Origin of the sequence: Amycolatopsis sp. NPDC051903 (assembly GCF_044452505.1) — a bacterium.
Classification (GTDB): Bacteria; Actinomycetota; Actinomycetes; order Mycobacteriales; family Pseudonocardiaceae; genus Amycolatopsis.
Genome location: NZ_JBITBT010000055.1, coordinates 1 through 51759 on the forward strand (window position 1 = coordinate 1; position 51759 = coordinate 51759).

Genomic DNA, 51759 nt, shown 5'->3' on the forward strand with positions numbered 1-51759 from the left:
CCCGGCGCGCTCCACCCCCCCCCCCCCGCCGCCCGCCCCCCCCGCCCCCCCCCCGCCCCCCCCCGCGCCCCCCCCCCCCCCCCGCCGCGCCGGCCCCCCCCCCCCCCCCCCCCCCCCGCGACCCGTCACGCGAACGGCCAGCGGGCGTCCCGCCCGGCCTCCAGGAGCGGGATCATCCGGAACGCCTGGTCACCCAGGCCACCGAACGTGTGCCGGTTGCCACCGCCGCTCGGCGCGTGGCCGAGGCGGTAGCCGGCGAGGTTCCACGTGTAGAGCGGGGTGCCCGCCGGCACGCTGTGGCCGACGTCGCCGTAGGACGCCTGCTCGTCGGTGAGGATCACCACGCGGTCGTGCCCGCGCAGGTGCCGGCGTACCGCGCCTGCGGTGTCCGTGCCGCCGCCGAGGAAGTACCCGCCGGCCCGCCACCGGTCCAGCGCCTTGAGCAGCGACTCCCCGCGGTACAGCGGAAACCGCGCCGTCTGGTGCGAGAACGAGACGACTTCGGCGTCGGCGCAGCGCAGGGCGAGCGCGATGCCGAACACGGTGGCGGCGTCCCAGCGCAGGAGCGTGCCGTCGCGCGAGAACCCCGAGTGCATCGACGACGAGGTGTCCACGAGCACCAGCGTGCGGCCCGGCAGCGCCGGGACGTTGCCGAGCGCGTGCGTGATCGCCTGCTCCAGCGACCAGCCCCACCGCAGCGACGGCGCCGCGCGGTAGGCCGACAGGAACCGCATCGGCAGCTGCCGCGAGCGCGCGACCTGCGCCGGGTCGGCCAGCCGCGCGGCCACGGTCTGCGCGACCTCGTCCGAGACACCCGCCTGGTCGAAGTTCCGCAGGTTCCGCAGCAGCGCCATGTAGCCCATCGACGGGATCATCGCCTCCCACCCGGCCGCGGTCAGCGGCCCCTGGAGCCAGCCCGCGAGCGACTCCCACGTCAGGCCCGCCCGGCGCAGCGTCTCCGGCGCGCCGGCGGAGGCGAACAGCTCCCGCCGCCGCTCGACCGGCCACGCCATCAGCTCGCGGTGCGCGCCGAGGGTGGTCAGTGCGGCCGGGATCGGGCGGTCGGCGTGGAAGCGCACGTCGAGCACGTGCTCGAACAGCGCGTCCTGCCATTCGCGGTCCGGGTCCGGGTGCGTGAGCCCGAGGACGTCGGCGAAGCGGAACGAACGCGCGTCGGAGTCCCACTTGAGGTACGAAGTCTCGGTGTAGAGCCGCTTCACGCCGTCGGCGATGCCGCGCTTCACCGGCTTCGGCACGTTCTTGCCGTGCACGGCCGTCCAGTACGCGAGCAGCTCGCCCGGCTCGTCGGCGCGCTGCAGGACGCTCGAGACGACCTGGCGCGCCAGGCCGTCGAGGCCGGCTTCGCGCCGCGCGGCCGTGAACTCGGCCGCGCCGACGAGCGCCGCGGTGCGCAGGTTCGCCTCACCGCGCAGCCACGCGAGGAACCGCGCCGTCCACTCGGGATCGGCCAGCGTCGCGGCGCGGACGAGCTCGGCGTAGCGGGTGTCGCGCTGCTCCGCGCTCTCGTAGAAGGTGTGCTCGCCCACGAAGTTGGTGACGGCGAGCAGGAACAGCTCGCTCCGGGCGTCGCGCGCGTAGCCGGCGCCGCCTTCGTGGGTGCGGCCGCTCGCGACGGCCTCGGTGCGGACCGGGGACCGTGCGGCGGCGCGGCGCGCGCCGAAGATGGTGAACTTGGCCATGGAAACCCCTCTTCGTGGAGGGGAGCGCCACCCCAGGCGAGCCCGAGAAAAGGTCGGCGACGGTACTGTTGCTGCTCTGCCGGATTGAGCTACACCGCGGTTTCCCGCGGTGACGGGATTCGAACCCGCAACCCGCCCATTAACAGTGGAAGTAACCGTTGCCTGCGCACCGGGCTCGCCTGGAAGTGGTTGCTCCCGAGTAAAAGTCGCCCTGCGGTCGAGTTCGGTCGAGGAAGTAACCGCGGGCTTCGCACCGGGAGTGCGTTTTCTTGTTGTCGAAGTCGATGTGCTGCATCGCGCGAATTTCCCTGTGGTGCGGGGATTTCCGTGAAAGCCGGATTCAGGTGTGCCCGAGAAAAGGTCGGCGACGGTACCGTCTGCCCTGTCGCCAGGGCGCCACCCCGGTTGCCCGGGGTGCAGGAATCGAACCTGCGATCACCAGTGGAAGTAACCGTTGCCTGCGCACCGGGCCCACCTGAATCCGGCTTCGGCGTTGAACCGCGGGGGGTTCGCGCCGGAAGCACCTGATGAAGGTAGCAATGGGAACCGGTGTGCGTCGCGCTATTTTTCGCCCTTCACCGCGGGCGGACGTGCACGCGCGCCCCCGCTTCGGCGTACAGCGCCAGCAATCGGTCCGTCGCGGTGTCCCAGCCGGACTCGGCGACGTGGCGTCTGGCTTCGGTGCGGTGGTCGCCGCCCAGCAGAGTGCGGGCGTGGGCAGGCAGGTCCGCGGGGCGGTCGACGGGGAAGAAGCGGGCGGCGGTGGTGCCCGAGAGCGTGGTGCGGGCGGCCGGGCTTTCGGCGGCGAGGACGGGGAGTCCGCTGGCGAGCGCTTCGAGCAGGACCAGACCGAGGGTGTCGGTGGTGGAGGGGAAGACGAACAGGTCGGCGGTGCGGTAGGCCTCGGCGAGGGCGTCGCCGTGGAGCATGCCGGTGAAGGTGGTGCACGGCGGCAGGGTGCGCTGGAGGTGGGTGCGGGCGGGTCCGTCGCCGACGAGGACGAGGCGGAAGCCGCCGGCGGGCGTGGCGAGGGGAGCGAGGCGGTGGAGGCCTTTTTCGGCGGCGAGGCGGCCTACGTAGAGGGCGACGGGGCGGCCGGTGGCGTGGTGACGGGGTGCGGGGTGGAAGCGGTGGAGGTCGACGCCGCGAGGCCAGAGGCGGACGCCGGTGATGCCGTGGCGGGCCAGTTCCTCGATCGAGGCGGTGGAAGTGGCGAGGTTGAGGTCGGCCCGTCCGTGCAGGGCGCGCAGCAGGCTCCGGATCAACGGTACGGCGGGGCCGAGGCGGTAGTGGCGGGCGTAGCGGGCGATGTCGGTGTGGTATGAGGCCACGACACGACGGCCCTGGCTGCGCGCCGCGGCGAGTCCGGCGGTACCGAGCAGGACCGGGTTGACGAGGTGGACGACGTCCGGGTCGAACTCGCGCAGGTAGCGGCCGGCGCGGGGGAGTGGCAGGCCCCAGCGTTTGCCGCCGTAGAGGAACTTCGCGCCGAACGTGGGGACGGTGCGGACCTCCGCGCCGGTGAGGGCGGTCGAGGCGCCGTCGGGGGCGATCACCAGCACGTCGTGACCGGCCGCGTGCAGTTCGCGCACGGTGGCGACGAGCCGCGTCACGATGCCGTCGGCCGACGGCAGCCACGTCTCGGTCACGAAGGCGATGCGCACGCCCGCCTACCGCGGCCGCATCGGTGGAGTCATACCGAAATCGTCCCGGCGCCGAGCGCTTTCCTGCCACCACCGCAAAAGCAGTTCACGGGAAGTTCGTTCCGGTGTCACGGCCGCGAGGGCGCCGCCGGTGCTCGCGTCCGGCGGCGCCCCTCCTGCGTGGTTACTCCCAAAGATCCGTCGAGAGGTACTTGAGACCGGAGTCGGGAATCACGACGGCGACGGTGGCACCGGCGAAGTCGCGGCGGAGCAGGTCGAGGGCGGCGGCGACGTTGGCGCCCGCGGAGAACCCGGCGAACACGCCTTCGCGGGTGGCGAGCAGCCGCGCCGTGCGGCGCGCCTCGTCGCCGGAAACCTGGAGGTACCCGTCGAGGGGGACGTCGCGCAGGTGCGTGAGCCCGGCCCGGCCGAACCCGCCGCCCTGGATGGGATGGCCAGGCCGGGAGACGTCCTGGCCCGCGAGCGCTGCCGCGCCCGCCGGCTCGACGGCGAAACAGCGGATGGCCGGGTCGCGGTCCTTGAGCGCGCGGGTCACGCCGGCCAGGCAGCCGCCCGTGCCGACGAAATCGGCGAACGCGTCGAGCCGCCCGCCCGTCTGCTCCCACAGCTCCGGGCCGGTGCCGGTGAAGTGGGCGTCGACGTTGCTGTGGTTCTCGAACTGGTCCGAGCGGAACGCTCCGCGCTCCGCGGTGATGCGCCGGGCCCGCTGCTCCACGAGCGCCAGGTCGGCGCCCGAGACCCGGCCGGGGACCGACCCGGGTGCCTGGTCGACGAGCACGACCTCGGCGCCGAGCGCGGCGATCATGCGGGCGCGTTCGGCCGAGCTGCCGCGCGACAGCACCGCGACGAACGGGTGGCCGGTCACCGCGCACGCGATGGCGAGGCCCGCACCGGTGTTGCCGCTGGTGAGCTCCACCACCGGCTGTCCCGGCGCCAGCAGGCCGGCCGCCTCCGCGTCGAGGACGATCCGCCGCGCGACGCGGTCCTTTTTGGACCCGCCGGGGTTGAGGTGCTCGAGCTTCGCGAGCAATGTGCCCTCGAGGCCTTCGGTGAGCCGGTCGAGCCGGATCACCGGGGTGGTGCCGATCGCATCGAGCACGGACGGGAGCACGGACGGGGTCTCGCTGCCGATTGCTACTCGGCGCTCGGCAGTAGCGCTATCATGGTCCTTCATGTCCGACGATAGCAGCTCCCGCACTCTGGCCAGCCAGCTGCGAGACGAGCTTCACCGCTACTCGCCCGGGGAGAAGCTGCCGTCGAGCCGGGCGCTCGTCGAGCGCTTCGGGGTCAGCCCGGTGACGGTGTCGCGCGCGCTGGCCGTCCTGGTGGCCGACGGGCTCGTCGTCACGCGTCCGGGCGCCGGCGCCTACCGCGCGCACCCCGGCGCGGGGGAGACCCGGACCGTCGACACGTCGTGGCAGCAGGTCGCGCTGACCGCGCAGGACGGGCACGTCGCCCTCGACGCGTCCGGGGTGAGCGCCAACCTCGCCGTGCCGCCGCCCGACGTGATCGCGTTCAACGGCGGTTACCTGCACCCGACGCTGCAGCCGGAACGCGCACTCGCCGCGGCGCTGGCGGCGGCGGCTCGCCGGCCGGGCGCGTGGGAGCGGCCGCCGCTCGCGGGCCTGCCCGCGCTGCGCTCCTGGTTCGCCCGCGAGCTCGGCGTCACCGCGGCCGAGGTGCTCGTGACCGGCGGCGGGCAGGCCGCGGTGGCCACGGCGTTGCGCGCGCTGGCGCGGCCGGGTTCGGCCGTGCTGGTGGAATCCCCGACGTACCCCGGCGCGCTGGCCGCCGCCCGTGCCGCCGGCCTGCGCCCCGTGCCGGTCCCGGCGGACGCCGGCGGGATCCGGCTGGATCTCCTCCGCGACGCGCTGACCGCGACCGGCGCCAAGGTCGTCTACTGCCAGCCGCTGTTCCAGAACCCGGCCGGCGCCGTGCTGGCCCCGGACCGCCGTGGCGAGCTGCTCGAGCTCGTCCACGCGGCCGGCGCCTTCCTCCTCGAAGACGACTGGGCCCGCCACCTCGGCCACGGTGGCCCGCTGCCGGCTCCGCTGGTGGCCGACGACCCGTTCGGCGCCGTCGTCCACATCGGATCCCTGACGAAGGCGACCTCGCCCAACTTCCGGATCGCGGCGCTGGCCGCGCGCGGCCCCGTGCTGGAACGCTTGCGCGCCGTGCAGGTCGTCGACTCGTTCTTCGTGCCGAGGCCGCTGCAGGAGGCCACTTTGGACCTCGTCGGCGCGCCCGCGTGGCCCCGGCACCTGCGTGCCCTCAGCACCGGCCTGCGCGACCGACGCGACGCCTTGGCCGCCGCGCTGCGGCGCGACCTGCCCGCGCTCGCCTCGGCCACGCTGCCGGCCGGCGGCCACTGCCTCTGGACGCGCTTGCCGGCCGGCACCGACGAGACGGCCCTGACCACCGCGGCGTTGCGCGCGGGTGTCGCGGTTTCGCCTGGCCGGGTGTACTTCGCGGCCGAAGCACCGGCCCCGCACCTGCGCCTCGGCTTCGCCGACACCGCCGGTGCCGACGAGATCACCGAGGGCGTCCGCCGGCTGGCGGTGGCGTGTGCCGAGGTGGGCGTCACGGTTCGATGACCAGCCGGCTGATCCGTCCGTTGTGGAGGGTGAAGCGGTGGTGCAGGTCGACGACGCCACCGGGGAAGTCCCCTTCGAGGTGGTAGGTCGCGACGTACCGCGAGTCGTCGACGTGTTCTGTCGCGGTGAGCGTGCTGGTGTAGGTGTACTCGCTGCCCGCCCGCCGCAGCCACGCGCCGATCTCGTCCGGACTGCGGTAGGTGCGGCCGTCGTCGACGACGGTGGCGTCCGGGGTGAACAGCGGCAGGGCCGCGTCGGCGTCGCGCTTCTCGTGCGCGGCGAGGTAGTCGGTGATCGGCTTCGGCAGTGTCATCACGTGCTCCTGTCTCGGGTTCGCCTCCACCGTCGGGGCTCTCCCGGGGAGAGGGTCAAGGCGCCTCCCCGGGCCGGGTTGACCCTCGCCCCGGGAGAGGGTGCACAGTGACGGCATGCGCCGTGGCCTGACGATCGGGGAGTTCGCCCAGCTCACCCGCCTGAGCGTGCGCACGCTGCGCCGCTACCACGAAGCGCGGCTGCTGGAGCCCGCGACGGTCGACGAGGCCACCGGCTACCGCTACTACTCGCGCGAGCAGATCCCGCAGGCACAGGTGATCCACCGCCTGCGGGAGCTGGACCTGCCGCTCGCCGAGGTCGAACGCGTCCTCGCGACGGACGACCCCGGTACCCGGGCGGACCTGATCGCGGGCCACCTGCAGCGCCTCGAAGACCAGCTCGACCGCACCCGCGCCGCGGTCACCTCGCTGCGGCAGCTGCTGCGCCCGGACGTCGCCGGGCTCGCGGTCGAACTGCGCTCGCTGCCCGCACGCACTGTGGCGGCGATCGAGGCCGTCGTGGACCTCGACGCGGTGCTCGGCTGGTACGACGGTGCGATGGCCGAGCTGGACGCCGCTGTTGCCGGTCGCGCGGGCTTCGCACCGCCGGGCGGCGTGTACGCCAACGAGCTGTTCACCGCCGGCCGCGGCTCGATGCTCGTGTACCGGCCCGTCACCGACGCCCCGGCGACGGGCCGGGTCGCCCCGCGGACGCTGCCCGCCGTCGAACTCGCCGTGACCGTCCACTCCGGACCGCACGACGACCTCGACGTGACCTACGGCCGGCTCGGCGGCTGGGTCGTCGAGCACGCCCTCGCCGTCGACGGGCCGGTGCACGAGACGTACCTCTGCGGCCCCCGCGACACCCCCGACCCCCGGCGCTGGCGCACCGAGCTCGGCTGGCCCGTGTTCCGCCTGTCGCCGCCGTGAGCGCCGCGATTGGCCGCACCCGAGGGCCCGCCACCGATCGCGCCGGGTTCCCCCGAGCACGGTCTTGACCAGCGAAGAAGCCAGTGAACCGGATGGCGCTTCGCCCGGTTCGACCGTGTAACGTCCGGCCGGGGAGGTGGCTGTGCCGGGACAGGGGTGGGCGCTGGGCCTGCGCGGGCGCGACCGCGAGCGGGCCGCGCTGGAGGACGTGCTGCGCGACGTACGGGCCGGGCGGAGCCGGGTGCTCGTGGTGCGCGGTGAGGCCGGCGTGGGCAAGACGGCGCTGCTCGACCACCTCGCCGGCCAGGCACCGGGACGCGTCGTGCGAACGGTCGGCGTGCAGTCGGAGTCCGAGCTCTCGTTCGCGGGTCTGCAGCGGCTCTGCCGGCCGTTGCTGGGGCTGCTCGACCGGCTGCCCGAACCGCAGCGCGACGCGCTCGCGACGGCGTTCGGGCTGGCCGCGGGAAACCCGCCGGAAGGACTGCTGCTCGGGCTCGCCGTGCTGGGGCTGTTCGCGGAAGCGGCGGCGGAGAAGCCGCTCGTGTGCGTCGTCGACGACGTGCAGTGGCTCGACCGCATGTCCGAGGTGATCCTGACGTTCGTCGCGCGGCGGCTCGACGCGGAGGCCGTCGCGCTGGTGTTCGCGGTGCGGCCCGTGGACGAGGACGTGCTGGGCGGCCTGCCGGAGCTCGTCGTCGAAGGGCTGGCCGACGCGGACGCGCGGGCGCTGCTCGACGCGACGCTCGCCGGGCCGGTCGACGAGCGCGTGCGCGACCGGATCGTCGCCGAAACGCGCGGGAACCCGCTGGCGCTGCTGGAACTCTGCCGCGGCCTGACGCCGGCCGAGCTGGCGTTCGGGTTCGGCACGCGGGCCGCGGTGCCCGTGGGGAACCGGATCGAGGAGGAGTTCGGCCGGCGCGTGGCCGCGCTGCCGGAGAGCACGCGGCGGTTGCTGCTCGCCGCGGCCGTCGAGCCGACCGGCGACGTGCCGCTGCTGTGGCGCGCGCTCGACCACCTCGGCGTCGACCCCGGCGCCGCCGCGCCCGCCGAAGCCGCCGGGCTGCTGGAGCTCGGCACCCGCGTGCGGTTCCGGCACCCGCTGGTGCGCTCGGCCGCGTGGCGCGAAGCCGACGCTGCGCAGCTGCGCGACGTCCACCGCGCGCTCGCCGAGGCGACCGACCCGGAACAGCACCCCGACCGCCGTGCGTGGCACCGCGCCCACGCGACGACCGGGCCCGACGAAACCGTCGCCGCCGAGCTGGAGCAGTCGGCCGGCCGCGCGCTCGCGCGCGGGGGACCGGCCGCCGCGGGCGCGTTTTTCGAACGGGCCGCGGAACTCACCCCGGACCCCAAGACCCGCGCCGCCCGCGCGTTCGAAGCCGCGCGGGCCCGGTTCGCGTCCGGGTCGCCGCTCAAGGTGCCGGATCTGCTGTCCGCCGCTGAGCTCGGCTCGCTCGACCCGCTGCACCGCGCCGGCGTGGAGCGGCTGCGCGCGCAGGTCGCCTTCGCCCTCAACCGGGGCCGCGCGGCCGGTCCGCCGTTGCTGGCCGCCGCGCGCCGGCTCGAAGAGCTCGACCTCGCCGCGGCGCGCGAGACCTACTTGCTCGCCGCCAGCGCGGCCGTGCACGCCGGGCGCCTCGGCGGCGACGCCCTCGCCACCGTGGCGGCGGCTGCGCAAGCCGTGCCCGGCGGCACCGAAACCGCCGGCCGGTTCCTGACCGGGATGACGGCGTGGAGCCGGGAGGGCTACGCGAAGGCGGTGCCCGCACTGCGCCACGCGCTGGACGGAGTCACCGACGCCGACGTGGGCCTGGTGTGGCTGACGGTCCCGGTCGCCGTCGAGGTGTGGGACGACGCGGCGTGGCACCGGCTCACGGAGCACGCGATCGGCTTCGCCCGGGCCACCGGAGCGCTGGCGCTGCTGCCGGCGGCGCTCGTGTTCCGCGCCGGCGCGCTCCTGTTCGCGGGCGAGTTCGCCGACGCCGGGGATCTCGTCGCGGAAGCGGAGGCGTTCGGCTCGGCGACCGGCCTGGCCGTGCCGCCGTCCGCGGGGCTCGCGCTCGCCGCCCACCGCGGCCGCGAGCAGCCCGCGCTGGACCGCGTCGAAACGACGATCCGGACGGCCGAGACGACCGGTGAAGGGCGGCTGTTCGCCGAAGCCGGGTACGCGAAAGCCGTGCTGTACAACGGACTCGGCCGCTACCCAGCGGCGTTGGACGCGGCCCGGGACGTGGTCGCCCACCCGGATTTCGCCGTGCACAACAGCGCGCTCGGCGAACTCGTCGAGGCCGCCGCGCACGCGGGCGAGGTGGCCCTCGCCGCGGAAGCCCGCGAACAGCTCACCGAGCGGACCGCGGCCGCCGGCACCGGCTGGGCGCTCGGCGTGCAGGCCCTCGCCGACGCGGTGGCCGGTCCGCGCACCCGCGCCGAAGACCGCTACCGCGAGGCGATCGACCGGCTGTCCGCGAGCCGGATGGCCGTGCACCTCGCCCGCGCCCGCCTGCTCCACGGCGAATGGCTGCGTCGCGAGAACCGCCGCGCCGACGCCCGGGCCCCGCTGCGCGCCGCGCACGAAGCGTTCACCGCGATGGGCGCGGAAGCGTTCGCGCAACGCGCCGGGCGCGAGCTCGCCGCGACCGGCGAGACCGTGCGCAAGCGCTCGTCGGGCAGCTGGGACGAGCTCACGCCGCAGGAGACGCAGATCGCGCGCCTCGCCGTGGCCGGGCGCACCAACCCCGAGATCGCCGAGGCGCTGTTCCTCAGCCCGCGCACCGTGGAGTGGCACCTGCGCAAGGTGTTCACGAAGCTCGGCATCGCGTCCCGTCGGGAACTCGGCCCGGTGCTGAAGTAGGCAGGTCCCGGCTCCGTGACGGGAGCCGGGACCGCCGGGGGAGGGTCAGCGGCAGCGGTAGCTCGACGCCGCGTTCGGGTCACCGTGTCCGCTGTAGTGCGAGACCTTCGGGTACCGGCACGCGTCGCGGGTCGCGACGGTGGTGCCGTCCGGGCCCTTGACCGCCGTGGCGAGCGTGGCGGGTGCCTGGCCGTGCTCGACCCACTTCACGAGCGCGCCCATGGCGTCGGTGGGCTGCCCGCCCGGCCCGTCGCCGCAGTGGTTCACGCCCGGCAGCAGGAACAGCCGGTAGAAGTCGTCCACCCGGGAGTTGCCGCCCAGCAGCCGGTTGACGCGCTCGCGGTAGTCGACCGTGCCCTGGGTGGGCACGAGCTCGTCGGACTGGCCCTGCCAGCTCAGCAGTTTGCCGCCGGCGCGGGCGAACGCCGAGAGGTCCGGGTCGTCGCTGCCGATGACGGAGTGGAACTTCAGCTGCGACTCGGCGAACAGCCGCGCGAACGACGCGTAGGTCAGCTTCGTGGTGTCGAACGAGGGGTCCTGCGTCACGAAGTACTTGACCCAGCTGTCCGCCACGAAGAACGGCAAGGTGTCCGCGTGCCCGCTGAAGGGCGCGCCGATGTTGTTGTCGGACCACAGCTTCTGCCCGGCCGGTGTCGTCGGCCCGGCCCAGATCTTGCGCACGACGTCGGCCGTCTTGGCGGAGATGGTGATCTCCTTGCCCTCGCAGACGACCTTCTTCCCGATCAGCGTGCGCGGGTCGAACCGGCACGCCGTCGGGTCGCCGATCACGCCGTCCTTGACTCCGTCGAGGGTGTCGCAGGCGGCGACCGCGGCGGTGTTGAACGCCTCGAGTTCGCACACCGACGGGTGCGCCTGCTCCTCGTTGAACACCACCTGCGGCCAGAGCGTGCCCACGGCGAAGCGGTCCCAGCTGATCGCCGGCGCGTCGGCCAGGATGCCCTGGAAGTCCTTCGGGTAGTCCTGCGCTTCGACGTAACCCTGGCGGCCGCCGGTCGAGCAGCCGTTCCAGTACGCGTAGCTCACGGGCTTGCCGTAGAAGCGGTCGGCCACGTCCTTGCCGACCACGGCCAGGTCGTGCAGCGAGCGGGACGAGAAGTCCTTCAGCAGCGCGGAATCGACCTGGCCGTCGGGCTTCAGCGCCCAGCCGGCGACGCTGAGCGGGTTGTCACCGACCCCGGCGTCGGTGGCGGCGGCGACGTAGCCGTCCTTCACCGCGGCCGCCAGCGGGCTGCCGAAGTCACCGGCGAGGTAGGCGCTGCCGCCGGTGGCGAGGAACCGTCCGGACCACCGGGCGGGATCGCTCGGCAGCGAGACCTTCACGGCGACGTGGTCGCCCGCGCCGGGGTGGGTCAGGGTGACGGTGACGTCGCACCACGCGGGCAGGTCGGTGATCGTCACGGGTTCGGGGTGCAGCGGGGGTGCTGCCGGGAACGTCACGGTGCCGCCGTCGTGCGCGACCGTGGTCACCGACTCGACCTTCGCCCCGGCGGGGGCGGACACGGGCAGGGCGGAACACGTCGTTTCGCCGGCGGCTTGGGTGGCTGTTGCGGCGCTCGCGACCGGCACCAGCACGGCCGCCAGCGGCAGCGCGGCCGCCAGCAGGATGAGTCGTCTCATGCCGATCACCCTCGTCCGGCGGGCGGTCCGTGGAGCCAGGGTGACCCACGGGGGTGCACCCTGGCCCCACCGGTGCCCGCGCGCCCGGGGTCCGCACCCGTGCCGCACCCTGGGGTGACGGGGTCGCGCGCGCGGTGACGATGGCGCCACCAACTCCGAAGGGACGCACCATGGCCGTCATCCGCTTCCACGTCGACTCCGCACTCAGCCCCGCCGACGCGTTCGCCGTGCTCACCGACTTCGGCCCGGCCCGCGCCGAGCACTGGTCCTCGATCGACGCCGAGCACTTCACCGTCCACGACCGCGGCGACACGTGGGCCGAGGTGACGGAGGGGACCGGCGCCGCCTGGGAACGCGAGCGCTACGAATGGGACGCCACCCGCCGCCGCGTCACCGCCACCACCCTGGATTCGAAGCTCTTCGGCGCCGGCGGCGGCTGGGTCTTCCGGCTGAGCCCGGACCGCGACGGCACGCGCGTCGAGGTCGAACTCACCCGCACCCCGGCGACGGTCAAGGGGAAGCTGCTCGCCTCCGTGCTCCGGATCGTGGGGCCCGCGAGCCTGCGCAAGTCGCTGGGCGGTCCGCTGAAGGCGCGGTGAGCGTGATCTCTCCTCGGTCCGGGTTGACCCGTCCCGGGCGGACTGGCCATACTCGTTCGTCAGACGTTCAAGTGTACGTCTGACGAACACAAGGAGAGAAGACTCATGGCCAGGCTGGACTACGCGGACGAGGACAGCGAGGTCGCTGACCGCATCCGCGCGCGCCGAGGGGGGCGCCTGACCCCGCTGGACCGGATGCTGCTGCACAGCCCGCCGTTCGCCGACGGCTGGAACAGCCTGCTCGGCGCGATCCGCAAGCAGGGTGTGCTGCCGGGCGCGCTGCGCGAGCTGGCGATCCTGCGCGTCGCCGAACTCAACGGCGCGGAGTACGAGTGGGCCGCTCACGCGCGCGTCGCGGAGGCGGAGGGGCTCGCGCCCGAGCGGATCGCGGCACTGCGCCGCAGCGGTGACCCGGGCGTGCTCGACGAAGCGCAACAGGCCGTGCTCGCGTACACCGACGCGATGACGACGCGGATCGCCGTGCCGGACGAGGTGTTCCTGGCTCTGCAGAAGCACTTCGCGGAGCAGGAGATCGTCGAGCTGACGGTGACCGTCGGCGCGTACAACCTCGTGTCGCGGTTCCTGGTCGCGCTCGAGGTCGGCTCGTGACCGACCCGCGCAACCCGGGTCCCGACCCCCATCCGCACCCGCCGGCGATCCCGCTGCCCGCCGGCAGCTGCGACGCGCACTGCCACGTCTTCGGCCCCACGGTGCGGTTTCCGTACGCCGAGGGCCGGTCGTACACGCCGCCGGAGTCGCCGAAGGAAGACCTCCGGGCGCTGCACCGGGTGCTCGGGTTCGAGCGCGCGGTGCTGGTGCAGCCCGCGTGCCACGGCGCGGACCACTCGGCGCTGCTCGACGCGCTGGAGACCTCCGGCGGCCGCTACCGCGGGGTCGCGCTGGTCCGGCCGGACACCTCGCCCGAGGAAGTGCGGCGGCTGCACGCCGCCGGGGTCCGCGGCGCACGGCTGAACTTCACGCCGCACCTCGGCCCGGCCCCGGCGCGCGAAGAGATCGACCGGATCGTCGCCCTGATCCGGCCCCACGGCTGGCACGTGGCGCTGCACGTCGCGGGTGACGGCATCACCGAGCACGCGGATCTGGTGCGGTCGCTGGACATCCGGGTCGTGATCGACCACCTGGCCCGCGTCGATCTGCGGCGGGGACTCGACAGCACGGCCGTGCGCGCGTTGCTCGGGCTGCTCGCGACGGGTTCGGTGTGGGTCAAGCTGAGCGGCGCCGACCGGCTCGCGACGCGGCCGCCGGACCTGGCGGATTCCGCGGCGCTGGCCCGGATCCTGGCCACGGAGGCGCCGGAGCGCGTGGTGTGGGGCACGGATTTCCCGCACCCCAACACGAACGGCTTCGTGCCCAGCGACGGTGATCTCGCCGATCTGATCGCGGAGATCGCGCCGGACGAGGCCGCGCGCGAGCGGCTGCTCGTCACGAACCCGGCGGCGTGTTTCGACTTCCCGGACCGCGCTCTCCGGGACCGCTAGTGCAAGCCGGCGATGTCCTGGGTGATCGCGTCGGCCGTTTCGAGCAGCCGGGGCACGAACCGCTCGCGCAGCTCGTCCAGCGACACGCGCGCGGCGTTCACGGACACGTTCAGCGCCGCCAGGGTCCGGCCACCCGCCCCGCGCACGGGTGCGGCCGCGGACCGCACGCCCTCTTCGCGTTCCCCGTCCACCACGGCGTACCCCAGTTCGGCCACCCGTCGCAGCTCGGCCCGCAGCGCCGCGGCGTCGGTGATGGTGTGCGGTGTGAGGGGTTCGAGCTCGACACCGTCCAGATAGGACCGCAGTTCCGCCTCCGGCAGCGCGGCGAGCAGGACCCGGCCCATGGAGGTCGGGTAGGCCGGCAGGCGCGAGCCGACGTTGAGCGTGATGGACATCGACCGCGACGCCGGAACGCGGGCCACGTAGACGATTTCGGGACCGTCCAACGTGGCCATCGAGCACGATTCGCGCAGTTCGTCGGCGAGCTCGCGCATGTGCGGCTGGGCGTGCTCCCAGAACGGCAGGGCCGCGAGGTAGCCGTAACCGAGCCGCAGCACGCGCGCGGTGAGGCGGAAGTGGCGGTCGTCGGCCTCGGCGAACCCCAGGCGCTGCAGGGTGAGCAGGATGCGGCGCGCGGTGGCGCGGGTGAACCCGGTGGCCGCCGCCGCGTCGCTGACCGTCATCGCGGAGCGCTCGGCGGAGAAGACCTGCAGCAACCGGAAGGCCTTTTCGACCGAATCGATGACGTCGGGGTCTTCTCTCGACACTGCGGTCCCTTTCCCTGGTCGCTGCCTGACGAGCACGGTACCCGAGCGAAGGCGAGGAACGACGGATGACGGACGGGCTGCTCTACGTGCTGTCCGAACCCGGTGCGGTCGGTGAGGACGAGTTCCACGACTGGTACGACACCGAGCACGCGCCCGCGCGCGTGGCCGTGCCCGGCGTGCGCAGCGGGCACCGCTACCGCGCGCTCGACGGCGCGACGCCGACGTGGCTGGCCTCCTACGAGCTCGACCTCGCCGCGCTGGCGAGCCCCGAGTACGCCGCCGCGCGCCGGCGCAGCCCCCGCGAGCAGTCGGTGGTCGACCGGCTCGCGACGCTCGACCGGCGCGTCTACGAACTCACCGCCACCTGCGGCGAGTTCACCGGGCCGGCGCCGGTGATCGTGTCGGTCGCGCTGACCGGTGACGAGCCGGCGCTCGACGAGTGGTACCGCGAGGAGCACGTGCCGCTGCTGCTGCGCGTGCCGGGCTGGCACCGCGTCCGGCGCTACCGCCTGGTGGCGGGCGCCGGGCCGGAACTGCTGGCGTTCCACGAGATCTCCGGCGTCGAGCTGTTCGACGAGCCCGGCTACCGGCACGCGACGTCGACGCCGTGGCGGGACCGGGTGCTGGCGACCGTGACCGCGCGCGAACGGCGCGTGTTCGGCCACCACACCACGGTCCGCTGACGCCTCACACGGGGTTCAGCCCGGACTCGCCGGTGATGTCGTGCGCGAGCTTCCGGTGTTCGAACAGCCAGCCGCCCGAGGTCTCGACCACGAGGTCGGTGTAGGTGCCGGCCACCGCGATCGCCGGGCCCGCGGGCGTGTCGCGCACGACGAGGAAGTTCGAGCGCACCGTCGCGCGATCGCCGTCGAGCCGGATGACGACGTTCGTCGTGAGGTGCTTGCGCCGTGTGCCGGGGCCGGGCGGCGGCACGAGAGCCCGGAGGAAGCCCTCGATGGCCGCTGGCCCGGTCGCGCTGCCGTCGCGCGATTCCCACGTGCCGGTTTCGGTGAACAGGTGGGAGAACTCGGCGAGTTCGTAGCCGTCGAGCAGGAAGCAGTACTCGGCGAGCAGTTCGCGGATGTCGTCCTTCTTGGACGCGGCGCTCACGACGGCACCAGCTCGGTGGTGACCGCGCCGCGCGCGGCGATCGGGGAGCGGGTCATGGTCATGGTCAGGACAGCGCCCACGACCAGCAGCGCGCCGGCGACGACGAACGCCATGCCGTACCCGCCCGACCACGAGATCACGAACCCGGTGATGATCGGGGCCAGCACGCCGAACCCGTTGCCGCCCACCATGAGGATCCCGTTGGCGCGCCCGGTGTCGGCCGGGTCGGCCAGCAAGTCGTTGAGCAGTGCGATGTTCAGCCCGACCGCGCTGCCGATGCTGGTGAGCGAGAGGGAGAACAGCACGAGGATCAGCGGTGCGCTCGAAACGAACGGGGTCAGGAGGATGCAGGAGGACACCAGCATCGTCACGGTCACGATCACCCGGCGGCGTCCGGAGCCGGCGGGCTGCCCGCGCAGCAGGCGGTCGCTGAGGTAGCCGATGAGCATCGTCCCCGGGACCGCGACGGCGTAGGGCACGGCGGTGTAGAGGCCGGACTTGAGGACGGTGAGACCGTGGGTCGCCTGCAGGTAGCTCGGCAGCCACGTGAGGAACATGTAGACGGTGTAGACGGCGCAGCCCTGCGCCACGAACATGCCCCACATCGTGCGCGAGCGCAGGAGCGTGCCGAGCGAATTCCCGCCCGCCGAAACGCCCGCACCGCCGATGTCGCCGCGTTCGGTGAGGATCTTCGCGCGCTCGGCCTCGCCGATGAACCGCGCCTGCTCCGGTCGCTTGTAGACGAAGATCCACGCCAGCAGCACGAGGGCGCCGATGATCGCGCCGAAGTAGAACCCGCTGCGCCACCCGAACTGCCCGACGAGGAACCCGACGACGACGGAGCCGATCGCGGGCCCGGCGTAGCCACCGGCGTTGAAGACCGTGGTGGCCAGCCCCCGCTCGCGCGTCGGGATCCACTCGCGGATCGCCGCGGCGCCCGCGGGGTAGGTCGATGCTTCGCCGACGCCCATGATGAGTCTGAACGCGAAGATCGAGCCGAACCCGCCGGACAGTCCCGTCAGCAGCGTCGCCACGGTCCACAGCGCGAGGCCGGAGACCGTCGACGGTTTGGTGCCGATCCGGTCGGTGAGGATGCCCCACGGCAGCACGAAGACCAGGTAGCTCCACAGGAACGCGGACAGGAGCAGGCCCAGCTCGGGTGCGGAGAGCCCGAGTTCCTGCGAGACGGGCTTCGCGGCCACGGACAGGATGACGCGGTCGACGTAGTTGACCGTCACCGCGCCCAGCAGCAACAAGTAGACCAGCGTGCGCCCGGTTCTCATGGTTCTCATGCTCGGTTCCCTTCCGCGCTGACGGGAGCATGGTGTGTGCGACTGACGTACACATGGACGTCTGACGAACAGAGATAGTGGGTCACGGTCCCCGTCATGTCAATCCCGGCGGCGCCGGAGCCCGTGGGGCACTGTTGCCGGCCGCTCGGCCGTCGAGTGCCGTTCGTGGCGGTCGGGCGGGGCCGGCCGGAGTTAGCGTGGCGCGATGATCACATCCCCCGACTACGCGCTGACCAACGCGTGGGAACGCGCCCGGCGCAGGCTGACCGGCCTCGAACAGACCTACGACCCGACGACGCGCCGGCGCCTGGGCGCGCTGGGGCTCGCGCCCGGCTGGAAGTGCCTGGAGGTGGGCGCGGGCGCCGGGTCGATCGCGCGGTGGCTCGGGGAGCAGGTCGGTCCGGCGGGCTCCGTGAGCGCCGTCGACCTCGACGTCAGCGGGCTGCGCGAGCTGCCGGCCAACGTCGAGGTGCGCCAGGCCGACGTGCGGTCCGACCCGCTGCCCGAGGCCGAGTTCGACGTTGTCCACGCTCGGCTGCTGCTCAACCACCTGGCCGAGCGCGAGGCCGTGCTCGACCGGCTCGTCGCTGCGCTGCGCCCGGGTGGCTGGCTCCTGCTGGAGGAGGGCGACACGTTCTCCATCGGCGCGATCGACGAGGACGCCGACCACGCCCGCGCGATGCGCGCCTGGTGCGACGTCCTCGCGACCGTCGCCGACGTCGACTTCGGCCGCACACTGCCACGCCTGGTGGTTTCGCGCGGTTTGACCGACGTGGGCGTGGAGTGCGAACTCCCGTACGCCGAGGGCGGTTCACTCGGGACGGAGTGGCTCGCGCTCACGTTCGACCAGCTGAACGAGCGCGCGGGCGGGCAGATCCTGGACGCGGAGACGATCGAGCGCTGGAAGGACAAGCTGGCGCAGCCGGGGCGGTGGTTCGCCTCGCTCGGCCTGGTGGCCGTGCGCGGCCGCCGCGCCTAGTTCGTCAGGCGGGCCTTGAGTTCCGTCAGGAAGCCCTGGTCGTGGTTGCTCAGGTGATCCAGGTCGATCTCCCGCGGCAGCTCGTCACCCGACTCGCGGTCGAGCAGGTACTTCACCGTCTCGCGGGCCACGGCGTCGTGTCGAGGTCGGGGATCAGCAGATCGTCGAGCACCGCGTGCGACATCGTGATCCGGTGTTGCGTGGTGTCCAGCCCGTCCTGCACGACGGCCCGGTACTCCATGCCGCCCGTGCGCGTGACCTCGACGCGTTCGCTCATCGGCGGAGTCTTGCTCCGGCGACCGCCGGAAACGGCCGCGGTGAAAGGCTTCCCCGTGGATCGGAGTCCCGGGGCGGTTTTCCCGGCGACGTAGCATACTTCGGCTTGCCCGCCGGCCGTCCGAGCCGCGGGCCCGGCCCGAGGAGCAGCCGTTGACGACAGCAGTGCAGGCCCCGTCGTCCACGTGGGCGCCGTTGCGGCGACAGGCGTTCCGCGCGTTGTGGATCGCGCAGCTGGGCTCGAACATCGGCAGCTGGATGCAGTCCGTGGGTGCGCAGTGGACGGTCGTGCACCAGCCCGACGCCGCCACGCTCACCTCGATCGTGCAAGCCGCGAGCCTGCTCCCGGTGCTGTTCGTGTCGCTGCCGGCGGGGGTGCTCGCCGACGTGCTGGACCGGCGGCGGCTCATCGCGGTGGTCACCGCGGTCATGGTGGCCATCACGGCGATCCTGGCCGTGCTGAGCGCGCGGCAGCTCCTGCCACCGGCGACGCTGATCACGATCACGCTGCTGCTCGGCGCGTGCCAGGCGTTGATGAGCCCCGCGTGGCAGGCGATCCAGCCCGAGCTGGTGCCGCGCGCCGAACTGCCCTCGGCGGCCGCGCTCGGCAGTCTCAACGTCAACATCGCCCGCGCGATCGGTCCCGCGCTGGCCGGGTTCGTGCTGGCGCTGACCGGGCCCGCGGTCGTCTTCGGTGTCAACGCGGTGTCCGACGTCCTGATCCTCGCCGCTGTGCTGAGGTGGCGCCGCAAGCCGGCGGATGCGGCCGGCCCCGGGGAACCGCTGCTCCCCGCCCTGCGGGCCGGCCTCCGGTACGTGCGCTACGCGCCCGGCGTCCGGCGGATCCTGTTGCGCGCCTTGGTCTTCGTGCTCCCCGCGTCGGCGCTGTGGGGCCTGCTGCCGGTCGTCGCGGCCGCGCAGCTGGGCCTCGGCTCAGGCGGGTACGGCGTGCTGCTGGGCGCGCTCGGCCTCGGCGCCGTGGGTGGCGCCGTGGTGATGCGGCCGCTGCGGGCGCGGCTGGGCCGCAACGCGATGCTCGCCGCCGCGACTGTCGCGTACGCCGTGGGCGTGTTCGCCGCGGCGCTGGTGCCCAACGCGGTCGCCGTCGCGCTGCTGCTGGTGCTCGGCGGGGTCGGCTGGCTCATCGGGCTGTCCACGCTGAACACCACGCTCCAGCTCGCGCTGCCCGGCTGGGTCCGCGCGCGGGCGCTGGCCGTGTACCTCATGATCTTCCTCGGCGGCCAGGGCGTCGGCGCCCTGATCTGGGGCCTGGTGGCCGCCGGCCTGGGCGCGTCCGCCACGCTGACGATCTCCGCCGTGCTGCTCGTGCTCGGCGCGCTTTCCCTGGTGGTGCTGCCGATCCACCCGCGCACGGGCGAGCTGGACCGGACCGTCGTGATGCCGTGGCCCGACCCCGAGATCGGCCTCCTCGGCGACGGCGAAGCGGAGCTCGACCCCGCGGCCGGCCCGGTGCTCGTCGAGGTCTGCTACCACGTGCCGCCGGAGAACGCGGCGGAGTTCCTGAAGGTCCTCGCGCGCGTGGGCGTTTCGCGCCAGCGCACGGGCGCGCGGAAGTGGTCGGCCTACCGCGACCTGGCCGCCCCCGACCGGTACTACGAGGTCTTCGAAGTCGGCACCTGGGCCGAACACCTGCGCCAGCACCACGAACGCATCACCGGCGTCGACGCCGGCCTCTACCGCAAGGCCGCGGAGTTCGCGCTCGAACCGCCGGAGAACCGGCACCTGCTCGCCACCGGCCGTTAGGGCGTGTCTGACAAACATCAGGTCTGGCGGCTGGGACGTTGCCGGTTGTGTCGCGGTTTCAGGTGCTGTCAGACGAGCAGTGGGCCTTGATCGAGGATCTGCGGCGGGTCCGGGCGGGTAGGCGTGGTCGTCGATTCTCGGATGCGCGGGTGATGGTGGCCGGGGACGGCACCCGGGGCACCGTGCTGCAGTGACTGTTGACCGCAGCGGACGCGACCGGGCTGGTGGAGTGGGCGGTGTCGGTGGATTCCACGATTGCGCGGGCGCATCAGCACGCCACGAGCGTCAGGCGTGTCACCGGCCGCTGGTGTCGCTGGTCGGGCCCGGTCAGGCCGGGACGCGCCTGTCCGGGTACCTGCTGCGGCATCTGCGGATTCCCCGCGCTCGCCATCGTCTGTCGCAGCGCGGTCGCCCTCATGCCGTGATCACCTGGACCCACGCGTTGTCAGGCACGTCCTAGCCCGCCGGGCGCAGCAGCGCGGTGAGCTCGCGCCGGCTGCGCACGCCGGTTTTGGCGAACCCGCTCGTGAAGCGGTCCTGCACCGTCCAGCTCGAGATGACCAGCTCGGCCGCGATCTGGGCGGTCGAGCGCCCGGCGAGCATCAGCGCGACGACCTCGGTCTCCCCGGCCGACAAGCCGTAGCGGGCCCGCCACGTTTCGGTGGTCGGCGGCGGCGCGGCCGGCTGCAGGATCAGCGCGACGCGGCCCGCGGTCGTGACCGAGGCGGTCAGTGACAGCCACTGCCCGCAGCGGCTTCGCGTGCGCAGAGCCGCAGGTGCACCCGTGCGGGCCACGGCGGCCAGCCCGAGCGCGATCTCGGGCGTCAGCTGCTTCGTCTCGTCCGGGTCGCGCAGGTCGGCGAGCGCGGCGGCGGCCGGCGCGGTCGACTCGACGATGCGGTCGGCGTCGTCGAACACGACCAGCATCGGTGCGCCGGCGACGGGCGCGGCGGCCGACGGCCCGAGCACCCCGTCGCGGACGCCGCTCACCAGCTCGCCCGCCACTTCGGCGGTGGCGGCGACGTCGTCGGGGCCGAACGCCGCGCGCCGGTCGCGGCGGAACAGGTGCAGGAACCCCCACACGCGGTCGCCGTCCCGCACGACGGCGCGGAGCTCGTCGCCGAAGCCCGCCGGGTGGATCAGCTCGCGGTAGCGCTCGCTGCGCTGGAGGTCGCCGCCGGTCGCGGCGAGCAGTGACGCGGCCGGGGTCCGCGTGCGGACCATCGCGGGCAGCTTGAGGAAATCGGCCTGCCCGTACTCGTTGCGGTAGAGCAGGGGCGCGCCGGCGCGGTCGACGCCGCTCGACACGATCCCCGTCGTCATCGCCGAATCGGGGTCGATCTCCGCGAAGCAGTACGCGTCGGCGGCGACCTCGGCGGCCAGCCGCGCCGCCGATTCGTGCCGGAACGCCGCGGAAGCCAGGCCGCGGCGCGCGAGCGCGCGGACGTCCCGGCGCAGCGCCGCGGTGCCTCGGGTACTCACCACAGTTGATCATGTTAGATCCGCCGCGGACGCCGGTGCGGCGGTGTGTGAGCCAGTCGTCACCGACCGTCGGTGAGCAAGTCCGCCGCCCTTTCCGCGATCACCACGGTCGGGGCCTGCGTGTTCGCCGACGTGATCACCGGCATCACCGACGCGTCGACCACCCGCAGCCCGTCGAGACCGTGCACCCGAAGGCGCGCGTCGACCACCGCGTCCTCACCCGGGCCCATCGCGCACGTGCCGCAGGTGTGGAAGTACGAGACGCAGGACGTGCGCACGAACCGCACCAGTTCGGCGCGGCTCAGCCGCCCGCGCGGCGCGATCCACGAACGCACGAGCTTGCGGTACGCCGGCTGGTCCGCGATCTCGAGCCCGAGTTCGACGCCCGCGACCGCAGCGTCGACGTCGGCCTGCTCCGCGAGGAAGTTCGGCTGGATCTCCAGTTCGCCCCCGGCCGACACCAAGCGCAGGAAACCCCGGCTCTTCGGGCGCACGAGCGCCGGCACGATGCCGATCGCGCCGGGCGGCGGCGGGTACTCGGCCGCGATCTCCGGCGAGAGGTACGGCACCTGCATCGCGAGCACCATGAGATCCGCGGCGGGCAGGTCCGGGCGGCTCTTCCAGAACGCGGCCGTGCCGGACAGATCGGCGTTGACCGGCGGCTGGGGCTCGGCGGGTTCGAAGGACAGCCCCGCCAGCAGCGGGTGGTCCTGCAGGTTCCGCCCGACGCCGGGCAGGCCGGCGACGACGTCGACGCCCCAGTGCCGCAGCTCGTCCGCCGGGCCGACGCCCGATACGAGCAGCAGCCGCGGGGTGTCGACCGCGCCGGCCGCCAGGAGGACCTCGGCCGACGCGGTGGCCACGTGCCGCTGCCCGCGCCAGTCGTAGGAGACGCCGGTGCACCGCGAGCCCGAGAACTCGAGCCGGTGCACCCGGGCCTCGGTGCGCAGCGTCAGCCGCGGGTGGCCGAGCAGCGGTTCGAGGTACCCGTTCCAGGGGCTGCAGCGCCGGCCGTCGCGAACGTTCATCGCGACCGGCCCGGCGCCGAGCGGTTCGGGCACGTTGTGGTCGGCGAGGTAGGGGAGGCCGAGGTTCAGCGCTGCCTCGACGAACACCGTCGTCGCGGGTCGCAGGTCGTGTTCGCGCTCGACGCGGATCGGACCGCCCGCGCCGTGGTACTCGTCCTCGCCGTCCTCCCAGTCCTCGGCCCGTTTGAACAGCGGCAACAGCGAATCGAAGCCCCAGCCCGGGTTGCCGAGCCCGGCCCAGGTGTCGTAGTCGCGGCGGTGGCCGCGCGCCCACGCCATCGCGTTGACGCTGCCGGAGCCGCCCACGACCTTCCCCCGCGCCAACGACATCGCGCGCCCGGCGGTGTGCGGCGCGGGCTCGTAGCGGTACTGCCAGTCGAACTCGGAGCCGACGTTCTCCACCCACCGGGCCGGCGTCGTGATGGTCGGCGATTCGGCTCGCCCGATCCCGGCTTCGAGCACGAGGACCCGCGCTTCGGTGCGCCGCAGCAGCTGCGCGGCCACGACGCACCCGGCCGAGCCTGCGCCCACCACGACGTAGTCGAATCCGCTCTCGTCCATCGGGAAGTCCTTTGTGGTCGGGGATCTCGGTGCCGACCCTACGAAGGCCGCGCCGCTCGCCGGTACCCAGAGAACTGCGGACTCGCGGCTCGCCCGTGCCCAGCGCGCCTCGTCCGGTCTGACCGGAATACAGTCGTCCGCATGAGCAGGAGCGAGGTTCCGGCCGGGGCCAACCCGCCGCCGCAGTACCCGATCGAATCCGTCGACAACGCACTCAAGCTGTTGCTGCTGTTCGGCGAACGGTCCGAGGTGCGCCTGGCCGAGGTGAGCGAGTACCTCGGCGTCGCCTCGTCGACGGCCCACCGGCTCATGGCGATGCTGCTCTACCGCGGCTTCGTGCGCCAGAACCCGGCCACGAAGACCTACGAGCCCGGCACCGCGCTCACCGGCGTCGCGTTCTCGATCCTGGAGCGGTTCGACTTCCGCCAGGTGCTGCGCCCCTACCTGGAACGCCTCAACGCCCAGCTGCGCGAGACCGTGCACCTCGGCGTGCTCGACGGCACGAGCGTGCGGTTCGTCGACGCCATCGAAAGCCCGCAGGCCGTGCGCGTGGCCTCGCGGCTGGGCAGTTCGCTGCCCGCGAGCTCCACCTCGTCGGGCAAGGCGATGCTCGCCCAGCTGACCACCGACCAGCTGCGCGTGCTGTACCCCGAGCAGCGGATCGAGGGGCTCACCGAGAAGAGCATCCGCACCCGCGACGAGCTCGAAACCGAGCTGGACCTGGTGCGCCGGCGCGGCTACGGGACCAGCTCCGAGGAGAGCGAGGCCGGCGTGTCGTCGGTGGCCGTCGCCTTCCCCGTCACGGTCGCGGCCGGCCGGATCTCGTTCAACGTCGCCGTGCCGGCGAGCCGCATGGCCGAGTCGCAGCAGGAGGTCGTCGCGAAGACCCTCCAGACGATCGTGCGCGAGGCGGCGCCGCTCCTGCACAGCTAGCGCCGGCTTTTTTCACCACGGCGGTGACCGGGCCCGGGCCCAGGTCACCGCCGTTTTTTCGGGTCTGCGACCGGTCCGGCCGGGGTCACCCGGCCGAGCGGATCCCCTCGCGCGGTCTTGTCGTTCTGCTGTGCAGATGACTACTCTTCTCATTGCGGTCGTCACAGGGACGCCATATGAGAGGAGACCAAGATGCCGGTTGTTCACGCGGATCGCGCGAAGTGCAAGGGCTGGGCGAACTGCGTGGCGGGCGCCGACGACGTGTTCGACATCGACGACGACGGCGTGGTCACGCTGCTGCGCGAGTCCATCGCGCCGGACGAGGCCGGCCGCGTCGGCGAGGTCGCGCGCACGTGCCCGGAGGCGGCGCTGGCGGTGGACGAGGCATGAAACCGGGCACGGTCGTCGTCGGGGCGTCGGTCGCCGGCGTGCGCGTGGCGCAGGCCCTGCGGTCCCGCGGCCACGAAGGCCGGATCGTCCTGGTGGGCGAGGAGGACGAGCTCCCGTACGACAAACCGCCGCTGTCGAAGGGCGTCCTCGCGGGGTCGGCCGGGCTCGACGACGTCCGGCTGCTCACCGCGGAGGACGCGGCCGACGAGGGCATCGAGCTCGAACTGGGCCGCGCGGCGACCCGGCTCGACCTGGCCGGCTCCGTCGTCCACCTCGCCGACGGGACCGAGCTCCCGTACACCGACCTGGTGATCGCCACCGGGGCGAGCGCGCGGCCGGCCGGCTGGGAGCACCTCGACGGCGTCCACGTGCTGCGCACCGCGGCCGACGCTTCGGCGCTGCGTGAAGACCTCGACCGCGGCGGCCCGCTCGTCGTCATCGGCGGCGGTTTCATCGGCGCCGAGGTCGCGGCCACCGCCCGCGGGCTCGGCCTGACCGAGGTGACGGTGCTCGACGCGACGCCGACACTGCTCGCGCGCTCGGTGCCCGCCGTCGTCGGCGACCGCGTCGCCGAACTGCACCGGCGCAACGGCGTGCGACTGCGGCTCGGTGTGAAGGTCGACGGCGTCGACCGGATCGGTGGCGGGCTGCGGATCCGGCTCGCCGACGGGTCCGAAGTGGACGCTGCCACCGTGGTCGTCGGCATCGGCGCCGTGCCCAACGACGCGTGGGTGGCCGGCTCCGGGCTGAAGGTCGACGACGGCATCGTGTGCGACCGCTTCGGCCGCGCCGCGTCCCACGTGTTCGCCGTCGGTGACGTGTCCCGCTGGCAGACGTCCCGCCACGGCAGCGCCGTGCGGGTCGAGCACTGGACCAACGCGGTCGAACAGGCCGCGGCGGTCGCGCACACCCTCGTGCACCCCGAAGACCCACGGGCGCACACGCCCGTCGAATACGTCTGGACCGACCAGTACGACTGGAAGATCCAGATCGTCGGTACCCCTGCCGCCGGCACCGGAGGCCGCCTTCTCGCGCGGGCCGAGGACTCGTTCGCCACGGTCTTCGGCACCGCCGACCGCTTCGCCGGCGCGGTGGTCGTCAACTGGCCCCAAGCCCTCGTCGGCTGCCGGCGCGCGCTCGCGGCCGCGACCCCGCCGGCGGAGGTCTGCGAACACCTCAACCGCCTGACCCCAGTTTCCGAAGTGGCCCTCTGAAAGGAGCCGAAGTGGACTACGTCCTCAACCCGGGTGACATCTCCTGGCACCGCCTCGAAAAGCCCGGTTTCCCCGGCATCGGGTTCGAGTTCAGCGAAAGCGTCGTCGACGCCGACTACACGTCCGTCTACAGCGTCCAGCTCTCCAAGATCGGCCCGGGTGGCAAGTCGAAGCTGCACCGCGACCCGTACAACCACGCGTTCTACGTGACCGCGGGCAGCGGTTCGGTGCGCATCGGCAAGGACTCGTGGGACGTCGAGGTCGGTAGCGTCATCAAGATCCCCGCCGGCGAGATCCACGGGTTCTCCAACACCGGCGAGACCGACCTCGAGTTCGTCGTGATCTACGACCCGCCCTACGTCGCCGGCACCGACCCGGTGCAGACGCTCGAGCACTGACCCCGCCCGGCTGCCGGCGGGGGCGTCCCCCCCCCGCCGGCCCGTTTCCCCGTTCGTCCACATGAGACCCACCGGAGTGTCCATGTCCAGCACCGCTTCATCGACCTTGCGCAGATCCGTGCTCGTCAGCCTCGCCGGATCCGCGATCGAGTGGTACGACTTCTTCGTCTACGCCTCGGCGACCGCGCTCGTGTTCACCAAGCTCTTCTTCCCGGCGACCGATCCCTTCGCCGGCACCCTGCTCGCGTTCAGCACCTTCGCCGTCGGGTTCGTGGTCCGGCCCGTCGGCGCGGCCCTGTTCGGTCACTTCGGCGACCGCGTCGGCCGCAAACCCGCGCTCGTCACGGCCATGCTCACCATGGGGATCGCGACGACCGCCGTCGGGCTCCTGCCGCCCTACGCGTCGATCGGTGCCGCCGCGCCGATCCTGCTCGTCGTGCTGCGTCTCGTGCAGGGCCTCGCACTCGGCGGCCAGTGGGGCGGTGCCGTGCTGCTCGTGACCGAGAACGCGCCGGAGCACCGCCGCGGGTTCTACGGCAGCTTCGCCCAGCTGGGCGTGCCGATCGCGCTGATCCTCTCGAACGTCGTGTTCCTCCTCGCGTCGGCGGCGCTGCCGGACGACGCGTTCCTCGCGTGGGGCTGGCGGATCCCGTTCCTGCTGAGCATCGTGCTCGTCGGCGTCGCGCTCTACGCGCAGAGCCGCGTCGAGGAGCACGCGCCGGACCGCTCCCGCCGCGAAGGCCGCGCGCCGCTGGTCGAACTGCTGCGCCGCTACCCGCGCCAGATCCTGCTCGCGGCCGCCGCGACGATGGTCGGCGGCACCAGCTACTACCTGCTGGCCGTGTACCTCGTCTCGTACGCCACCGGGCACCTGCACCAGTCGCGCGGCACCGTCCTCATCGGAGTGCTGGTGTCCGCCGTCGTGTGCGCGCTGGTGATGCCCGCGTTCGCCGCGTGGTCCGACGTGGCCGGCCGGCGCCGCGTCTTCCTGCTGGGCGCCGGATTGCTGGCGGTGTGGGCGTTCCCGCTCTTCTGGCTCGTCGAATCGGGCTCACCCGTGCTCGTCGGCCTCGGGCTGGTCGTCGGGCAGGCGTTCTTCGCCATGACCTACGGCCCGTCGCCCGCCCTGTTCGCGGACCTGTTCGGCGAACGCGTCCGCTACACCGGCATCTCCCTGGGCTACCAGCTCGGCTCCGTCCTCGGCGGCGCGTTCGCCCCGATCATCGCCACGACCCTCCTCGCGGGCACCCACTGGTCCGGCTCCATCGCGCTGTACCTGATCGCGGTGTGCGCGGTGTCCTTCATCGCCGTGTGGTTCGCCCCCGCCCGCGCGGCGGGCCCAGCCACCTCCGGCCGCACCCTCGTCACGTCACCCACAACGGACGACGGCACCCGCTGACCCACGACCTTCGGCGGCCGGCGTGCGATCGCCGGCCACCGAAGACCACCGGCCGGCTAGATCGTGTCTGACAAAGCCTTGGTCCAGGTGGTCGCCGCATAGAGGACGACCGCGGAGCGATAGACGATGGTCAACTTGTCGTATCGGGTGGCCAGGCCGCACCGTTGCTTGAGCAGGTTGAACCGTCGTTCGATGACGATGCGACCGCGGTAGTCGACCGGGTCGAACGCCGACGGACGACCGCCGCGTGAGTCCCGGCGTGTGCGGTGCCCGACTCTGTCGGCGGGTTCGTGGATCGCGGCGGTGATGCCGCGGGCGATCAGGCTGCTCGGCGAGCAGATCCGTGTAGTTCGACCCAGCCCCCTGTGACACGCCAGACGGTGGTGGCGTGCTGATGCGCCCGCGCAATCGTCGAATCCACCGACACCGCCCACTCCACCAGACCGGTCGCGTCCGCGACGGTGAGCAGCGGCTGCAGCACCGCGTCCGAGGTGCCGTCCCCGGCCATCCGCCGGTGCCAGGTCCAGATCGCCTGCCACGGACCAAACACCGCCGGCACATCCCGCCATGCAATCCCGCACCGGTACCGGTAGATGATCCCCTCCACCATCGCCCGCGCATCCGAAAACGGGCGCCCCTGCTTACCGGTCCGCACCGGTAGCAGATCCTCGATCAACGCCCACTGCTCGTCCGACAGCAACTGAAACCGCGACACAACCGAGCATCCCGGCCGCCACGCACCAGGTTTGTCAGGCATCCCCTAGATCACGACGTTGCAGTAGAGCCGGTGCCCGCCGGCCACCGCGCCCTTGGCCAGGACGGCGAGTTCCCTCAGGAAGGCGACGATGTGCTCGAGTTCGCCGCTCTCGTTCCGGGCGATGAAGGCGACGGCGGCGGCGTGCAACACGTTGTCGTCGGCGGCCGCCAGCGAGTCGCGGAACGCGTCGGCCAGCGACACCACGCAGGCTTCGCCGTCGCTGTCGCCTTCTTGCGCGACCTCCGGACAGTGGAGCGGATCGTCCTCGACCTCGGCGACCGTCCGGCCGGTCAGGGCCGCCTCGACCGGCAGCAGTTCGAAGAACGGATCGGCCCCCTTGACGGCGAGTTCGGGGTAATCCCCGCACCGGTCCGCGAACGTCCGGGCCGCCATCGCGTCGTCGACGGCCACGAAGTAGTCATACAGCACTCGCAGACACTAGCGGGGGGGGGGGGGGGGGGGGGGGGGGCGCGCGGCGCCGGGGGGGGGGGGGGGGGGGGGCGGCCCCGCCCCCCCCCACCCCGCGGGGGCGGGCCCCCCCCCCCCCGCCCCGCGGGGGGGGGGGGGGGGGGCGCCGGGGGGCCCCCCCCCCCCCTACTGGGATCAGGCGCCGCGGGCCGTGTCTTCGTCGGGTCGCCAGGGGCCGATCACCGGACCGGGGTCTTCGGTGGCCTGTCCCCGGTTGCCGAAGACGACCGGCTCGCGGGGAGTGGTGTCGTGGTGGAGTTGGAAGACGTCGAAGCGGTTGTAGGCGCCGATGATGTCGTGCATCTGCTTCGGCTGGATGCAGCGGGCCAGGTCGATCTCGGCGTAGACGATGCCTTCCTCGTCGATCAGGGGCTCGCCGACGGGGTTGCCGTCGGGGCCGAAGATCCCCGACAGGGCGCTGTGGGGGCGCCGCATTTGTTTCGCGATGGCCGCGTCGTCGCCGGCGGCGATTTCGACCATCTCGTCGGTGATGGTGGAGCAGGCGACGATGGAGAACAGCTTGCCCTCGAAGGCGTGGGCGGCGCTGCGCACGGCGATCGCCTGCGCCATGTCGTAGTCCGCGGGTGCGACGGGCAGCGAGATGTAGCTGGCGACGTGCACCAGTTCCCCCTGTGCCAGCAGGGAAAACCGGGCGAGGGTGTTCGTGTTCTCGCCGCACGCGAGCGCACCGAGCGGGCCGACCGCGGAGTCGAGCACGCGCACGGTGCTGCCGTCGCCCCCGCCCCACGTGAGCTTTTCCGCCCACGTGGGCACGAGCTTGCGGTGCACGTTGAGCACCGAACCATCGGGCCCGATGGTGACGACGCTGTTGTAGATCAGCCCGAGGCTGTGCCGGCTGCGTTCGTTGACGCCGATGACCACCGTGGTCTTCGTGGCGGCCGCGGCCGCGCGCAGCGCGTCCAGGTGCGGGCCGGGGATGTCGATCGCGCAGCGGTACAGGCGTTCGTACCACGGCGAGCCCTGGACCGGGTTCATCGTCCAGTTCCAGTACGGGTAGCCGGGCACGAACACCTCGGGGAACGCGATCAGCGAAGCGCCGTTCGACGCCGCTTCGGTGATGAGCGAGACGGCCTTGGCGACCGTCGCGGCGGTGTCGAGGTACACGGGCGCGGCCTGCACGGCGGCGGCGGTGAAGCGGGGAAACTCTTCCACGGGTCAGACGCTCCTGTCCGGGGTTGCGGCGGTGACGGGGGTCCAGCGCGAGCGGGCGAGGCCCGGTTCGGCCGGGCGGAGGGTGAGCAACGGGCGCGCGCGGCCGCCGCTGGGCGGCTTCGCCGCGCCGCCGGCCTGCGTCGGCGGCCAGTAGGCGCCGGGCCCGGAGTAGCCGAGTTCGGTGGCCGCGTGCAGTGCCCACGACGGGTCGTGCAGCTGCGCGCGGCCGATCGCGGCGAGGTCCGCGCGGCCGGCGAGGACGATCGAATTCGCGTCATCGCACGTGGAGATGCCGCCGACGGCGATCGTCGGGATGCCGACGTCGGCGCGGATGCGTTCGGCGAACGGCGTCTGGTAGCTGCGGCCGTACGCGGGCCGTTCGTGGGCGACGACCTCGCCGCTGGACACGTCGATCGCGTCCACCCCGTGTTCGGCCAGCGCGGCGGCGACGCGGACGCTGTCCTCGATCGTGGTGCCGCCCTCGGCCCAGTCGACGGCCGAGAGCCGCACGAGCAGCGGCTTGTAGCGCGGCCACACCGAGCGCACCGCCGCGACCACGGCGAGCGGGAACCGCAGCCGGCCCTCGAGGTCGCCGCCGTAGCGATCCGTGCGGTGGTTGGTCAGCGGCGAGAGGAACGTCGAGAGCAGGAACCCGTGCCCCGCCTGGAGTTCGAGCACGTCGAAGCCCGCGAGGTCGGCCCGGCGGGCGGCGGCCGCGAAGTCCTCGACGAGGGGTTGGAGCGCAGTCAGCGCGTGGGGCACCGGCAGGTCGCCGAACGCCAGGGCCGAGGGCGCGACGGTCCGCCAGCCGTTGGCCGTCAGCGCGGTGCCGAGGGAACCGCTGTCCGGCACCGCGGTCGAACCCTTGCGCCCGGAGTGGCTCAGCTGCACGCCGACGAGCGCGCCGCTGTGCGCGTGCACGGTGTCGGTGATGCGGCGCCACGCGGCGGTCTGCTCGTCGGTGTACAGCCCGGGGCACGCCGGCGTCACCCGGCCGTGGGCGGTCACGGCGGTCATCCCGGCCAGCACCAGCCCGGCTCCGCCGAGGGCCTTGCCCGACAGGTGCAGCAGCTCGGCTTCGCCCGGCAATCCGTCGACGGCGCTGTACGTCGCGATCGGCGCGGCCACCACGCGGTTGCGCAAGTGCCGCCCCGCCAGCACGAGTGGTTGGAACAACGGGGGAGTGCCGTCTTGGCGCCCGCCCGGTGTGTGCTCGCTGAACCAGCGGTCCAGCGAGCCGATGTAGCCGGGGTCGCGCAGCTTCAGGTTGTCGTAGGTGACGCGGCGGCTGCGCGTGAGCAGGTTGAACGCGAACTGCGGCGGATCCTGGCCCACGACGTGGTCGATCGTTTCGAACCACTCGAGGCTCGCCTGTGCCGCGCGCTGAGTCGACTCGACGACGGGCCGGCGTTCGGTCTCGTAGTGCTCCAGCGCCGCGGCGAGGTCGCCGGGGGCGGCCTCGAGCGCGGCGGCGAGCGCGAGCGCGTCCTCCATGGCGAGCTTGGTGCCGGAACCGATCGAGTAGTGCGCGGTGTGCGCCGCGTCGCCCAGCAGCACGAGGTTGCCGTGGCGCCAGGTGCGGTTGCGCACGGTGGTGAAGCGCAGCCACTTCGAGTTGTTGGTGAGCAGTTGGGCATCGCCCAGGAACCTGTGCAGCAGCTCGCCGCAGCGTTCGACGCTCGCCACGTCGCTGACGCCGGGGCCGAACGAGCCGTCGGTGAACCCGGCGCGCCGCCACGTGCGGTCGTTCACCTCGACGATGAACGTGCTGCGATCGGCGCTGAACGGGTACGCGTGCACCTGGATCGGGCCGAATTCGGTCTCCTCGACCAGGAAGGTGAAAGCTTCCAGCACGCGGTCGGTGGCGAGCCACATGTAGTGGCACTCGCGCACGTCGAGCGAGGGCCGGAAGACGTCCTCGAACCGCTTGCGCACCGCCGAGTTCACGCCGTCGGCGGCGATCACGAGGTCGTACCCGGCCGTGAGCTCCTCGACGTCCGGCGCCTTCGTGCGGAAGCGCACGTCGACGCCGAGGTCGTGGCAGCGCCGTTGCAGGATCTCCAGCAAGCGTTTGCGCGCGATGGCGGCGAAGCCGTGGCCGCCCGAGGTGTGGACGGTGCCGCGGTAGTGCACGTCGATATCGCTCCACCGGGCGAATTCCCGCTCCATCGAGGAGAACACGGCGGGGTCGGCGTTGGTGATGCCGGCCAGCGTTTCGTCGGAGAACACCACCCCGAAGCCGAACGTGTCGTCCGCGGCGTTGCGCTCCCAGACGGTGACTTCGCGGCTCGGGTCGAGCTGCTTGGCGAGCGCGGCGAAGTACAGCCCGCCGGGCCCGCCGCCCACGATGGCGATCCTCATGAGCCGGGCACCTCCTGAACGGCGAGCGCGGCGCGCACCTCGTCGGGCCACGGGGTCGCGGCCGGTGCGTCGGGTTCGGCGTGGACCACGACGACGGCGCCGTCGGCGGCGACGCCGTGCGGGCCGTGCACCTCGAAGCCGAACGTGAGCGACGTGCGCCCGAGCCGGGTGACGCGGAAGGTGACGCGCACCACGTCGCCGAACCAGAGCCGGCCCCGGTAGTTGACCTCGTGGCGCACGCGGGGGGTGCGGCCGAACAGCCACGCGAGTCCCTTGCCCCGCAGCAGCTCCGCTTCGGCCTCTTCGGCCCAGCGCAGGACGACCGAGTTGTGCTGGTGGCCCGATGCGTCCGTGTCGTGCCATTCGACGCGTCGCTCGATCGTGGTCTCGAGACCGGCGAGCGGGGGACAGTCCGCGGATTCGGATGTCGTCATGAGTTTTCCTCCTGGCGGCCTTGACAGCGTGAACGGTATAGCTGAACTATGACTGTCGTCAAGAACACGACATATACAACGGGGAAGGCGCGATGACCACGTACAGCGATGACCAGCTGGGCCGCGCGCGGGTCGCGGACAACGAAGACCTGCGCGCCTACTACGAAAAGCTCGAAGCACTGGATGCCGGTGCACTGTGGACGATCGCCAACAAGATCGAGCCGTGGTACCCGCAACCGCAGTCGGTACCGATCAAGTGGAGCTTCGAGGAGCTGCGCCCGCTCGTGCTGGAAGCCCTCAACCTGGTCAGCGGCGACGACGCCGGCCGCCGCGTGGTCGCCCTGTACAACCCGCAGCGGCGCGACATCGCGGCCACCGTGGGCCTGCTCTACACCGGCCTGCAGGTGATGGGCCCGGGCGAGTCGATGACGGCGCACCGCCACCAGGCCGCCGCGCTGCGGTTCGTGCTCGAGGGCACCGGAGCGTGGACGATCGTCGACGGCCAGAAGCTCAAGGTCGGCCCGCGCGACTTCGCCATCACCCCGAACTGGACCTGGCACGAGCACGGCAACGAGGGCATCGAAGGCGTCGACGGCCCGGTCATCTGGCAGGACGGGCTCGACATCCCGCTCGTGAACGCACTCGACGCACCGTTCTACGAGGTGCACCCGGACATCTACCAGAAGCAGGAGGGGATCGTGAACTCCTCGCTGCTGACCTACGGCGCCGGGCAGCTGCGCCCCTTCGGCGACACCTGGCACAAGAACCACTCGCCGCTGCTGGCCTACCCGTGGGAACCGACGTACGAAGCGCTGCTGAACGCGGCCAAGGCCAGTGACGGTTCGCCGTATGACGGCATCATCATGGAGTACAGCAACCCGCTCACCGGTGGTTCGGTCATGCCCACGATGAGCGCGCACATGCAGATGCTGCGCCCCGGTGAAGCGACGCTGGCGCACCGGCAGGTCGGCTCGAAGATCTACACCGCGGCCAAGGGCAGCGGCACGTCGATCGTGGCGGGCAAGCGCATCGACTGGACCGAAGGCGACATCTTCTGCGTCCCGTCGTGGGCCTGGCACGAGCACGCGAACGCGAGCCGCTCCGACGACGCGTGCCTGTTCTCCTTCAACGACTTCCCGGTCATGCGCTCGCTCGGCTTCTTCCGCGAAGAGGCCTATTCGGACAACAACGGCCACCAGCCGATCGCCTGAACGGAGAACTCCATGCTGCTCATCACGTTCGCCGGGCCCGGCGGTGACCGGCTCGGGATCCAGGTCGGCACCGACGTCGTCGACGTCGAGGCCGCGGCGGCCGAGCGCGGCCTCGACGCGCCCGCCACCATGCTCGACGTCGTCCGGGGCGGAGCCGCCGCGCTCACGGCCCTCGAGACGCTGCTCGCGGGGGAGCCCGCGCGAAGTCCACTTGAGACGGTCGCCCTGCGCGCGCCCCTGCGGCCGGGCAAGATCGTGGGGGTCGGGCTCAACTACACCGAGCACGTCGCGGAGTCCGCGCGCACGCTCGACACCGACAAGGAGCTGCCGCAGCGCCCGGTGTTGTTCAGCAAGCCGGCCACCGCCGTCGTCGGACCGGGGGAACCCATCCAGCACAACGGAGATCTCACCGCGCAGCTCGACTGGGAGTGCGAACTCGCCGTGGTGATCGGGAAAACCGCGAAGCGCGTGTCCGCTCGAGCGGCGATGGACCACGTCTTCGGCTACAGCATCGTCAACGACATCAGCGCCCGCGACCAGCGCCGCTCCGGGCAGTGGTTCTTCTCGAAGGGACAGGACTCCTACGCGCCGTTCGGCCCGGCGATCCGCACGGCCGGCGACGTCCCCGATCCGTACGGGCTGGAGCTGTCGCTGCGCGTGAACGGTGACGTCAAGCAGAAGTCGAGCACGAAATACATGTTGTTCCGCATCGCCGAGCTCATCGCCGACATCAGTTCCGGCATGACGCTGGAACCCGGTGACGTGATCGCCACGGGCTCGCCCGCGGGCGTCGGCGCCAGCTTCACGCCGCAGCAGTTCCTCAAGCCCGGCGACGTCGTCGAAGCGTCCATCCAGGACATCGGCACGTTGAGCAACCCGGTGGTGGACGTCCGATGAAAGCCGCGTACCGCATCGGCCAGATCGTCCCGAGCTCCAACGTCACGATGGAGACGGAGATCCCGGCGATCTTCCGGGCGCGCGAAACCGTGGCGCCCGAGCGGTTCACGTTCCACTCCAGCCGCATGCGCATGAAACACGTGCGCGCCGAGGAACTCGCGGCGATGGACGCCGACTCCGGGCGGTGCGCGGCCGAGCTGTCCGACGCGCACGTCGACGTGCTCGGCTACGCCTGTCTCGTCGCGATCATGAGCATGGGCAAGGGTTACCACCGCCAGTCGGAGGAAACGCTCACTCGGATCACCGAGGAGAACGACGCGCCGGCGCCCGTCGTCACGAGCGCGGGTGCCCTGGTCAACGCGCTCGACGTGCTGGGCGCCAAGTCGATCGCCGTGCTGTGCCCGTACCTGAAGCCGCTGACGGAGACCGTCGTGGACTACATCCGGTACGAGGGCGTCGAGGTGACCGACTACGTCGCCCTCGAGATCCCGGACAACCTCGAAGTCGCCGCGCACGATCCCCGCAAGCTCGTGCCGCTCGCGCGCGACCTCGACCACGAGGGCGCCGACGCCGTCGTGCTGTCCGCCTGCGTGCAGATGCCCTCGCTGTCCTCGATCGACGTCGTCGAGAACGAGCTGGGCAAGCCCGTGCTGTCGGCGTCCATCGCCACCGCCCACCAGATGATGCGTGCGCTCGGCCTGCCCGCCGTCGCGCCCGGCGCCGGAGCGCTCCTGTCCGGCCGGTACGCCGATTCCCCCTATCCGGTTCCGCCAGCCGCCCGCTGACGGATTCCCCAGGAAGGCCGCAGATGGAGCTCACCCCATCGGCCCACGTCGACTCGTTCTGCCGCGACAACCTGCCCGAGCAGGCGGACTGGCCCGAGTTCCGGTTCGACGTACCGGAACTCGCCTACCCGCCCCGGCTCAACTGCGCGGTCGAGCTGCTGAGCGGGAGCATCGACCGGTTCGGACCGGACCGCCCGTGTCTCGTCACCGACGCCGGGACCTGGACCTACGGTGACCTGGCGCGTCGCAGCGACCAGGTCGCCCACGTGCTGGCGGGGGACTTCGGGGTGGTGCCGGGCAACCGGGTGCTGCTGCGCGGGCCGAACAACCCGTGGCTGGTCGCCACGTGGTTCGCGGTGCTGAAGGCGGGCGGGGTGCCCGTCACGACGATGCCGCTGCTGCGCGCGCGGGAGATCGACGACCTGGTGGAACTCACGCGGCCGAGCCTGATCGTGACCGACCACCGCTTCGCCGCCGATCTCGCGGCGATGGAGCACGCCGTGCCGGTGCTCGCGTACGGGGGCGAGGATCCCGGTGACCTCACGGCACGGGCCGCGGGCCAGCGCGGGGAGTTCGCGTGGGTCGACACGGCCGCCGACGACGTGGCGCTGCTGGCGCCGACGTCGGGGACGACCGGGAAACCCAAGGCCACCATGCACTTCCACCGCGACGTGCTGGCCAACGCGGACACCTTCGGCCGCTACTTGCTCAAGCCGACGGAGGACGACGTCTTCACCGGGACGCCGCCGATCGGCTTCACGTTCGGGCTCGGCGGGCTCGTCGTGTTCCCGCTGCGGTTCGGTGCCTCGACGCTGCTGATCGAGAAGGCCTCGCCCGACGAGCTCGCGGACGCGGTCGAACGCCACCACGTCACGGTGCTGTTCACCGCGCCGACGGCGTACAAAGCGTTGCTGGCGTCCGGAAAAGCCGGGGCACTGGCGAAGCTGCGCCGGTGCGTGTCGGCGGGGGAGCACCTGCCGGTGGCGACGTGGGAGGAGTTCGAGCGCGCCACGGGGATCCGGATCATCAACGGCATCGGCGGCACGGAGATGCTGCACATCTTCATCGCCGCGGCCGACGACGACATCCGGCCGGGCTCGACCGGGCGCGCCGTTCCGGGCTTCGAAGCGGCCGTGCTCGACGACGCCGGCAACCCCGTGCCCGACGGGACACCCGGGCGGCTCGCGGTGAAGGGTCCGACCGGTTGCCGCTACCTCGCCGATCCGCGGCAGAAGACCTACGTGCGCAACGGCTGGAACATCACGGGCGACACCTACGTCCGCGACGCCGACGGGTACTTCTGGTACCAGGCCCGCAACGACGACATGATCGTCTCGTCCGGGTACAACATCGCGGGCCCGGAAGTGGAGCAGGCCCTGCTGCGGCACCCGGACGTGCTGGAGGCCGCCGTCGTCGGCGCGCCGGATCCCGCGCGCGGCACGATCGTGCACGCGTTCGTCCGCTTGCGGCCCGGGGCGACCGTGGACGCGGCCGCGCTGCAGGACTTCGTGAAGCAGGCGATCGCGCCGTACAAGTACCCGCGCGCGATCGACTTCGTCACGGAGCTGCCGAAGACCCCCAGCGGCAAGATCCAGCACTACCGCCTGCGCGAGATGCTGCGAACCCGCTGACGCCCTTCGCGGAAACGGCCCGGCACCCACTCGATGCCGGGCCGTTTGCGCATTCCAAGATCCATTCCACTGTCGAGCTGCGGGAAACTGCGCGGCAGAAGATCGAATGCGCGAAACCATTTTCCCGACCGCGTGCATGCAGGTATTGCGACGACCGTCACAGCAGCGTACTGTTCTGAGGTTCGGCACATTTGTACCGCATCGTGGAACACGCGAGGTGCTGCATGTCCGGTGTCCAATCCGTCGCCCGATCGATGGCCGTGCTCGAGCGGCTCTCCGCGGGATCCGCGGGGATCCACGAGCTGAGCCGGGACCTGCGGCTCGCGCCGTCCACGGTGCAGCGGCTCATCGCGGCACTGCGTGAGGCCGACCTCGTCGAGCAGGACGAGACGGACCGCACGTACCGCCTGACCTGGCGGCTCTTCCAGTGGGGCCAGGCCCCGCTGCGCCGGCTGCGCCTGCGGGAACTGGCCAAACCGTTCCTGCAGGAGCTTTCGGCCGAGGTCGGGGAGACGATCGCGCTCGGCGTCCGCGACGGGCGGCACGTGCTGCACGTCGAGTGGATCCCGGCGCGCCACCTCGTGCAGCCGCGGGTCGGGATCGGCGAGCGCGTGCCGGCGCTCTCGTCGTCGCTGGGCCGCTGCTTGGTGGCGTGGCTGCCCGAGAAGGAACGCGCCGAAATGGTGTGGGAATCGGCGAAGGAAACCGCGCCGCCGGCCGAACCGAAAGCTGTGCTGGAAATGCTCGACGAAGTGCGTTCCTGCGGATTTTCGCTCGTGTTCGACACCGCGACGAACGTGTGCACCGTCGCCACTCCCGTGTGGCACGGGAATCGCGGGGTGATCGGGGCGATCGGCGTCGGCGGGCCCGCGACCCGGTTCCCCGAAGACCGGGCTCGCGCGCTCGCGCCCCGGATCGTCGAGGTCGGCGCGGCCATCAGCGACCACTACGGGACCGGCGCGAGCCGGCAACAGGGCGCCTGACAACGGGGAGAACCATGACCGACGACGAAACCGAACTGCTGAGGTTCCGCTCGACGCTGCGCCACTTCCCGAGCGGGGTGGCCGTGGTGACCGTCGCGCACGGCACCGACGTGCACGGGATGACCGCCAGCTCGTTCACCTCCGTGTCGCTGGACCCGCGGCTGTGCTCGGTGAGCGTGAACAAACCGGGCCGCATGCACAAGCTGCTCAAGCAGACCGACGGCCGCTACGGCATCAGCGTGCTGCACGACGGCCAGGGCTCGATCGCCGACTTCTTCGCCCGCCGGCCGTGGAGCACCGAATCGGGCGCGGCGATGGCGTGGGTCGACGGCTGCCCCGTGCTCGCGGGCGCGCTCGTCTGGCTCGTCTGCGAGAAGTGGGCGGAGTACGAGGGCGGCGACCACACGATCTTCGTCGGCCGCGTGCTCGACCACGGAGCCACCGCGAACCCGGATCCGTCCCCGCTCGTGCACCACAACTCGGCCTACCACCGGCTCGGCCTGCCCATGGCCGCCACCGACCGCAGTGGCGGCGAAGCCTGACTGCATCGCAACGAAGCGAAAGGGAACCACGATGGACTACGTACTCGCCCCGTCCGACGTCGTGTGGAACAAGATCGACAACCCCCGGGTGCCCGGCGTCGGGTTCGCGTTCAGCGAGAGCGTGATCGACGACGACTACACCGGTGTCTACAGCGCCCAGCTCGGCCTGATCGGGCCCGGCGGCAGCTCCAAGCCGCACCGCGACCCGTACAACCACGCGTTCTACTTCATCAAGGGCACCGGGACCGTCCGCATCGGACAGCAGACCTGGGACCTCGAACCCGGCACGATCGTGAAGATCCCGCGCGGCGAGGTGCACGGCTTCGAGAACACCGGCGACGAGGACCTCGTGTTCCTCGTGGTCTACGACCCCCCGTACGTGGCCGGCAGCCGCTTCGAGAAGAAGTAAGGGGGCGCGGCCATGCCCACTCGGCGCGCGTTCGGCGTGACAGTCCTGGCGGCGGCGCTTTCGGCGGCGACCGCGTGCGGGGCCGGCGGCGGCGCGTCCGCCCCGGGCTCGGCGATCAAGCTGTCGATCAACCCGGCCCAGCTGCAGTACCTCCCGATCATGGTGGCCGCCGACAAGGGCTACTTCCGCGACGCGGGGGTGGACGTCCGGATCGTCACCTACCAGGGCTCGGCGAACAACCAGATCCCGCTGCTGGCCCGCGGCGACGTCGACCTCAGCCCGGCGGTGTCCGGACCGTCGCTGTTCAACCAGTTCACGCAGGGCTTCCGCATCAAGCTGCTCGCGAACCTCACCTCGCCCCACGCCGGCTACCGCGACGGCGCCGTGATCGTGGTGCGCAAGGACCTGTGGGACTCCGGCGCGATCAAGAGCCCGAAGGACCTGGTGGGCAAGAAGATCGACGCGTCGGCCGAGGGCAACCCGCCGGACTTCCTGCTGCGCCAGGCCCTCCTGAGTGCCGGGGTCAACCCGGACCAGGCCGGCCTGACGCACAAGGCGCGCACCCCGAGCGACTCCGTCGAGTTCCTGCGCCAGCACGTCGAGGACGTCACCGTGATGAGCGAACCGTCGGCGAGCCAGGCCGAAGCGCAGGGGGTCGGCGTGCGGTGGCTCGGCTACCAGGCGGTCATCCCGTGGTACCAGGAGACGTTCCTCGCCGCGTCCGAGCAGTTCGCGTCCTCGCGGTCGGCGGACGCGCAGAAGGTGCTGACCGCCTACCAGCGGGCGGTGAAGGAGATCGACGCGTCCGGGGGCAAGTGGACACCCGAACTCCTCGCCACGGCGGCGAAGTGGACCAAGCAGAAGGAGGCCACGCTGAAGGCGATGGGCGGGCTCATGTACTTCAGTCCCGACGGGACGATCGACCAGGGCGCACTGGATCGCGTGCAGCAGTTCTGGGTGCGGGAGCAGCAGGTGGCGAGCCCCGTCCCGGTGACCGAGCTGCTGTCCGGGCCGGTGCAGCAGGTGAAGGCGGGTGGCTCGTGACCGGGTCCGGAGTGTCCACAGTCGAGCGCACCGGTGAGTGCATCGAAGTCGCCGGGGTGACCAAGACGTTCGGCACCGGCCGCGACGACGTCGTGGCGCTGCAGGACATCGAGCTGACCGTGGCCGCCGGCGAGTTCCTGTGCCTGGTCGGCCCGAGCGGCTGCGGCAAGACGACGCTGCTGCGCATCCTGGCCGGGCTCGAGCACCCGAGCAGCGGCGACGTGAGCTGGTCGATCGCACGCGGCTCCGGCCCGTTGCGGTCGATGGTGTTCCAGAACCAGGGGATCTTCCCGTGGATGACGGTGCTCGACAACGTCGCTTATGGACTGGCCGTGCGCGGGGTGAAGAAGCGGCAACGACGGGAGGTCGCGCGCCACTACGTCGACCTGCTCGGGCTGGCGCGCTTCGAACACGCCTACCCGGCGCAGCTCTCGGGGGGCATGCAGCAGCGGGTGAACATCGCCCGCGCGTTCGCCAACGACCCGGCGGTGCTGCTCATGGACGAGCCGTTCGCCAGCCTCGACGAACAGACCAAGCTGATCCTGCAGGACGACCTGCTGCGGATCTGGGAGGGCACGCGCAAGACGGTCGTGTTCATCACGCACTCGCTCGACGAGGCCATCACCCTGGGGGACCGCGTGATCGTGCTGTCGCGGCGCCCGGGCCGGCTCAAGACCGCCGTCGACGTCGGGCTGCCGCGGCCCCGCAACGCGATGGACCTGCGCAACGACCGGTCCTTCCTCGAGGTCCGCCAGCGCGTGTGGGACAGCCTGCGCGAAGAAGTCGTGTCCCTTCGCGAGGAGGCGTCGTGACCGGCCGGCGGGTGGGCTGGGCTCTGGGCAGCCCGGTGGCGCTGCTGCTCCTGTGGGAGCTGTGCTCGCGCACGAACCTCGTGGATTCCCGGGTGCTGCCGCCGCCGTCGGCGGTGCTGGCTCGCGTGGTGGAGCTGTTCGGCAACGGGGAACTGCTGCCGCACTTGGAAGCCACGCTCGTGCGGTTCGCGGCCGGTCTGGCGCTGGGTGTGGTGGCGGGTGTGCTCGTCGGCCTGACGATGGGACTGTTCGGGGTCGTGCGGCGGGTCGTGAACCCGCTGATCGCCGTGCTGTACCCGTTACCGCGCATCGCGATGTTCCCGTTGATCCTGATCCTGCTCGGGTTCAACGAGCGCGCGAACATCCTCGAGATCACGCTGGCTCCGTTCTTCACCATGGCGATCAGCACGCTCGGCGCGGTGCTCGCGATCGACCCGATCTACCGCGACGTGGCCAAGAGCTTCGAGACCGGCACCCTCGACCTGTACCTGCGCATCACGTTGCCCGCCGTGCTGCCCGCGGTGATCGGCGGACTGCGCGTGTCCATCGGCCTCGCGCTGATGTCCACGACGGCCGTGGAGTTCCTCGCCGCGAACACCGGGCTCGGGTACCTGATCTGGCACGCGTGGCAGATCCTGTCGCTCAAGGACTGCCTCGCCGCGATGGTCGTGGCCGGTGTGCTCGGCACGATCGCGTACGGGCTCGTCAGCCTGCTCGAACGCGTCGCGGTGCCGTGGCGGGCACAGGTGCCGGCGTGATCAGGCGAGGTCGGACACGCGCACGTCGCGCTCCGCCGTCAGCGATCCGGGCTCGACGAGCTCGTCGCAGCCGGCGCAGCGGACCTCCGGCTGCCACGGTTTCCCGCACTCGTGGCGGAACACCACGACGTGCTCGGGATCGTCGCGCACGAACCGGTCACCCCAGTCGCGCATCAGGTGCACGATGGCGTAGAGCTGCTCGCCGGCCTCGGTGAGGTGGTAGGAGTGGCGGGCCGGGCGCTCCTGGTACTGCTCCCGCCGCACGATGCCCGTTTCCTCCAGCGCGCGCAGCCGCGCGGCCAGCCGGTCGCGCGGCGCGCCCGTGGCGGCCACGATCTCGTCGAACCTCGTGGCGCCCAGCATGAGCTCCCGCACCGCCAGCAACGCCCACTTCTCGCCGACCACCCGCACCGCGGCGTCGATCGAACACACCCGTGGATCGGCGATGCGCGGCGTCCTCATACCCGCCGACGGTAGCGGCGCCGAGGTGGGTTGGCAATCCCAACCTTCGTGCTCGTCGACCACGGTGTTCCACGCTTGCGACCGAGTCGGATTTCGCCGTCGAGTACCCGGCGGGGCTGGGTGCGGGTGGTCGGAACCTCTCCCCATCCGCACCTCGTGCACCCCCAATCGCGGAAGCGCTCGACCGGCTGCTGCGCAGTTCGGCAGCCGTCCACTGTGGACTCCGAACGACATTTTGTGATCGACACCACATCACGTGATTCATTCGTGACCCGATCGGGTACTTCGTCTCAAGGTGTGCTTCTGCCGGCTCGTGACGGGGGTGGTGACGTTGACCGAGGCCCGACGCGCGGGGCGCCCGGGCACGTGGGTGCTGCCCTTGTTCGGCACGTCCGCGGCCACGGTGCGGGCGATGCGCACGTGGGTGACGGAGCACCTCGACGGGCTCGGCGACGAGCACCGCGACGACGTGCTGCTCGTCGCCACCGAACTCCTCGCCAACGCCCACGACCACGGCGGTGGACCACGCCACCTGCAGCTGTGGCACAGCCTCCGGCCGTGCACGGTGCGCGTCGAGGTCGCCGACTGCAACCTCGTGCAGCCCACGATGGGCGAATCCCGCCTGCCCGGCCCGCGTGGCCGCGGCCTGCTGCTCGTCGACCGCCTGTCCGTGACGTGGGGTGTGCTCCCGGAAATCGAGCGCGAGCGCAAGACGGTGTGGGCGCAGATCCCGTGCCTCGGCCGTTGCCCGCGACCCGCCGGAATCGGCCTCGGCAGCCGGATGGCCGGCTGAGCCGTCCTCTGTGGACCGGTGAGGGACTCGCCCTCCGGCCGTCGAGCCGGGCACTTCTCACCCTGTGCGGGTGAGGCGCGACCCGCGGCCGGGCGATGACCGTAGCTCCGTGACCCCGTGGCTCGCTGCGTCGCGCGGGTCTGTCCACAGTGGATTTAATACGGTGGATCGTCGGCCCGGGCGTGAGGTGGTCTCGTGAAGCTGCGTGGACGGAGCGGGAACGGGAAACGGCCGAGACTGCGCGGCGCCGCCCGAGCCCCCGCGACGACCTTCCCGCCCGGGAGCCTGCTGCCGCGCGTGCTGGTCATCCTGGTGGGGGCGGCCGCGGTCGTGATCACGCTGGCCGGGGTCAAGGCGATCGCGTTCCTCGTCGCGCCGGCGTTCCTGGCCCTGGTCATCGTGGTGACGGCCAGCCCGGTGCAGGTGTGGCTGCTGCGCAAGGGGTGGCCGCGCTTGCTCACCACGGTCGCTCTCGTGACGGTGGTCTACGCCGTGATGCTGGGCCTGGTGTTCGTGGTCGTCGTGTCACTGGCGCAACTGGGCACGCTCCTGCCGCGCTACGCCGACCAGGCCGCGGAGCTCCTGAAACACGCCACCGACCAGCTCGCCCAGTTCGGCGTGGGCCAGCAGCAGCTGCGTGAGATGGCGTCGTCGCTGGACCTCGGCAAGCTCGCGAGCCTCGTCGGCTCTCTGCTGTCCGGACTCGGCGGTGTGCTCACGAACCTCGTGTTCCTGCTGGCGCTGCTGCTGTTCCTCAGCACCGAGGCGACGTGGGCGGACCAGCGACTCGGCGCGATCGACAGCGACCGCCCGTGGCTCACGTCCGCGTTCCACCGCTTCGCCTCCGGCACCCGCAGCTACATGCTCGTGACCACCGTCTTCGGCTTCATCGTGGCGGTGCTCGACACGGTCGGGCTCCTGATCATCGCGATTCCCGTGCCCGTCTTGTGGGGGCTGCTCGCGTTCGTCACCAACTACATCCCGAACGTCGGCTTCGTGCTGGGCCTGATCCCGCCCGCGTTGCTGGGCCTGCTCGAAGGCGGCTGGAAGAAGATGCTGGTCGTCATCCTCATCTACAGCGTGCTGAACTTCGTGGTGCAGTCGCTCATCCAGCCGCGGTTCGTGGCCGGCTCGGTCGGTTTGTCGACCCTGGTGACCGTGCTGTCGCTGGTCTTCTGGTCGTGGCTGCTCGGCCCGCTCGGCGCGATCCTCGCGGTGCCGCTGACGCTGCTGCTGAAGGCGCTGTTCGTGGACATCGACCCGACGGCCGGGTGGGCCGACGCGCTCATCCGCATGGTCGGCCGCGGCCACGAACCGGCACCCGCGGTCGAGCCCGCAACCGGGACCGAGGTCGAACGCGCAGCCGAGCCCGAGCCGGGTCCGGACGCGAAGCCGACGAAGCAGACCGAGCGGACCGAGCCCGGACAGGCCGGTGCGGACCCCGGCGAACCGGGGCCCGCACCAGCCTGACCGCCCCGTCAGACCGCGCGGATCTCCTTACCGTGAACAGCGAGCGCGTAGATCACGAGCACGTCGACGGCGATCACGATGATCGCCCACAGGGGGTAGGCGGGCAGGAACGCGAGGTTGACGATCGCGCTCAGGCCGGCCAGCACGATCCCGGTGATCTGGGCCGCGCGGTTGCCCAGGTAGACGCCGATCCCGACGAGGACCAGCAGCGCGCCGAGCGCCAGGTGCACCCAGCCCCACGTGGTGTAGTTGACCTGGATGACGAGCCCGGACTCGTCGACGACGAAGTAACGCGTGTTGAGCAGCGCCACGAGCCCCTCGATGATCTGGAACGCGCCCAGCAGCATCATCATGATCGCGGCGAACGCGACCCAGCCGGTCCAGCCGGTGACGGTCGGGGTGGTATCGGGGCGGCGGCCGGTCGTGCCACCGGCTTCGGTGTGGGTCGCTCGTGCTCCCGTGTCGGTCATGGTGAGAGTCCTCTCGTGTCCTCGTCCTCTCGGGTGCCGGGGGTCCGTGCCCCGTGCAGGCCTTCACCAGAGGGTCGGACTCAAGAGCGGGTGAGGCCTCATCTCCAGCGGATGAAGCCTCACGCGAGCCCGTGCTCGCGCGCGACCAGCACGGCGTCTCGGCGGTTGGTGACGCCGAGCTTCACGTAGATCGCGCGCACGTGGGTCTTCACGGTGTTCACGGACACGGTGAGGTCCGCCGCGATCTCGTCGAGTGACCGCTGCGACGGCAGCCGCTGCAGCACCACCTGCTCCCGCTCGGTGAGCCGGTCGTCCACCGGCGCCGGGTCGAAGCGCCGCAGGCGGTCGCGGACCGAGGCTGCGAACGCGTCGAGCCGCCCGAAACCGCCCGAGTGGTCCACGAGCAGGTGCCGTACAGCCGGATCGGCCAGCGCGAACGGGCGCACCAGGTCGCCGTCGGCGGCCAGCGCGAGCGCGCGTTCGAGCGTGAGCAACGCGTCGGTGCGGCGGCCGTCCGCGACGGCGAGGGCGACCTCGGCGAGTTCGACGTCCACGGGGGTGGTCGGCAGCAGCGCCGCGCGCCGGCTGCGCAGCGCCGCCGCCGCGTCGTCGAGCCGCCCGGCCGCGAGGTGCGTCCACGCCTGCATCAGATCCGATTCACGGGTGCCGGCCAGGTGGTCGCGGGCCCACAGCAGGACCTCGTTCGCGTGCAGGGGTTCTTCGAGGAACACAGCCGCGTGGTGTTCCAGCACCGCGACCAGCGCGGCCGGACCGGCCGCGACGGCCCCGAGCTCGTGGCGGGCCTCGCGCATGGCTTCGACTCCGCCGCGCCGGTCACCGCCGTCGAACTGCGCGGCACCGCCCACGAACGCGCCCAGCGGCGTCGCCACCTCGGCGGCCTCCCGCGCGGCGGCCTCCGGGTCGAGCCGCAGCAGGTGATCGGCGGCGAGCACGAGCCGGGAGATGGCGAGCCACGGTGAGCGCCGCCAGCCGTGGCGGGTGGCGAGTTCGACGGCTTCGCGGCCGGCGTCGCGCGCGGCTTCCTGACCGCCGGCGAGACCCTCGGCCACCGCGATGGCGGCCAGCCCGTGCAGCACGAGGTAGTCCTGCCCGTCGTGCCGGGCGGCGGCCACCGCCTCGCGGGCCCGCGCCGCCGCGGCCCGCCGGGCGCCCCGGTGCAGCGATGTCCAAGCCCGGTCGAGGTCGGCCCACGTCCCCGGCGCCGACGGGGCCCGGCCCGGCGCCCGGCCCGCGGCCAGGGTGTGGTGGCGCGCCAGCAGCGTGTCGCCGCCCGGGGCCGGGGTCGGCTCGCCGGCCTGGACGTCGGCGAGGGTGCGTGCCGCGCGCAGCACGGGGTCGGCGCGCACGGCGTCGTCGCCTAGGTGCGCCAGGGTTGCCCGCACCGCGCTGTCCTCACCCGCCAGCAGGCACGGCACGGCGTGGGTGTGCAGCAGCGCCACGATCCCGGCCCGGTCGAGCCCGGCGACGGCTTGCTCCAACGCTTCGCCGACGCGGCCGCGGTGTTCGAACCAGCGGGCTGCCCTCGTGTGCAGCTCGCTCGCCAGGCCGGGGTAACGCAGGTCGAGATCGGCCCGCAGGTAGGAGCGCAGCAGTGGCTGGACGCGGTAGGAGCCGCTCTCGTCGTCGACGCGGGCGACCAGGAACGTGCGCCGTTCCAGCTCGGCCAGCACCGCGCCGGCGTCTTCGCGGGCGGCGAGCTCGCGCGCGAGCTCGGCCGGCACGGCGTCGCAGACGCTGATGCGGCGCAGCAGTTCCGGCGTGCCCTCGGGCAGCCGGGCGAGCACCTCGTCGGCGAGGAACCCGGCGACGGACCGGTCGTCGCCGTCGAGCTGGGTGAGGAAGGCGTCCACATCGGCGACGGTCCGCAGCGACACCGCGGCCCAGTGCACGGCCGCGGTCCAGCCGTCGGTGCGCTTGACGAGCTGGCGCACCTGCTCGTCGCCGCAGCGCACGCCCGTGGCGTGCAGCAGCTGGGCCGTCTCGTCGGCGGTGAAGCGCAGCTCGTCGGCGCCGACGCGGGCGAGACCGCCTTCGACCTGCAGGCGCGCGAGCTGCAGGTGCGGGGCGGACCGCGAGACGAGCGTGAGCCGCAGGCCGGTGGGGCGGTGGCGGATCAGCGTCGCCGTGTCGTGCAGCGGGGCTTCGTCCACGACCTCCTGGAGGTCGTCGAGCACGAGCCGCACGGGTTCGGGCAGCACGTCGAGTGCGTCGACGAGTTCGGCGAGGAAGTCGGCCCGGGAACCGTCCTCGGGCACCGCCAGTGTGTGCAGCCGGCTCGTCGCGGGCACCGCGTGGCCGAGCGCGCACAGGACCGCGGACCAGAAACTCTGCGGATCGTTGTCGTCGGGGTCGAGCGACACCCAGGCGACCGGGGCGGTGCGCGAACTCGTCCAGTCGGCCAGCAGTGCGGTTTTGCCGTAGCCCGCGGGCGCGCACACGGTCGTGACCGGGCTGGCGGCGGCGTCGTCGAGGGCTTCCAGAAGTCGTGGGCGCGTCACGAAATCCGGTGGCAGCAGGGGCATCGTCACCTTCGCACCCGGAACTCGCCACCGGTTGGTCCCCGACCCGGCTCGACCCACCCTTAGACCGTAGAACCGTTGCGAGCAGGGGTAAGGGCCGAAGGTCCTAACTGTCGACCAGTCCGCGGCGCAGCGCCGACCGCACGGCCTCCCGGCGCGAGCCCACCCCCAGTTTCCGGTACAGAGCGCGCACGTGCGTTTTCACGGTGTTGGGCGAAACCATGAGGTCGCCGGCGATCTCGTCGAGCGAGCGGACCGTCGGCAGCAGGCGCAGCACCGTGCGTTCGCGTTCGGTGAGCGCGACGGCGTCGGGCTGGCGGCCGCGCACGGCCCGCGCGCGACGCAGGTCCGTGGTGAAGCGCCGGCTCCCGGGGGTGTCGAGCAGCGCGAGGTCGAGCACCTCCGGCGCGGCCGACACCAGCGGCCGGAGCACGCCGAGCTGTTCGGCTGGGCCGAGGGCTTTCGCGATCGCGCGGCGTGCGCGCACGGGCTCGCCGCAGCGCAGCGCGATCTCGGCTTCGAGCAGCCACGCGGTGATCGGCGTCCACGCGAGCACGGGCGCGACGGATCCGTCGAGCAGCGGCTTGAGCAGGTTGCGAGCGTGGCCGTCGCGGCCGAGCACGACCTGGGTGCTGGCGCGGATGAGCAGGATCTCGCCGGCCGCCGGGATGCGTTCCCTGGCCCAGCCCAGCACCTCGCGCGCCGTCTCCCCGCGCCCGAGGCGGGTCGCCGCGTCGTGCTCGCACACGGCGGCGAGGGCGACGACCCCGTTCGGCAGCGGGCTGGGGCCCTCCGCCAGGCGGGCCTCGTGCATCAGGCGCAGCCCGGCGGAGCGCTGGCCGTTGTCGAACCGGGCCGCGCCGCCGAGCGTGGCGGACAGGAGGCCGAGCCCGGGCTGGCCGAGCGTGTCGGAGGTGGCGAGCACCGCCGTGACGCGGTCGATCTCGGCGAGGCAGGCCGACGCGTCCGCGCGCAGCAGCGCCGCGTTGGCGAGCAGGAGCGAGTTCTTCGCGCCGGTGACCGTGTCGAGCCAGCCGTGGGCGCGGGCGAGTTCGTCGGCGTCGCGGGCGAGCGCCGCCATGGCCCGGAAGTCGCCGGTGGCCGCGGCGACGCCGCCGAGGGCGGTGAGGCACTGCACCTCCAAGTGCCCGTGGCCGTGGGCGCGCGCGAACGCCAGCGCCGACTCGACGGGCCGGCGAGCCTCGTACGGGCGCCCGGCGGCGAGCAGCGCCTGGCCGGAATCCAGCAGCGTCATCGCGCTGAGCGCGGAACCCTGCTCGGCGACCGCGTCGATGCCGGGCTCGGCCACGGCGTCGCCCGCGGCGTGCGCGACGCGGGCGCCGACCAGCTCGCGCAACGCGTGCAACTCGCGCGAGGGCTCGCGCGGCCACGCGCGTTCCGCCAGCGTGACCTGGGCGCGCGCGGCGCCGGGGCGGGCCGCGTCGAGGTGCTCGAGCGCGCCGGTGAGGGCGAGCCACGGGTCGTCACCCACCACGTCGTCGCTCAGGACTGCGCGGGCGCGCCGCAGCACGTCGTGCTCGCCGGCCAGCAGCAGGTCGAGCGCGTGGCGGCGCAGCAGGTCGGCGACGAGCGCGGCGTCGCCGGCTTCCAGCGCGTGCGTGACGGCCTCGCCCGCCTGGTGGCGGGCGCGCAGCCATTCGGCCGCGCGCCGGTGCAGTTCCGGGACGCGGCGCGGGGTGCGCAGCATGAGGTCGGTGAGCAGGTGGGAGCGCAGCAGCCCGTGCAGGCGGTAGATCCGGCGGCCGGCGCCGGTGCGAAACAGCATCGCCGTGCGGTGTTCCAGCCGGGCCAGCAGCTCACCGGCGTCGGCGCGGCCGGACAGCGCCGTGGCCAGCGAGGCGGAAACCCGTTCGCAGACGCTGATCTCGCGCAGGAACTCACGCTCCTCTTCGGACAGTGGCGCGAGGACCTCGTCGACGAGGTAGGCGCTCACCGTCGGGCTCGCGCCCGTGAACTCGCCGCCGTCCTCCAGCGAGCCGGCTGCGAGCCGCAGCCCACTCGCCCAGCCTTCGGTGCGGCGCACGAGGTGTTCGACCTGCTCAGGCCCGATCGGCACGCCTTCGGCTTTGAGCAGGGCCGCGGCTTCGTCGGGCCGGAAGCGCAGGTGGTCGGAGCGCAGGTCGGCCAGGCGCCCGGACAACCGCAGGCGCGCCAGGGGGAGTGGCGGGTCCCAGCGCGTCGAGAGGACCAGGCGCAGGCCGCGCGGGCGCAGGCGCAGCAGCTGTTCCACGCCCCGCAGCGCTTCGGTGGCGACGAGCTCGTGGACGTCGTCCAGCACCAGCCGCAGCGGCTCGTCGAGCGTGTCGAGGGCGTCGACGAGGTCGGCCAGGAACGCGCGGCTGTCGGCGTCGAGCCGGCCGAGCGAAGGCGCCGCCGGCGTGAGCGCTTCGAGCACCCCGGACCAGAACCGGCGCTCGTCGTTGTCGGCCGCGTCGAGGGAAAGCCAAGCCGCGGAACCGAGTCCGTCGCGCCTGAGCCAGTCCGCGAGGAGCAAAGTCTTGCCGGAGCCCGCGGGCGCGCACACCATCGTCGCCGCGTCCGGCGCGACCCGATCGAGCGCCGCCAGCAGCCGCGGCCGCGACACGAAGCCCTCCGGCAGCTCCGGCACCGAGCGCTTCCGCCGCGCGACCCGCGGCTTTCCGTTGTGGGACACGCTCTTCTCCCTCCGCCCGTGGCATCAACTGTCGCACGCGCACCGCGCGAACACGAGCTCATCAGGTACGGGCGAGGACACACCCCGGCCCGCTCGCGACGCTGGCGGCCAGGGGAAACCTGGAGGCGCCGTGTCCGAGTCCAGCTACGTGTTCCGCGTGTCGGGCCGCCTGTCCGACCGCGCGACCCACGCCGTCCTCGGGTTCGGCGAGCTGGAAGTCACCGCCGCCCCACCCGAGACGATCATCTACTGCCACGTCACCGACGAGGAACGCCTGCACCGCCTGCTGACCCTCTTCCGCGTGCTGGGTCTCGACGTGGTCTCGATGCAGCAAGTACCGTGATTCCCGGCTTTTTCACCACTCCGGCATTCGGGTGACGGCGATTTCCGCGCCGCACACGCCTCACGCCCACGAGCTCACCGTCGGTGACGCCAACCTCGGTGACCCCCGCACGAGGGGAGCGACCGTTCTCCCTTCAGCCGGCCGCCTCCCCGCACCGCGGCCCCCTCGACAACGATCACCCGGACGCCCACCGCAGCGCCGCCGTACCGTGGACGACGTGACCGCCCTACTGGATCAGCCCACCCGGGGCACTGTGATATTTTGGATCGAACTGGGGCTCATGTGCAAATGCAAACAAGCACCAGCTCGCGGGGCCGGTAGCTCAGTTGGTTAGAGCAGGGGACTCATAATCCCTTGGCCGTCGGTTCGAGCCCGACCCGGCCCACTCTTCAGCTTCAACCATGAGCCTGGCCTGCGTAAACTCTCATCTTGGTTGATCTTGTGAGGCCTGGTGGCGACCGGGCCGCGACCGGCAACTGCACGAATCGGTTGTCACGGCACTCGGGCGGCGACGGGTAGTCGAGGCAGGGCTGCCGTTCTGCTGCTGTGGTCGGCACCGCGCCCGCCATGCTGTGCGCCACCACGCGGACCGGCTTTCCCTGCCGACGCTGTCCAGTTGCGCCACCAGAAGGTCGGCGGCGGCGTCCAGCCCGACACACGTGACCGGCGGCGGCTCCGTGGCGTACGCGACCGAGCCGAACGGATGTCGGCCGTGGTGGAAGCCGTGTAGCGGAACGAGCGGCTGGTTCGGCATGAATCCTCGGCGCAGGGGCTTACGCGGACATTCCGCCGGACGGTACCGAATTCGCGACCTTCGCGGTCACTGTCATCCGACTGCCACCGCAGCTCCTGTCCCCGGTTCACTGTCCACTCGCGACCCGTGCTGATTCCCGCTGGACGTGCCGATCCGGTGCGGCGCCGTGGTGGGGCGGCGTTCTGCCCCGCGTGGTTCAGGTCAGCCGACTGTGCGCACGACCGCGGCCCAGGTCGATCGCCGCGGGCTGCGAAGACCGGCGGATGTGGAACGGGCAAGGCGCGGGGGCCGGGTGTGCATGTGCCGCCACGCGCGGCCGATCCGCGCGAACACCAAGACCTGTCGAACGACTGTCCGATGCGACGCGACGGAGCCGGTTTCCGGTGGCCATCCGACGGAAGCGGACGGGCGGAGCCGCACTGGATCCTGGGAAGCCGCCGCGGGACGCGTGCTCGACCCGCACCGAGGCGGCTTTCGGGGAGTGCCGGTCAGGTCGGCTCCGGTGAAGGCAGCGTCCTAAGTGATGTCTCGTAACTGATGCTGTTGTTGGTGTTGCTGGGTGTTGCGGTCAGCCAGCGAGGAGGATGTTGTGCAAGTGTGCGATTCCGG

At 72.4% G+C, this 51759-nt stretch carries 48 protein-coding genes and 2 tRNA genes; 28 read left to right on the plus strand and 22 right to left on the minus strand.

The genetic code is table 11. The annotated features are described in order from the left end of the window. Nucleotides 1-125: 125 nt before the first annotated feature. The 4 genes from ACIA77_RS48535 to ACIA77_RS48550 all read right to left on the minus strand — a co-directional run bounded on the left by ACIA77_RS48535 (nt 126) and on the right by ACIA77_RS48550 (nt 4538). The gene (locus ACIA77_RS48535; protein WP_395893004.1) at nt 126-1700 is read right to left on the minus strand and encodes a TROVE domain-containing protein; all 1575 of its coding nucleotides are present in this window, start codon (nt 1698-1700) and stop codon (nt 126-128) included. Nucleotides 1701-1803: 103 nt separating this feature from the next. Beyond that, nucleotides 1804-1874, minus strand: a tRNA-Ser gene (locus ACIA77_RS48540). A 401-nt stretch (nt 1875-2275) separates the two neighbouring features. Beyond that, nucleotides 2276-3364 carry a glycosyltransferase family 4 protein gene (locus ACIA77_RS48545; protein WP_395893005.1) on the minus strand — a complete coding sequence of 363 codons (1089 nt, stop codon included), beginning with the start codon at nt 3362-3364 and terminating at the stop codon, nt 2276-2278. Between the two features lie 163 nt (nt 3365-3527). After that, on the minus strand, nt 3528-4538 hold the full coding sequence (locus ACIA77_RS48550; protein ID WP_395893006.1) for a PLP-dependent cysteine synthase family protein: 1011 nt from the start codon (nt 4536-4538) through the stop codon (nt 3528-3530). Here ACIA77_RS48550 and ACIA77_RS48555 point away from each other — a divergent pair. Next, nucleotides 4537-5958, plus strand: coding sequence for a PLP-dependent aminotransferase family protein (locus tag ACIA77_RS48555; RefSeq protein WP_395893007.1), 1422 nt, complete (start codon nt 4537-4539; stop codon nt 5956-5958). The two genes, ACIA77_RS48550 and ACIA77_RS48555, sit on opposite strands and share 2 nt — an antisense overlap. Here ACIA77_RS48555 and ACIA77_RS48560 read toward each other — a convergent pair. Continuing rightward, nucleotides 5945-6271, minus strand: a complete 327-nt coding sequence (locus ACIA77_RS48560; RefSeq protein ID WP_395893008.1) for a nuclear transport factor 2 family protein — start codon at nt 6269-6271, stop codon at nt 5945-5947. The genes ACIA77_RS48555 and ACIA77_RS48560 overlap by 14 nt on opposite strands. Nucleotides 6272-6386: 115 nt before the next feature. Between ACIA77_RS48560 and ACIA77_RS48565 the strand changes: the two genes are divergently transcribed. Then, nucleotides 6387-7199: a MerR family transcriptional regulator gene (locus tag ACIA77_RS48565; RefSeq protein ID WP_395893009.1), complete on the plus strand. Its 813-nt coding sequence runs from the start codon at nt 6387-6389 to the stop codon at nt 7197-7199. Nucleotides 7200-7341: 142 nt separating this feature from the next. After that, on the plus strand, nt 7342-10050 hold the full coding sequence (locus tag ACIA77_RS48570; protein WP_395893010.1) for an ATP-binding protein: 2709 nt from the start codon (nt 7342-7344) through the stop codon (nt 10048-10050). 45 nt (nt 10051-10095) lie between these two features. Here the strand turns inward: ACIA77_RS48570 and ACIA77_RS48575 are convergent, their stop codons facing one another. Next, nucleotides 10096-11688, minus strand: a complete 1593-nt coding sequence (locus ACIA77_RS48575) for a tannase/feruloyl esterase family alpha/beta hydrolase (RefSeq protein ID WP_395893011.1) — start codon at nt 11686-11688, stop codon at nt 10096-10098. 170 nt (nt 11689-11858) lie between these two features. On the opposite strand from ACIA77_RS48575, the gene ACIA77_RS48580 reads away from it, so the two are divergent. From ACIA77_RS48580 to ACIA77_RS48590, 3 genes are all read left to right on the plus strand, one after another. Next, nucleotides 11859-12287, plus strand: a complete 429-nt coding sequence (locus ACIA77_RS48580) for a hypothetical protein (protein ID WP_395893012.1) — start codon at nt 11859-11861, stop codon at nt 12285-12287. Nucleotides 12288-12392: 105 nt separating this feature from the next. After that, complete coding sequence (locus tag ACIA77_RS48585) at nt 12393-12896, plus strand: carboxymuconolactone decarboxylase family protein (protein WP_395893013.1); 504 nt, start codon at nt 12393-12395, stop codon at nt 12894-12896. Further along, nucleotides 12893-13786 (plus strand): amidohydrolase family protein, encoded by an 894-nt coding sequence (locus ACIA77_RS48590; protein ID WP_395893014.1) that lies wholly within the window; start codon nt 12893-12895, stop codon nt 13784-13786. Before ACIA77_RS48585 ends, ACIA77_RS48590 begins: the two co-directional genes overlap by 4 nt. On the opposite strand, the gene ACIA77_RS48595 is transcribed toward ACIA77_RS48590, so the two are convergent. After that, nucleotides 13783-14553, minus strand: a complete 771-nt coding sequence (locus ACIA77_RS48595; protein WP_395893015.1) for an IclR family transcriptional regulator C-terminal domain-containing protein — start codon at nt 14551-14553, stop codon at nt 13783-13785. The genes ACIA77_RS48590 and ACIA77_RS48595 overlap by 4 nt on opposite strands. A 65-nt stretch (nt 14554-14618) precedes the next feature. On the opposite strand from ACIA77_RS48595, the gene ACIA77_RS48600 reads away from it, so the two are divergent. Then, entirely contained in the window at nt 14619-15236 is a 618-nt protein-coding gene (locus ACIA77_RS48600) for a hypothetical protein (protein ID WP_395893016.1), read from the plus strand. Nucleotides 15237-15240: 4 nt separating this feature from the next. On the opposite strand, the gene ACIA77_RS48605 is transcribed toward ACIA77_RS48600, so the two are convergent. Both ACIA77_RS48605 and ACIA77_RS48610 read right to left on the minus strand, forming a co-directional pair. Further along, nucleotides 15241-15663, minus strand: coding sequence for a nuclear transport factor 2 family protein (locus tag ACIA77_RS48605; RefSeq protein ID WP_395893017.1), 423 nt, complete (start codon nt 15661-15663; stop codon nt 15241-15243). Further along, nucleotides 15660-16955 carry an MFS transporter gene (locus ACIA77_RS48610; protein ID WP_395893018.1) on the minus strand — a complete coding sequence of 432 codons (1296 nt, stop codon included), beginning with the start codon at nt 16953-16955 and terminating at the stop codon, nt 15660-15662. The genes ACIA77_RS48605 and ACIA77_RS48610 overlap by 4 nt, the downstream gene beginning before the upstream one ends. Nucleotides 16956-17160: 205 nt before the next feature. On the opposite strand from ACIA77_RS48610, the gene ACIA77_RS48615 reads away from it, so the two are divergent. Continuing rightward, nucleotides 17161-17934, plus strand: a complete 774-nt coding sequence (locus tag ACIA77_RS48615; RefSeq protein WP_395893019.1) for a methyltransferase domain-containing protein — start codon at nt 17161-17163, stop codon at nt 17932-17934. Here ACIA77_RS48615 and ACIA77_RS48620 read toward each other — a convergent pair. Both ACIA77_RS48620 and ACIA77_RS48625 read right to left on the minus strand, forming a co-directional pair. Beyond that, a complete protein-coding gene (locus tag ACIA77_RS48620) occupies nt 17931-18065 on the minus strand; it encodes a hypothetical protein (protein ID WP_395893020.1) in 135 nt (44 codons plus the stop codon). The two genes, ACIA77_RS48615 and ACIA77_RS48620, sit on opposite strands and share 4 nt — an antisense overlap. Next, nucleotides 18047-18211: a hypothetical protein gene (locus ACIA77_RS48625; protein WP_395893021.1), complete on the minus strand. Its 165-nt coding sequence runs from the start codon at nt 18209-18211 to the stop codon at nt 18047-18049. Before ACIA77_RS48625 ends, ACIA77_RS48620 begins: the two co-directional genes overlap by 19 nt. Before the next feature lie 152 nt (nt 18212-18363). Between ACIA77_RS48625 and ACIA77_RS48630 the strand changes: the two genes are divergently transcribed. Then, nucleotides 18364-19974 (plus strand): MFS transporter, encoded by a 1611-nt coding sequence (locus ACIA77_RS48630; RefSeq protein WP_395893022.1) that lies wholly within the window; start codon nt 18364-18366, stop codon nt 19972-19974. 456 nt (nt 19975-20430) lie between these two features. On the opposite strand, the gene ACIA77_RS48635 is transcribed toward ACIA77_RS48630, so the two are convergent. Both ACIA77_RS48635 and ACIA77_RS48640 read right to left on the minus strand, forming a co-directional pair. Then, nucleotides 20431-21459, minus strand: a complete 1029-nt coding sequence (locus ACIA77_RS48635) for a response regulator transcription factor (RefSeq protein WP_395893023.1) — start codon at nt 21457-21459, stop codon at nt 20431-20433. Between the two features lie 56 nt (nt 21460-21515). Next, a complete protein-coding gene (locus ACIA77_RS48640) occupies nt 21516-23045 on the minus strand; it encodes a GMC family oxidoreductase (RefSeq protein ID WP_395893024.1) in 1530 nt (509 codons plus the stop codon). Between the two features lie 141 nt (nt 23046-23186). On the opposite strand from ACIA77_RS48640, the gene ACIA77_RS48645 reads away from it, so the two are divergent. From ACIA77_RS48645 to ACIA77_RS48665, 5 genes are all read left to right on the plus strand, one after another. After that, complete coding sequence (locus ACIA77_RS48645) at nt 23187-23978, plus strand: IclR family transcriptional regulator (RefSeq protein ID WP_395893025.1); 792 nt, start codon at nt 23187-23189, stop codon at nt 23976-23978. Nucleotides 23979-24170: 192 nt separating this feature from the next. Then, entirely contained in the window at nt 24171-24368 is a 198-nt protein-coding gene (locus ACIA77_RS48650; RefSeq protein WP_395893026.1) for a ferredoxin, read from the plus strand. Further along, a complete protein-coding gene (locus ACIA77_RS48655; protein ID WP_395893027.1) occupies nt 24365-25582 on the plus strand; it encodes an NAD(P)/FAD-dependent oxidoreductase in 1218 nt (405 codons plus the stop codon). The genes ACIA77_RS48650 and ACIA77_RS48655 overlap by 4 nt, the downstream gene beginning before the upstream one ends. 11 nt (nt 25583-25593) lie before the next feature. Next, the gene (locus ACIA77_RS48660; protein WP_395893028.1) at nt 25594-25980 is read left to right on the plus strand and encodes a cupin domain-containing protein; all 387 of its coding nucleotides are present in this window, start codon (nt 25594-25596) and stop codon (nt 25978-25980) included. A gap of 82 nt (nt 25981-26062) precedes the next feature. Continuing rightward, the gene (locus ACIA77_RS48665; protein WP_395893029.1) at nt 26063-27379 is read left to right on the plus strand and encodes an MFS transporter; all 1317 of its coding nucleotides are present in this window, start codon (nt 26063-26065) and stop codon (nt 27377-27379) included. Nucleotides 27380-27698: 319 nt separating this feature from the next. Here the strand turns inward: ACIA77_RS48665 and ACIA77_RS48670 are convergent, their stop codons facing one another. From ACIA77_RS48670 to ACIA77_RS48690, 5 genes are all read right to left on the minus strand, one after another. Then, complete coding sequence (locus ACIA77_RS48670) at nt 27699-28079, minus strand: transposase (protein ID WP_395893030.1); 381 nt, start codon at nt 28077-28079, stop codon at nt 27699-27701. A 60-nt stretch (nt 28080-28139) separates the two neighbouring features. After that, entirely contained in the window at nt 28140-28565 is a 426-nt protein-coding gene (locus tag ACIA77_RS48675) for a hypothetical protein (RefSeq protein ID WP_395893031.1), read from the minus strand. Nucleotides 28566-28739: 174 nt separating this feature from the next. Further along, complete coding sequence (locus ACIA77_RS48680; protein WP_395893032.1) at nt 28740-29777, minus strand: carbon-nitrogen hydrolase family protein; 1038 nt, start codon at nt 29775-29777, stop codon at nt 28740-28742. Nucleotides 29778-29780: 3 nt separating this feature from the next. Then, nucleotides 29781-32138, minus strand: coding sequence for an FAD-dependent monooxygenase (locus ACIA77_RS48685; RefSeq protein WP_395893033.1), 2358 nt, complete (start codon nt 32136-32138; stop codon nt 29781-29783). Beyond that, the gene (locus ACIA77_RS48690) at nt 32135-32572 is read right to left on the minus strand and encodes an acyl-CoA thioesterase (protein WP_395893034.1); all 438 of its coding nucleotides are present in this window, start codon (nt 32570-32572) and stop codon (nt 32135-32137) included. The genes ACIA77_RS48685 and ACIA77_RS48690 overlap by 4 nt, the downstream gene beginning before the upstream one ends. A 92-nt stretch (nt 32573-32664) precedes the next feature. Between ACIA77_RS48690 and ACIA77_RS48695 the strand changes: the two genes are divergently transcribed. From ACIA77_RS48695 to ACIA77_RS48740, 10 genes are all read left to right on the plus strand, one after another. Beyond that, nucleotides 32665-33783: a cupin domain-containing protein gene (locus tag ACIA77_RS48695; protein WP_395893035.1), complete on the plus strand. Its 1119-nt coding sequence runs from the start codon at nt 32665-32667 to the stop codon at nt 33781-33783. Between the two features lie 12 nt (nt 33784-33795). Continuing rightward, the gene (locus tag ACIA77_RS48700) at nt 33796-34680 is read left to right on the plus strand and encodes a fumarylacetoacetate hydrolase family protein (RefSeq protein WP_395893036.1); all 885 of its coding nucleotides are present in this window, start codon (nt 33796-33798) and stop codon (nt 34678-34680) included. Further along, nucleotides 34677-35465 carry an Asp/Glu racemase gene (locus ACIA77_RS48705; RefSeq protein WP_395893037.1) on the plus strand — a complete coding sequence of 263 codons (789 nt, stop codon included), beginning with the start codon at nt 34677-34679 and terminating at the stop codon, nt 35463-35465. The genes ACIA77_RS48700 and ACIA77_RS48705 overlap by 4 nt, the downstream gene beginning before the upstream one ends. A gap of 23 nt (nt 35466-35488) precedes the next feature. Beyond that, nucleotides 35489-37096: an AMP-binding protein gene (locus ACIA77_RS48710; RefSeq protein WP_395893038.1), complete on the plus strand. Its 1608-nt coding sequence runs from the start codon at nt 35489-35491 to the stop codon at nt 37094-37096. A gap of 224 nt (nt 37097-37320) precedes the next feature. Beyond that, nucleotides 37321-38079: an IclR family transcriptional regulator gene (locus tag ACIA77_RS48715; RefSeq protein ID WP_395893039.1), complete on the plus strand. Its 759-nt coding sequence runs from the start codon at nt 37321-37323 to the stop codon at nt 38077-38079. Between the two features lie 14 nt (nt 38080-38093). Beyond that, nucleotides 38094-38621, plus strand: coding sequence for a flavin reductase family protein (locus ACIA77_RS48720; protein WP_395893040.1), 528 nt, complete (start codon nt 38094-38096; stop codon nt 38619-38621). A 31-nt stretch (nt 38622-38652) separates the two neighbouring features. Further along, nucleotides 38653-39030 carry a cupin domain-containing protein gene (locus tag ACIA77_RS48725; RefSeq protein ID WP_395893041.1) on the plus strand — a complete coding sequence of 126 codons (378 nt, stop codon included), beginning with the start codon at nt 38653-38655 and terminating at the stop codon, nt 39028-39030. A 12-nt stretch (nt 39031-39042) separates the two neighbouring features. Then, entirely contained in the window at nt 39043-40074 is a 1032-nt protein-coding gene (locus ACIA77_RS48730; RefSeq protein ID WP_395893042.1) for an ABC transporter substrate-binding protein, read from the plus strand. After that, nucleotides 40071-40886, plus strand: coding sequence for an ABC transporter ATP-binding protein (locus ACIA77_RS48735; RefSeq protein WP_395893043.1), 816 nt, complete (start codon nt 40071-40073; stop codon nt 40884-40886). The genes ACIA77_RS48730 and ACIA77_RS48735 overlap by 4 nt, the downstream gene beginning before the upstream one ends. Then, nucleotides 40883-41644, plus strand: a complete 762-nt coding sequence (locus tag ACIA77_RS48740; RefSeq protein WP_395893044.1) for an ABC transporter permease — start codon at nt 40883-40885, stop codon at nt 41642-41644. Before ACIA77_RS48735 ends, ACIA77_RS48740 begins: the two co-directional genes overlap by 4 nt. Here the strand turns inward: ACIA77_RS48740 and ACIA77_RS48745 are convergent, their stop codons facing one another. Next, nucleotides 41645-42106, minus strand: coding sequence for a winged helix-turn-helix transcriptional regulator (locus ACIA77_RS48745; protein WP_395893045.1), 462 nt, complete (start codon nt 42104-42106; stop codon nt 41645-41647). Nucleotides 42107-42437: 331 nt separating this feature from the next. Between ACIA77_RS48745 and ACIA77_RS48750 the strand changes: the two genes are divergently transcribed. Further along, a complete protein-coding gene (locus tag ACIA77_RS48750) occupies nt 42438-42899 on the plus strand; it encodes an ATP-binding protein (RefSeq protein WP_395893046.1) in 462 nt (153 codons plus the stop codon). A gap of 195 nt (nt 42900-43094) precedes the next feature. After that, a complete protein-coding gene (locus ACIA77_RS48755; RefSeq protein ID WP_395893047.1) occupies nt 43095-44369 on the plus strand; it encodes an AI-2E family transporter in 1275 nt (424 codons plus the stop codon). Nucleotides 44370-44377: 8 nt separating this feature from the next. Here the strand turns inward: ACIA77_RS48755 and ACIA77_RS48760 are convergent, their stop codons facing one another. The 3 genes from ACIA77_RS48760 to ACIA77_RS48770 form a co-directional block, all read right to left on the minus strand. Further along, the gene (locus tag ACIA77_RS48760; protein ID WP_395893048.1) at nt 44378-44839 is read right to left on the minus strand and encodes a hypothetical protein; all 462 of its coding nucleotides are present in this window, start codon (nt 44837-44839) and stop codon (nt 44378-44380) included. 119 nt (nt 44840-44958) lie between these two features. Beyond that, complete coding sequence (locus ACIA77_RS48765; RefSeq protein ID WP_395893050.1) at nt 44959-47382, minus strand: LuxR C-terminal-related transcriptional regulator; 2424 nt, start codon at nt 47380-47382, stop codon at nt 44959-44961. Nucleotides 47383-47485: 103 nt separating this feature from the next. Next, entirely contained in the window at nt 47486-50053 is a 2568-nt protein-coding gene (locus ACIA77_RS48770; protein WP_395893049.1) for a LuxR C-terminal-related transcriptional regulator, read from the minus strand. Between the two features lie 130 nt (nt 50054-50183). Between ACIA77_RS48770 and ACIA77_RS48775 the strand changes: the two genes are divergently transcribed. Then, nucleotides 50184-50396: a hypothetical protein gene (locus tag ACIA77_RS48775; protein WP_204094848.1), complete on the plus strand. Its 213-nt coding sequence runs from the start codon at nt 50184-50186 to the stop codon at nt 50394-50396. A 311-nt stretch (nt 50397-50707) separates the two neighbouring features. Continuing rightward, a tRNA-Ile gene (locus ACIA77_RS48780) sits at nt 50708-50781 on the plus strand. The last annotated feature ends 978 nt before the right edge of the window (nt 50782-51759 follow it).

Bases quoted from the DNA above. Each gene is read 5' to 3' on its own strand.
- ACIA77_RS48725 (WP_395893041.1), top strand. From the start codon at position 38,653: ATGGACTACGTACTCGCCCCGTCCGACGTCGTGTGGAACAAGATCGAC.
- ACIA77_RS48585 (WP_395893013.1), top strand. From the start codon at position 12,393: ATGGCCAGGCTGGACTACGCGGACGAGGACAGCGAGGTCGCTGACCGC.
- ACIA77_RS48550 (WP_395893006.1), bottom strand. From the start codon at position 4,538: ATGAAGGACCATGATAGCGCTACTGCCGAGCGCCGAGTAGCAATCGGC.
- ACIA77_RS48650 (WP_395893026.1), top strand. From the start codon at position 24,171: ATGCCGGTTGTTCACGCGGATCGCGCGAAGTGCAAGGGCTGGGCGAAC.
- ACIA77_RS48535 (WP_395893004.1), bottom strand. From the start codon at position 1,700: ATGGCCAAGTTCACCATCTTCGGCGCGCGCCGCGCCGCCGCACGGTCC.
- ACIA77_RS48720 (WP_395893040.1), top strand. From the start codon at position 38,094: ATGACCGACGACGAAACCGAACTGCTGAGGTTCCGCTCGACGCTGCGC.
- ACIA77_RS48690 (WP_395893034.1), bottom strand. From the start codon at position 32,572: ATGACGACATCCGAATCCGCGGACTGTCCCCCGCTCGCCGGTCTCGAG.
- ACIA77_RS48745 (WP_395893045.1), bottom strand. From the start codon at position 42,106: ATGAGGACGCCGCGCATCGCCGATCCACGGGTGTGTTCGATCGACGCC.
- ACIA77_RS48665 (WP_395893029.1), top strand. From the start codon at position 26,063: ATGTCCAGCACCGCTTCATCGACCTTGCGCAGATCCGTGCTCGTCAGC.
- ACIA77_RS48685 (WP_395893033.1), bottom strand. From the start codon at position 32,138: ATGAGGATCGCCATCGTGGGCGGCGGGCCCGGCGGGCTGTACTTCGCC.
- ACIA77_RS48715 (WP_395893039.1), top strand. From the start codon at position 37,321: ATGTCCGGTGTCCAATCCGTCGCCCGATCGATGGCCGTGCTCGAGCGG.
- ACIA77_RS48645 (WP_395893025.1), top strand. From the start codon at position 23,187: ATGAGCAGGAGCGAGGTTCCGGCCGGGGCCAACCCGCCGCCGCAGTAC.
- ACIA77_RS48615 (WP_395893019.1), top strand. From the start codon at position 17,161: ATGATCACATCCCCCGACTACGCGCTGACCAACGCGTGGGAACGCGCC.
- ACIA77_RS48625 (WP_395893021.1), bottom strand. From the start codon at position 18,211: ATGAGCGAACGCGTCGAGGTCACGCGCACGGGCGGCATGGAGTACCGG.
- ACIA77_RS48760 (WP_395893048.1), bottom strand. From the start codon at position 44,839: ATGACCGACACGGGAGCACGAGCGACCCACACCGAAGCCGGTGGCACG.
- ACIA77_RS48565 (WP_395893009.1), top strand. From the start codon at position 6,387: ATGCGCCGTGGCCTGACGATCGGGGAGTTCGCCCAGCTCACCCGCCTG.
- ACIA77_RS48730 (WP_395893042.1), top strand. From the start codon at position 39,043: ATGCCCACTCGGCGCGCGTTCGGCGTGACAGTCCTGGCGGCGGCGCTT.
- ACIA77_RS48765 (WP_395893050.1), bottom strand. From the start codon at position 47,382: ATGCCCCTGCTGCCACCGGATTTCGTGACGCGCCCACGACTTCTGGAA.
- ACIA77_RS48710 (WP_395893038.1), top strand. From the start codon at position 35,489: ATGGAGCTCACCCCATCGGCCCACGTCGACTCGTTCTGCCGCGACAAC.
- ACIA77_RS48600 (WP_395893016.1), top strand. From the start codon at position 14,619: ATGACGGACGGGCTGCTCTACGTGCTGTCCGAACCCGGTGCGGTCGGT.
- ACIA77_RS48580 (WP_395893012.1), top strand. From the start codon at position 11,859: ATGGCCGTCATCCGCTTCCACGTCGACTCCGCACTCAGCCCCGCCGAC.
- ACIA77_RS48610 (WP_395893018.1), bottom strand. From the start codon at position 16,955: ATGAGAACCATGAGAACCGGGCGCACGCTGGTCTACTTGTTGCTGCTG.
- ACIA77_RS48560 (WP_395893008.1), bottom strand. From the start codon at position 6,271: ATGACACTGCCGAAGCCGATCACCGACTACCTCGCCGCGCACGAGAAG.
- ACIA77_RS48575 (WP_395893011.1), bottom strand. From the start codon at position 11,688: ATGAGACGACTCATCCTGCTGGCGGCCGCGCTGCCGCTGGCGGCCGTG.
- ACIA77_RS48695 (WP_395893035.1), top strand. From the start codon at position 32,665: ATGACCACGTACAGCGATGACCAGCTGGGCCGCGCGCGGGTCGCGGAC.
- ACIA77_RS48555 (WP_395893007.1), top strand. From the start codon at position 4,537: ATGTCCGACGATAGCAGCTCCCGCACTCTGGCCAGCCAGCTGCGAGAC.
- ACIA77_RS48655 (WP_395893027.1), top strand. From the start codon at position 24,365: ATGAAACCGGGCACGGTCGTCGTCGGGGCGTCGGTCGCCGGCGTGCGC.
- ACIA77_RS48640 (WP_395893024.1), bottom strand. From the start codon at position 23,045: ATGGACGAGAGCGGATTCGACTACGTCGTGGTGGGCGCAGGCTCGGCC.
- ACIA77_RS48705 (WP_395893037.1), top strand. From the start codon at position 34,677: ATGAAAGCCGCGTACCGCATCGGCCAGATCGTCCCGAGCTCCAACGTC.
- ACIA77_RS48700 (WP_395893036.1), top strand. From the start codon at position 33,796: ATGCTGCTCATCACGTTCGCCGGGCCCGGCGGTGACCGGCTCGGGATC.